At 68.4% G+C, this 56,233-nt stretch carries 50 protein-coding genes and 9 pseudogenes (2 of these 59 cut by a window edge); 30 read left to right on the top strand and 29 right to left on the bottom strand.

Annotated elements, in window-relative coordinates; genetic code table 11:
- On the top strand, positions 1-580 hold the final stretch of the coding sequence (locus ACHMW8_RS18795; RefSeq protein WP_395443406.1) for an ABC-F family ATP-binding cassette domain-containing protein. The gene continues 1,289 nt to the left of window position 1, outside the view; 580 of the gene's 1,869 nt are visible here — the last part of the coding sequence; its start codon lies off the left edge, out of view; the stop codon is at positions 578-580.
- 92 nt (positions 581-672) lie between these two features.
- Positions 673-1,071 carry a hypothetical protein gene (locus ACHMW8_RS18790; RefSeq protein ID WP_125157872.1) on the top strand — a complete coding sequence of 133 codons (399 nt, stop codon included), beginning with the start codon at positions 673-675 and terminating at the stop codon, positions 1,069-1,071.
- Positions 1,072-1,131: 60 nt separating this feature from the next.
- On the opposite strand, the gene ACHMW8_RS18785 is transcribed toward ACHMW8_RS18790, so the two are convergent.
- The 6 genes and pseudogenes from ACHMW8_RS18785 to ACHMW8_RS18760 form a co-directional block, all read right to left on the bottom strand.
- Complete coding sequence (locus ACHMW8_RS18785; protein ID WP_395443405.1) at positions 1,132-2,271, bottom strand: ATP-binding protein; 1,140 nt, start codon at positions 2,269-2,271, stop codon at positions 1,132-1,134.
- 70 nt (positions 2,272-2,341) lie between these two features.
- Positions 2,342-2,551 (bottom strand): PAS domain-containing protein, encoded by a 210-nt coding sequence (locus ACHMW8_RS18780; protein ID WP_395446011.1) that lies wholly within the window; start codon positions 2,549-2,551, stop codon positions 2,342-2,344.
- A gap of 214 nt (positions 2,552-2,765) precedes the next feature.
- Positions 2,766-3,533: pseudogene (locus ACHMW8_RS18775) on the bottom strand (MASE1 domain-containing protein); the annotation flags it as partial.
- Positions 3,534-3,691: 158 nt separating this feature from the next.
- On the bottom strand, positions 3,692-4,036 hold the full coding sequence (locus ACHMW8_RS18770) for a peptidase inhibitor I78 (RefSeq protein ID WP_395443404.1): 345 nt from the start codon (positions 4,034-4,036) through the stop codon (positions 3,692-3,694).
- Positions 4,033-4,495, bottom strand: a pseudogene (locus tag ACHMW8_RS18765) (DNA polymerase III subunit chi). Before ACHMW8_RS18765 ends, ACHMW8_RS18770 begins: the two are co-directional and overlap by 4 nt.
- Before the next feature lie 2 nt (positions 4,496-4,497).
- Complete coding sequence (locus ACHMW8_RS18760; protein WP_125157926.1) at positions 4,498-5,979, bottom strand: leucyl aminopeptidase; 1,482 nt, start codon at positions 5,977-5,979, stop codon at positions 4,498-4,500.
- Positions 5,980-6,205: 226 nt separating this feature from the next.
- Here ACHMW8_RS18760 and lptF point away from each other — a divergent pair.
- From lptF to rsmA, 6 genes and pseudogenes are all read left to right on the top strand, one after another.
- Positions 6,206-7,344: pseudogene (gene lptF / locus ACHMW8_RS18755) on the top strand (LPS export ABC transporter permease LptF).
- Positions 7,341-8,448 (top strand): annotated as a pseudogene (gene lptG / locus ACHMW8_RS18750) (LPS export ABC transporter permease LptG). The pseudogenes lptF and lptG overlap by 4 nt, the downstream one beginning before the upstream one ends.
- Positions 8,441-10,873: an LPS-assembly protein LptD gene (locus tag ACHMW8_RS18745; RefSeq protein WP_395443403.1), complete on the top strand. Its 2,433-nt coding sequence runs from the start codon at positions 8,441-8,443 to the stop codon at positions 10,871-10,873. The pseudogene lptG and the gene ACHMW8_RS18745 overlap by 8 nt, the downstream one beginning before the upstream one ends.
- A 179-nt stretch (positions 10,874-11,052) precedes the next feature.
- A complete protein-coding gene (locus ACHMW8_RS18740) occupies positions 11,053-12,435 on the top strand; it encodes a peptidylprolyl isomerase (RefSeq protein WP_199743492.1) in 1,383 nt (460 codons plus the stop codon).
- Positions 12,436-12,445: 10 nt separating this feature from the next.
- Complete coding sequence (pdxA, locus tag ACHMW8_RS18735; RefSeq protein WP_125157864.1) at positions 12,446-13,447, top strand: 4-hydroxythreonine-4-phosphate dehydrogenase PdxA; 1,002 nt, start codon at positions 12,446-12,448, stop codon at positions 13,445-13,447.
- 11 nt (positions 13,448-13,458) lie between these two features.
- Positions 13,459-14,289, top strand: a complete 831-nt coding sequence (gene rsmA, locus ACHMW8_RS18730; protein ID WP_395443402.1) for a 16S rRNA (adenine(1518)-N(6)/adenine(1519)-N(6))-dimethyltransferase RsmA — start codon at positions 13,459-13,461, stop codon at positions 14,287-14,289.
- Between the two features lie 111 nt (positions 14,290-14,400).
- Here rsmA and ACHMW8_RS18725 read toward each other — a convergent pair whose 3' ends face one another.
- Positions 14,401-14,760: a MerR family DNA-binding protein gene (locus tag ACHMW8_RS18725; protein ID WP_395443401.1), complete on the bottom strand. Its 360-nt coding sequence runs from the start codon at positions 14,758-14,760 to the stop codon at positions 14,401-14,403.
- A 116-nt stretch (positions 14,761-14,876) separates the two neighbouring features.
- On the opposite strand from ACHMW8_RS18725, the pseudogene ACHMW8_RS18720 reads away from it, so the two are divergent.
- From ACHMW8_RS18720 to ACHMW8_RS18710, 3 genes and pseudogenes are all read left to right on the top strand, one after another.
- Positions 14,877-15,624 (top strand): annotated as a pseudogene (locus ACHMW8_RS18720) (MauE/DoxX family redox-associated membrane protein).
- 68 nt (positions 15,625-15,692) lie between these two features.
- Positions 15,693-17,343 (top strand): annotated as a pseudogene (locus tag ACHMW8_RS18715) (sensor histidine kinase).
- A gap of 280 nt (positions 17,344-17,623) precedes the next feature.
- Positions 17,624-17,881, top strand: a complete 258-nt coding sequence (locus tag ACHMW8_RS18710) for a GlsB/YeaQ/YmgE family stress response membrane protein (RefSeq protein WP_125157860.1) — start codon at positions 17,624-17,626, stop codon at positions 17,879-17,881.
- 43 nt (positions 17,882-17,924) lie between these two features.
- Here the strand turns inward: ACHMW8_RS18710 and gmk are convergent, their stop codons facing one another.
- The 7 genes from gmk to fabD all read right to left on the bottom strand — a co-directional run bounded on the left by gmk (position 17,925) and on the right by fabD (position 24,095).
- On the bottom strand, positions 17,925-18,566 hold the full coding sequence (gene gmk, locus ACHMW8_RS18705) for a guanylate kinase (protein WP_125157859.1): 642 nt from the start codon (positions 18,564-18,566) through the stop codon (positions 17,925-17,927).
- On the bottom strand, positions 18,559-19,440 hold the full coding sequence (locus ACHMW8_RS18700) for a YicC/YloC family endoribonuclease (RefSeq protein ID WP_395443400.1): 882 nt from the start codon (positions 19,438-19,440) through the stop codon (positions 18,559-18,561). Before ACHMW8_RS18700 ends, gmk begins: the two co-directional genes overlap by 8 nt.
- 3 nt (positions 19,441-19,443) lie before the next feature.
- On the bottom strand, positions 19,444-20,571 hold the full coding sequence (mltG, locus tag ACHMW8_RS18695) for an endolytic transglycosylase MltG (RefSeq protein WP_395443399.1): 1,128 nt from the start codon (positions 20,569-20,571) through the stop codon (positions 19,444-19,446).
- Positions 20,568-21,848: a beta-ketoacyl-ACP synthase II gene (fabF, locus tag ACHMW8_RS18690; protein WP_125157856.1), complete on the bottom strand. Its 1,281-nt coding sequence runs from the start codon at positions 21,846-21,848 to the stop codon at positions 20,568-20,570. The genes mltG and fabF overlap by 4 nt, the downstream gene beginning before the upstream one ends.
- A 166-nt stretch (positions 21,849-22,014) precedes the next feature.
- Positions 22,015-22,251, bottom strand: coding sequence for an acyl carrier protein (locus tag ACHMW8_RS18685; RefSeq protein WP_004615098.1), 237 nt, complete (start codon positions 22,249-22,251; stop codon positions 22,015-22,017).
- 138 nt (positions 22,252-22,389) lie between these two features.
- Entirely contained in the window at positions 22,390-23,130 is a 741-nt protein-coding gene (gene fabG, locus ACHMW8_RS18680) for a 3-oxoacyl-[acyl-carrier-protein] reductase (RefSeq protein WP_395443398.1), read from the bottom strand.
- Between the two features lie 20 nt (positions 23,131-23,150).
- The gene (gene fabD, locus ACHMW8_RS18675; RefSeq protein ID WP_395443397.1) at positions 23,151-24,095 is read right to left on the bottom strand and encodes an ACP S-malonyltransferase; all 945 of its coding nucleotides are present in this window, start codon (positions 24,093-24,095) and stop codon (positions 23,151-23,153) included.
- Between the two features lie 164 nt (positions 24,096-24,259).
- Here fabD and ACHMW8_RS18670 point away from each other — a divergent pair, with 164 nt between their 5' ends.
- From ACHMW8_RS18670 to ACHMW8_RS18660, 3 genes are all read left to right on the top strand, one after another.
- Entirely contained in the window at positions 24,260-24,793 is a 534-nt protein-coding gene (locus ACHMW8_RS18670) for a peroxiredoxin (RefSeq protein WP_125157853.1), read from the top strand.
- 85 nt (positions 24,794-24,878) lie between these two features.
- Entirely contained in the window at positions 24,879-26,018 is a 1,140-nt protein-coding gene (locus ACHMW8_RS18665; RefSeq protein WP_395443396.1) for a helix-turn-helix domain-containing protein, read from the top strand.
- 73 nt (positions 26,019-26,091) lie between these two features.
- Positions 26,092-26,916 (top strand): sterol desaturase family protein, encoded by an 825-nt coding sequence (locus ACHMW8_RS18660; RefSeq protein ID WP_125157851.1) that lies wholly within the window; start codon positions 26,092-26,094, stop codon positions 26,914-26,916.
- Here the strand turns inward: ACHMW8_RS18660 and ACHMW8_RS18655 are convergent.
- Positions 26,891-27,550 carry a hypothetical protein gene (locus ACHMW8_RS18655; RefSeq protein ID WP_125157850.1) on the bottom strand — a complete coding sequence of 220 codons (660 nt, stop codon included), beginning with the start codon at positions 27,548-27,550 and terminating at the stop codon, positions 26,891-26,893. The two genes, ACHMW8_RS18660 and ACHMW8_RS18655, sit on opposite strands and share 26 nt — an antisense overlap.
- A gap of 269 nt (positions 27,551-27,819) precedes the next feature.
- Between ACHMW8_RS18655 and rpsF the strand changes: the two genes are divergently transcribed.
- The 8 genes from rpsF to ACHMW8_RS18615 all read left to right on the top strand — a co-directional run bounded on the left by rpsF (position 27,820) and on the right by ACHMW8_RS18615 (position 37,564).
- Positions 27,820-28,200 (top strand): 30S ribosomal protein S6, encoded by a 381-nt coding sequence (rpsF, locus tag ACHMW8_RS18650; protein WP_099577449.1) that lies wholly within the window; start codon positions 27,820-27,822, stop codon positions 28,198-28,200.
- Between the two features lie 14 nt (positions 28,201-28,214).
- Positions 28,215-28,493 carry a 30S ribosomal protein S18 gene (gene rpsR, locus ACHMW8_RS18645; protein WP_004615089.1) on the top strand — a complete coding sequence of 93 codons (279 nt, stop codon included), beginning with the start codon at positions 28,215-28,217 and terminating at the stop codon, positions 28,491-28,493.
- Between the two features lie 13 nt (positions 28,494-28,506).
- On the top strand, positions 28,507-29,091 hold the full coding sequence (gene rplI, locus ACHMW8_RS18640) for a 50S ribosomal protein L9 (RefSeq protein WP_125157849.1): 585 nt from the start codon (positions 28,507-28,509) through the stop codon (positions 29,089-29,091).
- Positions 29,092-29,287: 196 nt separating this feature from the next.
- Positions 29,288-31,732, top strand: coding sequence for a TonB-dependent receptor plug domain-containing protein (locus tag ACHMW8_RS18635; protein ID WP_395443395.1), 2,445 nt, complete (start codon positions 29,288-29,290; stop codon positions 31,730-31,732).
- A gap of 197 nt (positions 31,733-31,929) precedes the next feature.
- Positions 31,930-33,453, top strand: a complete 1,524-nt coding sequence (locus tag ACHMW8_RS18630) for a replicative DNA helicase (protein WP_125157847.1) — start codon at positions 31,930-31,932, stop codon at positions 33,451-33,453.
- 86 nt (positions 33,454-33,539) lie between these two features.
- Positions 33,540-34,226 (top strand): MarC family protein, encoded by a 687-nt coding sequence (locus tag ACHMW8_RS18625; RefSeq protein WP_125157846.1) that lies wholly within the window; start codon positions 33,540-33,542, stop codon positions 34,224-34,226.
- 39 nt (positions 34,227-34,265) lie between these two features.
- Positions 34,266-35,363, top strand: coding sequence for an alanine racemase (gene alr / locus ACHMW8_RS18620; RefSeq protein ID WP_395443394.1), 1,098 nt, complete (start codon positions 34,266-34,268; stop codon positions 35,361-35,363).
- A gap of 38 nt (positions 35,364-35,401) precedes the next feature.
- Positions 35,402-37,564 (top strand): hypothetical protein, encoded by a 2,163-nt coding sequence (locus tag ACHMW8_RS18615; RefSeq protein ID WP_395443393.1) that lies wholly within the window; start codon positions 35,402-35,404, stop codon positions 37,562-37,564.
- 24 nt (positions 37,565-37,588) lie between these two features.
- Here the strand turns inward: ACHMW8_RS18615 and ACHMW8_RS18610 are convergent, their stop codons facing one another.
- On the bottom strand, positions 37,589-38,203 hold the full coding sequence (locus ACHMW8_RS18610) for a hypothetical protein (protein WP_395443392.1): 615 nt from the start codon (positions 38,201-38,203) through the stop codon (positions 37,589-37,591).
- Between the two features lie 123 nt (positions 38,204-38,326).
- Here ACHMW8_RS18610 and radA point away from each other — a divergent pair.
- The 5 genes and pseudogenes from radA (at position 38,327) to ACHMW8_RS18585 (ending at position 43,632) form a co-directional block, all read left to right on the top strand.
- A pseudogene (gene radA, locus ACHMW8_RS18605) lies at positions 38,327-39,710 on the top strand (DNA repair protein RadA).
- Entirely contained in the window at positions 39,707-40,324 is a 618-nt protein-coding gene (locus ACHMW8_RS18600; protein WP_395443391.1) for a CvpA family protein, read from the top strand. Before radA ends, ACHMW8_RS18600 begins: the two are co-directional and overlap by 4 nt.
- Positions 40,321-41,823: pseudogene (gene purF, locus ACHMW8_RS18595) on the top strand (amidophosphoribosyltransferase). Before ACHMW8_RS18600 ends, purF begins: the two are co-directional and overlap by 4 nt.
- A gap of 14 nt (positions 41,824-41,837) precedes the next feature.
- A complete protein-coding gene (locus ACHMW8_RS18590; RefSeq protein ID WP_395443390.1) occupies positions 41,838-42,827 on the top strand; it encodes a bile acid:sodium symporter family protein in 990 nt (329 codons plus the stop codon).
- A gap of 48 nt (positions 42,828-42,875) precedes the next feature.
- A pseudogene (locus tag ACHMW8_RS18585) lies at positions 42,876-43,632 on the top strand (SDR family NAD(P)-dependent oxidoreductase).
- Positions 43,633-43,665: 33 nt separating this feature from the next.
- Here ACHMW8_RS18585 and ACHMW8_RS18580 read toward each other — a convergent pair.
- The 13 genes from ACHMW8_RS18580 to ACHMW8_RS18520 form a co-directional block, all read right to left on the bottom strand.
- Positions 43,666-44,493 carry a serine hydrolase domain-containing protein gene (locus ACHMW8_RS18580; RefSeq protein WP_395443389.1) on the bottom strand — a complete coding sequence of 276 codons (828 nt, stop codon included), beginning with the start codon at positions 44,491-44,493 and terminating at the stop codon, positions 43,666-43,668.
- Positions 44,432-44,767, bottom strand: coding sequence for a hypothetical protein (locus tag ACHMW8_RS18575; RefSeq protein WP_395443388.1), 336 nt, complete (start codon positions 44,765-44,767; stop codon positions 44,432-44,434). Before ACHMW8_RS18575 ends, ACHMW8_RS18580 begins: the two co-directional genes overlap by 62 nt.
- A gap of 85 nt (positions 44,768-44,852) precedes the next feature.
- Positions 44,853-46,613, bottom strand: a complete 1,761-nt coding sequence (gene der, locus ACHMW8_RS18570) for a ribosome biogenesis GTPase Der (RefSeq protein WP_395443387.1) — start codon at positions 46,611-46,613, stop codon at positions 44,853-44,855.
- Between the two features lie 117 nt (positions 46,614-46,730).
- Positions 46,731-48,161 carry a PQQ-like beta-propeller repeat protein gene (locus ACHMW8_RS18565; protein WP_125157835.1) on the bottom strand — a complete coding sequence of 477 codons (1,431 nt, stop codon included), beginning with the start codon at positions 48,159-48,161 and terminating at the stop codon, positions 46,731-46,733.
- Positions 48,158-48,919 carry a tetratricopeptide repeat protein gene (locus tag ACHMW8_RS18560; RefSeq protein ID WP_125157834.1) on the bottom strand — a complete coding sequence of 254 codons (762 nt, stop codon included), beginning with the start codon at positions 48,917-48,919 and terminating at the stop codon, positions 48,158-48,160. Before ACHMW8_RS18560 ends, ACHMW8_RS18565 begins: the two co-directional genes overlap by 4 nt.
- 193 nt (positions 48,920-49,112) lie before the next feature.
- Positions 49,113-49,940, bottom strand: a complete 828-nt coding sequence (panB, locus tag ACHMW8_RS18555) for a 3-methyl-2-oxobutanoate hydroxymethyltransferase (protein ID WP_395443386.1) — start codon at positions 49,938-49,940, stop codon at positions 49,113-49,115.
- Between the two features lie 126 nt (positions 49,941-50,066).
- On the bottom strand, positions 50,067-50,447 hold the full coding sequence (locus ACHMW8_RS18550) for a hypothetical protein (protein ID WP_395443385.1): 381 nt from the start codon (positions 50,445-50,447) through the stop codon (positions 50,067-50,069).
- Positions 50,440-51,015 (bottom strand): RNA polymerase sigma factor, encoded by a 576-nt coding sequence (locus ACHMW8_RS18545; RefSeq protein WP_125157831.1) that lies wholly within the window; start codon positions 51,013-51,015, stop codon positions 50,440-50,442. Before ACHMW8_RS18545 ends, ACHMW8_RS18550 begins: the two co-directional genes overlap by 8 nt.
- A 4-nt stretch (positions 51,016-51,019) precedes the next feature.
- The gene (locus ACHMW8_RS18540; RefSeq protein WP_395443384.1) at positions 51,020-51,436 is read right to left on the bottom strand and encodes a DUF6249 domain-containing protein; all 417 of its coding nucleotides are present in this window, start codon (positions 51,434-51,436) and stop codon (positions 51,020-51,022) included.
- 230 nt (positions 51,437-51,666) lie between these two features.
- Positions 51,667-52,332: an HAD family hydrolase gene (locus ACHMW8_RS18535; RefSeq protein WP_125157829.1), complete on the bottom strand. Its 666-nt coding sequence runs from the start codon at positions 52,330-52,332 to the stop codon at positions 51,667-51,669.
- A 127-nt stretch (positions 52,333-52,459) separates the two neighbouring features.
- Positions 52,460-52,807, bottom strand: coding sequence for an ArsC family reductase (locus ACHMW8_RS18530; RefSeq protein WP_125157828.1), 348 nt, complete (start codon positions 52,805-52,807; stop codon positions 52,460-52,462).
- A 32-nt stretch (positions 52,808-52,839) separates the two neighbouring features.
- Positions 52,840-53,070: a 2'-5' RNA ligase family protein gene (locus tag ACHMW8_RS18525; RefSeq protein WP_395443383.1), complete on the bottom strand. Its 231-nt coding sequence runs from the start codon at positions 53,068-53,070 to the stop codon at positions 52,840-52,842.
- Positions 53,063-53,422 (bottom strand): 2'-5' RNA ligase family protein, encoded by a 360-nt coding sequence (locus ACHMW8_RS18520; RefSeq protein WP_395443382.1) that lies wholly within the window; start codon positions 53,420-53,422, stop codon positions 53,063-53,065. Before ACHMW8_RS18520 ends, ACHMW8_RS18525 begins: the two co-directional genes overlap by 8 nt.
- Before the next feature lie 127 nt (positions 53,423-53,549).
- Here ACHMW8_RS18520 and ACHMW8_RS18515 point away from each other — a divergent pair, with 127 nt between their 5' ends.
- The 3 genes in view from ACHMW8_RS18515 to ACHMW8_RS18505 are tightly spaced (at most 47 nt apart) and all read left to right on the top strand, a layout consistent with a single transcriptional unit that may run on beyond the window.
- Entirely contained in the window at positions 53,550-53,933 is a 384-nt protein-coding gene (locus ACHMW8_RS18515) for a BlaI/MecI/CopY family transcriptional regulator (protein ID WP_125157826.1), read from the top strand.
- Entirely contained in the window at positions 53,923-55,389 is a 1,467-nt protein-coding gene (locus ACHMW8_RS18510) for a M56 family metallopeptidase (RefSeq protein ID WP_395443381.1), read from the top strand. The genes ACHMW8_RS18515 and ACHMW8_RS18510 overlap by 11 nt, the downstream gene beginning before the upstream one ends.
- 47 nt (positions 55,390-55,436) lie before the next feature.
- Positions 55,437-56,233, top strand: partial view of an FAD-dependent oxidoreductase gene (locus ACHMW8_RS18505; protein ID WP_395443380.1) — the 5' portion only. Its footprint extends 727 nt past the window's final position; 797 of the gene's 1,524 nt are visible here — the first part of the coding sequence; it begins with the start codon at positions 55,437-55,439; the stop codon falls past the right edge of the window.

The following is a 56,233-nucleotide window of genomic DNA, read 5'->3' as shown; positions in this document are numbered from 1 at the left end:
GGGCGGCGAGCGGGCCCGTCTGCTGCTCAACATGGTGGCGATGGACGCGCCGCACATGCTGATCCTCGACGAACCGACCAACCACCTGGACATCGACAGCCGCCGCGCCCTGCTGGACGCGCTGAACGACTACAGCGGCGCGGTGATCCTGATCACCCACGACCGCTCGCTGATGGAGCTGGTCGCCGACCGCCTGTGGCTGGCCGCCGACGGCACGGTGAAGCCGTTCGACGGCGACATGGACGACTACGCCAAGTTCGTGCTGGAGCGCGCCAAGCAGGCGGTGAAGCCAACCCAGGTGGCCCGCGAGCCGGTCGCCGCCGCTTCCGCCGCCGCGCCGAAGAAGACCGTCGCCATCGAGCCCCTGAAGCGCAAGATCGAGGCCGCCGAGCAGGTCGTCATGCGCACCACCCGCCAGGTGAACGAACTGGAAGCCCAACTGGCCGACCCGGAGCTCTACAAGAATCCCACCAAGGTGGCCGAGCTGACCAAGCGTCGCGACAACGCCAAGGCCAAGCTGGACGAGGCCGAGGCGACGTGGATGGAGCTGGCCGAGGAACTGGCGGCGGCGGAGGGCTAAGCTTGGCCGCGGCTATCCAAAGTTTAAGGTAAACTCGCGTGAACCAAGAAGTTTAGCGCTTCCGCGATATCTCGGGGCGCAGGGTGCGCGCCATGAGCACCGCCCATCCTCGCAACCATGTCGTGGCCAATCCGGAAGGCTTGTCCGCGTCCGTCGTCCTGGAGGCGTTCGCCGACTGGGTGAACGCCCGGATCGGCGAGGCCATGCGGATCGAGATGGACCTGGCCTTCCGCGACCGTCCGTTCGACATCGAGGTCGGTCGCGAGCCGGCCCTGGTCGGCTGGGAACACAAGTTCATCCAGCCCGGCGCGGCCGCGCCGAAGGGCAAGATGTGGACGGTCTACCGCCTGCACGACCAGAACGGCCGCCCGGCCCACCTGCCCCACTCCGGCGACCTGGTCGAGGATCTGACGCCGCTGCTGGGCGAGCTGGGCTATCTGGGCGTCTTCGAGGACGGCGTGGCGATGTTCCCGGGCGTCGGCAAGCGCTAGCCGCCTACCGATCCCAAGGCGGCGTTCCCTTCAACGTCCACGACGACCAGGTCTAGGCGGTCACGGGGGCGGTCCGCTCATGGCCTGAGCCAGGGTGGACAGCAGGGACATCACCGTCAGCGGCTTGGGCGTGGCGCCGTCGAACACGGGGTCGAGCGGCCCCAACCGCACATCGGCCGAGAAGGCGATGATCGGCGCGCCGGAGCTGGGCCCCTGCTCGGCCCGGATCCGCTGAGCGGCCGAGACGCCGTCCAGACGCGGCATGCGCAGATCCATCAGAATGGCGTCATAGGTCTCGGCGGCCGCGGCGGCGACCCCCTCCTCGCCGTCCCGGGCCTCGGCGACCTCGACCCCGACGGCCTCCAGCACCGAGCGGACCAGTTCGCGGTTGCCGGCGTTGTCGTCGACGACTAGCACGCGGCTGCCGGGCGGCGGCAGGGGAAGGTCGTCCTCGTCGGAGGCCTCGTCGTCGGTCTGGGCGACATCGGCCGGGATCTCGAACCAGAAGCGCGCGCCCTTACCCTCCTCGCTCTCGACCCCGATCTCGCCGCCCATCAGCTCGACCAGCCCGCGCGAAATGGCCAGCCCCAGCCCCGTGCCGCCGTGCTGGCGATTGAGGGCCGCGTCGATCTGCGAGAAACGGGCGAACAGCAGCGCCTGATCCTCGGCCGCCACGCCGCGGCCGGTGTCGACCACGGCGATGCGCAGCCGGTTCTCCTGGTGAACGACGGCCAGGCTGACCTTGCCGGCGTCGGTGAACTTCACCGCATTGCCGACCAGATTGACCAACACCTGTCGCACCCGCTCGGGATCGATCATCACCTGGGCCGGCAGCGCCGCCAGGCCGTCCGCGCCCAGGGTCAGGCCCTTGGCCATCGCCCCGGCGCTCGTCAGCTCGAGCACCTCGGCGACGAGGTCGGCGACGTTGGTGGGCCGGACATTCAACGCGATGCGCCCGGCCTCCAGCCGCGAGAAGTCGAGGATGTCGTTGATCGTCGTCAGCAGGGTCTGGCCGCCGGCGGCGATGCGGTCGAGATAGCGCCGGGCGCGCGGCGACAGGTCGGCTTCCTCGGCCGCCAGGTTGGCGAAGCCGATCACGGCGGTCAGCGGCGTGCGCAGCTCGTGGCTCATATTGGCCAGGAACTCGCCTTTCACCGCGGCGGCCGCTTCGGCCTCCGCGCGGGCGGCGCGCAGATCCATCTCCAGCGTCTTGCGGGCGGTGACGTCGCGGATGATGTCGGTGATGCCGTTGGGTACGCCGGTCAGCGGGTCAAAGGCCAGGGTCGGGCGCGAACTCCAGCCAGATCATGTCGCCGTCCTTGCGGAAGGCGCGGTACTCGACCGTGGCGGCCGGAGGGGCCAAGGCGGGATCGGAGCACTCGCGCTGGACGCGGACCACCTCGCCGATCTTGGCCAGATCGTCGGGATGCAGGGTCTTCAGATAGCCCACGCCCAGCAGTTCCTCGGGCGGATAGCCCATGATCGAACGGGCCGCGGGCGAGATGTAGGTCGATCTGCCCGTGCAGGTCGCTGTGGGCGATGATGTCCAGGGCGCTCTCGGCCAGCAGGCGGAACTTGGCCTCGCTGCGTTCGGCCGCGGCGCTGGTCTCGACCAGCTCGGCCATGATCGCGCGGCGCTGGCGCTGGAAGGCGGCGACCGGCAGGGCGACGAAGATCGAGACGGCCAGGAACAGCTGCAGCACCGTCGACTGCGTGGCCGAGCCCGACAGGATCAGGTGGATGGGTCCGCGTCCCGCGATGGTCAAGACGAGCGCGATCGCCGCGACCAGGACCCCGCCCAGGACCGCGCCCAACACCTCCTGGCGCCATGCCGCCAGCAAGATGACCGGCGGCACCAGGAACAGCAGCGGATATTTGGTCTGGCCGAAGACCACGGCGGTCATCACGCCGCAGGCCAGGATCGACAGCATCCCGTCGCGGGTCAGCGGCTGTTCGCGCAGATAGAGCTTGGCCCGGAACAGAACCAGCAGGCACGGGCCGATGGTCAGCATGCCCAGGATGTCGTTCAGCACCCAGCCGGTCACATTGGTCAGCAGGTCGCCGCCACGCACAAAGGTGTGGATCGACGAGGCGACGCCGCCGGCGATCAGGGGCGCCAGGAATCCGCCCAGCAGCACGAAGGCCAGCATGTCGCGTGGCCGCCCCAGGTCGATCGCCTCGCCCGCCACGCGGCGCACGGCGACTGCGGCCAGCAGCGCCTCGGAGACATTCAGCGTCACCAGTATGGCGTTGATCGTCGGGCTGTCGCCCGCGTGGGCGCCGGCCGCCAGGGCGCCCACAAGTCCGCCGACCACCAGCGCCGGCCAGCGCCGCGAGGGCGATGACAGCAGACAGGCGGCCAGGAAGCCGTTCGACAGCCAGATGGGCGTGACGTGACCATAGACGCGGGGGATTTCGACGCAGAGATAGGCCAGACCGGCAAAGCCAATTGCGACGCCCAACGCGGCCAGAAGCGTGGCCGCTAAGTCATCGCGAGTCTTCGGGCTCGATCGTTGGCTGATAGACCATGCTCTGAACCGGCCGGTCAGGAATCTCCGGCTGATTCTTTTATTTCATCCGATCCGCCAAAACGCCAGAAAAGCTTGGGATACCATGGTTTCTAGCCGCATTTGACCTCTTGGACGACGCCGGTGTCGGCGTTGAACAGGATGTTCAGGCGGTCGGCGCGGTAGTCCATCGTCACCGGGCAGGTCGTGCAGGCCACGCGCCAGCGGGATGGATCGACCGGGGCCGGCAGGCTGGTGCGCGGCTTGCCGACGAAGGCCTGGGCCTCCTTCAGCCCGCATTGATCCTTGGCGGCCTCGGCGACCGGAGGTTTAGCCGGCAAAGCGATGGCCGGCGGCGCGGTGGGCGTGCTGGGCGGCGGCGGCGGGGCCGGCTCGGGCGCGCTGGAGCACGCGGCCAGGATCAGACCCAGGATCGCCGCCGACATTACGCGCTTCATGCCTGCTTCTCCCAACCGCGTTCGGCGCCCTGGCGCCAGTAGGACACCGGATGCCCGGCCTTCTTGAAAACGGACCAGCGTCCGCGCGCCACCGCCAGCGCCTGATCGTCCCGGCCGTCGAACAGCAGGATGCAGCGTGACACCCCGGCCAGATCGCCCGGCTCGGCCCCGTCGATCAGGAACAGCGCGTCACCCGCGTTCGGGTTGCCATCCTCGGCCGTCAGCAACACCGGCTGACGCTCGGCCATCGGCTCGCTGGCCAGGCCGTGCGGCAGGAAGCTGTCCTCCCGCCAGGTCCAGAGGTGCTGGTCCAGCGCCTCCAGCCGCCGCGGATCGCCGCCGCGCACCAGCGCCTTCCAGCCCCTGCCCAGCGTCTTTTCCAGAAGCTCGGGCAGCACCGCCCTCGAGCGGCGAACGCTCCAGGTGATAGAACCAGACCTCGCACGGCGCGGTGGTCATGCTCAGCCTTCGTAGGCGTCGGCGACAAGTCGGTTGAGCAGACGCACGCCGTAGCCGGCCGCGCCGTCCGGCACGGTCGGATCCGTCGAGGGCTTCTTCCAGGCCACCGAGGCGATGTCGAGGTGAGCCCAGGGCGTGTTGTTGACGAAGCGCTGCAGGAACAGGCCCGCCGTGATCGAGCCGGCCGGACGGCCGCCGACGTTCTTCATGTCGGCGATCGGGCTTTCGATCTGCTTCTCGTAGGCGGCGGGCAGCGGCAGGCGCCACAGGCTCTCGCGCTCGGCCTTGCCGGCGGCGAGAAGTTTTTCCGACAAGCCGTCGTTATTGCTGAACAAACCGGCGTAGTCATGGCCCAGCGAGATGATGATCGCGCCGGTCAGGGTGGCCAGGTCGATCATGAACTGCGGCTTGAAGCGGTCCTGGCAGTACCAGAGGGCGTCGGCCAGCACGAGCCGGCCTTCGGCGTCGGTGTTGATGACCTCGATCGTCTGGCCCGACATGGAGGTGACCACGTCGCCCGGGCGCTGGGCGTTGCCGTCGGGCATGTTCTCGACCAGGCCCAGGACGCCGATGGCGTTGACCTTGGCCTTGCGACCGGCCAGCGCGTGCATGACGCCGGTCACGGCGGCCGCGCCGCCCATGTCCCACTTCATGTCTTCCATGCCGTCGGCCGGCTTGATCGAGATGCCGCCGGTGTCGAAGGTGACGCCCTTGCCGACGAAGGCGATGGGCTGGGCCGATTTGTCGGCCGCGCCCGTCCACTTCATGATGACCAGCTGGCTCTCGCGGCGGCTGCCCTGACCCACGCCCAGCAGGCTGCCCATGCCCAGTTCGGCCATCTGGGCCTCGCCGAGGATCTCGACCTCCAGGCCCAGGCTCTCCAGGCTCTTGGCGCGGGCGGCGAACTCTTCCGGATGCAGGATGTTGGCCGGCTCGGAGACGAGATCGCGGCTGAAGACGATGGCGTCGGCCAGGGCGGCCAGCGGCGCGTAGGCCTTCTGGGCCTTGACCGGGTCGGCGGCGGCGATCTTCACGACCTGGACCGAGGGCTTCTTCTCGGCCTTCTCGGTGGTGCGGTACTTGTCGAAGCGATAGGCGGCCAGACGCGCGCCGAAGGCGGCGCGGGCGGCGCTCTCGGCGTCGGCGCCCAGCTTCAGGACCAGCTCGGTGACGCCCGTGGTCTTGATGGCCTGATAGGCCGAGGCGGCGGCGGTCTCGACCGCTTCCGGCTCAACGGCGCCCGAGCCGTCGACGCCGACCAGCACCAGGCGAGCGGCTTCCAGGCCATGGGGCGCGACGACGTCCAGCGTCTGGCCCTTGGCGCCGGTGAAGCGGCCGCCGGCGATGGCGCGCGCCAGGGCGCCGCCGGTCGACTCGTTGGCGGCCTTGGCTTCCGGCGACAGGGCCGCGCCCTCATGAGCCAGGACCGCGAGGGCGGCCGTGGCGCCGGCCTGGGTGTCGACGGGGACGAACTCGATACGCATGCCGCGCTCCTGCATCTGGGCGACTTCTAGATGGCGCGTCACGACGCGCCGCCACTCAATCTTGAACTAGGCGGCATAGTCCAATGCCGCGCCATAGAAAAGGCTCCGTTGGGCCCCACTCGGCACAGCTAAGTCAGGTCCCCCGTTGTGTCGACGCGAAGCCCCCGTGTAGAACGACCCATCTTCGGGGTTCGTCCCACGAATCCATCCGCCCGAACCCCACTAGATGCGCCTCATAGAACGCTATCTCTTTCGGCAGTTGCTAGGCCCGACGCTGCTGGCGACGGCGGCCCTGGTGGCGCTCGCGCTGCTGGCGCGCAGCCTGTCGGAATTCGACGTGCTGGTGGAACAGCGCCAGAGCGCGCTGGTGTTCCTGAAGATCATCCTCCTGGCCCTGCCCCAGCTTCTCGGCATCATGATGCCGCTGGCCTTGTTCGTGGCCGCGCTGGTGGCCTTGAACCGTCTGCACACCGAGCAGGAGATCGTCGTCTGCTTCGCTGGCGGCATGAGCCGCTGGGCCGTCATCTCGCCGGCCATGCGCCTGGCGGTGATCGCGGCTCTGGTGTCGCTGATTTCGGGCCTGTGGCTGCAGCCGTGGAGCGCCCGCCAGATCCGCGAGACATCCTTCGACATCAAGACCGACGTCGCCTCAACCCTGGTCCAGCCGGGCCAGTTCACCGAGCCGGGCCCCGGCCTGACGGTCTACGCCCAGTCGATCGACCGCGACAACAAGATCCAGAACCTGTTCATCCACCAGGAAATGCCCAGCGGCGGCGCCTCGACCTATTCGTCGCGCGAAGCCGAGATCGCTACCCGCCGGGCGAGCCGGTGCTGATCATGCGCCACGGCTCCAACCAGCAGTTCTCGCGCCAGGGCGTGCTGCAATACACCTCGTTCGACGAGTACACCTTCGACCTGTCCAGCCTGTCGCACACCGACGAGCTGCTGCACTACAAGATCGCCGACCGCTATCCGCACGAGCTGTTCTTCCCCGACCTGACCCAGGACTGGGAGCAGCGGAACAAGGGCAAGCTGCTGGCCGAGGGCCATTCGCGCTTCGCCAGCCCGCTCTACAACATCGCCCTGATGACCATGGCCCTGGCCGCCGTGCTGGGCGGCTCGTTCAGCCGCATGGGCTATGGCAAGCGGATGGCCGCCGTCGGCGCCGCCGCGGCCGTGGTCCGCATCGTCGGCTTCGGCATACAGGCCGCGTGCGAGGACAACGCCTGGCTGAACATCCTGCAGTACCTGGCGCCGCTGGCCGCCACGTGGTGGGGCCTGTCGCAGATCTTCCGGCAGAAGGTCTCGCCGCGCCGCGCCGGCCGGATGGCCAAGGCCGCCCCCGCCCTGTCGGGAGCCGCGTGATGCTGACCATGGGCATGCTGGAGCGCTATGTCCTCAAGCGCACCATGAGCGCACTGGTCGCGGCCCTGGCCGTGCTGGGCGCGATGGTGATGCTGATCGCCTTCGTCGACATCGCCCGCAACGTCGGCACGCGGGCCGACGCCAGCTTCTTCCAGCTTCTGTACCTGACCCTTCTGCAGGCTCCCGCCACCATTCTGGTGCTGGCGCCGTTCGTCTTTCTGTTCGGCACCATGTGGGCGTTCGTCGAGCTGAACCGGCGCAGCGAGCTGATCGCCATGCGCGCCGCCGGGGTCTCGGCGTGGCGGTTCATCATGCCCGCCGCGATGGCGTCGTTCTTCATCGGCCTTCTGAGCATCACCCTGCTCAACCCACTGACCACGGCCATGACCGCCAAGTTCGAGACCGAGCGCGACCGGATCATGAACGGCTACCTCAAGGAGGCCCCCAAGGGCACCTGGCTGCGTCAGGGCGACGACAAGACCCAGATCGTCATCCGCGCCCGTGGCCGCGACCTGATCGACGGCTCGGTGCGCCTGCGGGGCGTGTCGCTGTTCGTCTACACCCTGAACAACAAGGGCGTGATGGACTTCACCCGCCGCATCGAGGCCAACGAGGCGCGGCTCGAGCCTGGCTTCTGGCGCCTGACCGGCGTGCGCGAGGCCACGCCCGGCGCCGGAGCCATCCGCTCCGACAGCCTGTCGATCCCCTCCAACCTCGACGACCGCACCGCCTCGGAGCGCTTCAACACGCCCCAGGCCGTGGCCCTCTGGCGGCTGCCGGCGACGATCCAGCGGACCGAGGACGCCGGCTTCTCGGCCGCGCCGTTCAAGCTGCGCCTGCAGCAGGACCTGGCCACGCCGATCCTGTTCGCCGCCATGTCGGTGCTGGCCGCGGCCTTTTCGCTGCGCCTGATGCGGCTGGGCGGCCTGGCCGCCCTGGCGGGCTCCGGCGTCGCTCTGGGCTTTGGGTTCTTTTTTCTTCAACGAGCTATGCAGCACCTTGGGCAAGGCCGATGTTCTGGCCCCGTTCATCGCCGCATGGACACCGCCGACCGTCGCGCTTTTGGCGGGCTTCACTTTGCTTTGCTATACGGAAGATGGGTGAGTCATTGCTGCCAGGGTCATTCATGACTGAAACGCGTCCCAGCGTCCCGTCCGCCTGCCGCGCGCTGTTGCTCAGCGGCGCGGCCTGGCTGGCGTTCGCCTGCGCGGGCGCGGCCCACGCCCAGCAAAGCCTGGCCACGATCCCGCCGACGCCGGTGGTCCCCGCCCCGCCGTCCGACGGCCTGGCCGACGAGGGCTATTACCTGGAATCCGACCTGCTGATCCGGGACGACGTCAACCAGATCATGACGGCGCGCGGCAAGGTGCAGAGCCGCTATCAGGGCCGCACGCTGCGCGCCGACGAGGTGATCTACAACGCCAAGACCGGCGAGATCACGGCCAACGGCCACGTCCAGCTGATCAATCCGGACGGCACCGCCGAGTTCGCCGATCACATGGAAGTCGACAAGGACATGAAGGCGGGCTTCGCCCAGAACTTCGCTGCCCGTCTCGACCAGAACATGAAGATCGCGTCGGTCACGGCCGTGCGGCGCAACGCCAACATCCAGGAACTGAACCGGGCGATCTACACCCCGTGCGAGGTCTGCGCCGAAAAGCCGACCCCGACCTGGTCGGTCTCGGCCGACAAGATCGTCCAGGATAAGCAGAAGCAGCTGATCTACTACAAGAACGCCACCATCCGTCTGTGGGGCGCGCCGATCCTGTACATGCCGCTGTTCTGGCACCCGGATCCGCAGGCCAAGCGCAGCTCGGGCTTCCTGGCGCCGAAGATCGACTTCTCCAAGGGCCGGGGCACCTCGTACAACCAGCCCTACTACTACGTGATCTCGCCGTCGTCGGACGTGATCATCGCGCCGCAGATCAGCACGGGCGTCAATCCGTTCCTGAACGTGAACTACCGCAAGCGCTTCTACTCGGGGTCGATCGAGGCGCGCGGCGGCTTCACCTACGACAAGGATTTCGACATCCACGGCGACCGCTTCGGTCAGTCGACCGCCCGCAGCTACATCCTGGCCAACGGCAAGTTCGACATCAACGAGAAGTGGAAGTGGGGTTTCACGGCCGAGCGCGTCTCCGACGCCCTGCTGTTCGACAAGTACAAGATCAACGACGTCTATGTGCAGCGCGGCCTGTTCACGAGCGACGACCACCGTCTGACCTCGCAGATCTACGCCACCCGCCAGGACGCCCGGTCGTGGTTCTCGGTGACGGCCGTCTCGATCCAGGGCCTGCGCGTCGTGGGCATCAATCCGACGACCAACTCGGCGAACGCCTTCGAGAACAGCGGCGCCTTCCCGTTGATCGGCCCACTGGTCGAAGCCCGCTGGGAACCCGACACGCCGGTCCTGGGCGGTCGTCTGCGCCTGCAAGGCTCGGGCGTCATGCTCAACCGCTCGGAGTCGCAATACGGCGAACCGCCCTACTACCTGCCTGACTACAAGGGCCAGAACGGCGTCGATTCCAGCCGCGCCAGCTTCAAGGCCGACTGGCGCACCAGCACCATCGTCGGCAACGGCCTAAAGGTCTCGCCCTTCGCCCAGGCCCGCGGCGACGCCTATTCGATCAAGTCGTACATCACGCCGGCCGCGGCGGCCCTGGGCGACAGCGACAACGACACCTACACCCGCGCCCTGGGCGTGGGCGGCGTGGACCTGAGCCTGCCATTCTACAAGCCGCTGAAAAACGGCGGCAACGTCGTGCTGGAGCCCCTGGCCCAGGTGGCCGTGGGTTCGGACAGTTCGCGCGTGCCCACCATCGTGGCCCGCAACGGGACCACGACCTACCTCTACAACGAGGACAGCGCGACGCTGGAGTTCGACGAAACCAACCTTTTCTCGGCCAACAAGTCGCCGGGCTTCGACCTCTATGAGGGCGGCCAGCGCCTGAACGTCGGCGGCCGCGCCACCTACACCCTGCCCGGCGGCCGTAGCGGCAGCATTCTGGTGGGCCGCAGCTTCCGGTCGAAGTTCGATCCCCTCCTGCCGGCCCGCACCGGCCTGCAGGAAAAGTCGTCCGATTGGGTGGTGGCCGCGACGGTCACGCCGGTCCGCGGCATCACGGCCTTCGCCCGCACGCGCCTCGACTCGGACACCCAGGAGATCAAGCGCCTGGAAACGGGCGTCGACGCCTTCACCACCCGCGGCTACGCCTCGGTCCGCTACCTGAAGGACGAGCTCAATTCCAACGGCAGCCGCCAGGAGAGCTTCGAAGCCCGCGGCGAACTGAAGGTGACCAAGCACTGGTCGCTGACCACCTACGGCGCGCGTGACATGGTGGCCGACGTGTGGCGTCGCCGCGACCTGGGCATCGCTTACCAGGACGACTGCATCCGCATCGACGTCATCTACCAGCAGCAGGACCGCTACGCCTCGACGGCCACCGGCCTTCGCCTGCAACCTGACCATACGATCGTGTTCAGCCTTTCGTTCGCCACATTGGGCGCAGCAGGATACGTCTCCAAATGAGTGAACACGTCTTGGGGGGGCGTGCCGCGTCCGCGCGCGTCCGCCCAGTGTGTCTCGGGGGCGACGACCGCCTGGTCGGCCAAGGGGAAACGTCAGATTTGGCGTTCGTCACTTCCGAAAACGTGATAACCGACCGCGCCCGCCGGGTGCGGCCAGGGACTAGAGGAACGACACTATCCATGCGGTCTGCGCGTAGCGTCACGACTTTCGCGGCCGGCGCCGCGTCCATTCTCGCCCTGACCGTGGCGAGCCTCGGCCTGCCCGCTCAAGCCCTTCAGGCGCAACAGCCGGCGGCCGCGCCGCCTGAGGTGGCCGCGCCGCCCGCCCAGGCCGCGCCGCCAGCGCCAGCGCCAGCGCCAGCGAACCCGCTGTCCGAAAGCGTGGCCGCGGTGGTCAACGATGAGATCGTCTCCAGCTACGACCTGATGCAGCGCATGCGCCTGCTGATGGCCACGTCGGGCATGCAGGCCACCCCGGAGAACCTGCCGCAGATCGAGCAGGAAGCCCTACGCTCGCTGGTCGACGAGCACCTGCAGATGCAGGAGCTGAAGCGCCTCGAGAAGCAGCAGAAGATCACGATCATCTCGACCGACAAGGAAGTCGACGAGCAGATCAGCGATATCGCCCAGTCCAACAAGATGACCGCCGAACAGCTGAAGCAGTCGCTGGTCCAGCAGGGCATCGGCCTCGACACCTGGCGCGCCCAGCTGCGCGCCGACTCGTCTTGGCAGAGCTGGATCCAGGGGCGCTATGGCTCGCGCCTGCGCATCGGCGACGATCAGGTCAAGGCCTACCAGAAGCGCCTCGCCGACGCCGCGGCCAAGCCGCAGTACCAGGTCAGCGAAGTGTTCCTCGACGCCGCCCGCGTCGGCGGCATGGAGGTGGCGACCAACGGCGCCGCCCAGCTGATCAACCAGATGCAGCAAGGCGCGCCCTTCGCCGCCGTCGCCCGCCAGTTCTCGGCCTCGGCCACGGCCGCCAACGGCGGCGACGTGGGCTGGGTCAGCCCGGGCGAGATGCCGCCCGAAGTCGACGCCGCGCTCGAAGAGCTCCGCCCCGGCCAGCTGTCCAAGCCGATCCAGGTCAAGGACGGCGTCTATATCGTCTATCTGCGCGACAAGCGCGCGGGCTCGAAGACGGCTATCGTCGACCTCAAGCAGGTCGCCGCGCCGCTGGCCGCCGACGCCACCGAGGCCCAGGTCGCCGCGGCGACGAAACTGCTGACCGACCTGAAGCCCAAGATCACCAACTGCGCGAGCCTTGAAGGCGTCGCCGGCAAGGTGGACGGCCTGGTCGCCGGCGACCTCGGCGAGGCCGAGATCACCGACCTGGCCCCCGCCTTCCAGGAAGCGGCCAACAAGCTGGACGTCGGCCAGATCTCGGATCCGATCCGCACCGACGCCGGCATGCACCTGATCGCGGTCTGCGGTAAGCGCCAGGGCGGCGCCAACGCCCCGTCGCACGACCAGATCGAGAACCGCCTGCGCGGCCAGCAGCTGGCGCTGATCTCCAAGCGCTACCTGCGCGACCTGCGCAACCAGGCGACCATCGAGACCCGATAGGCCAGAACCGGTGACACTCCGCCCCCTCGCCCTCAGCGCTGGTGATCCCGCCGGCGTCGGCGCGGAGATCATCGCCAAGGCCTGGGGCGCCCTGCGCCAGGACGGTCCGGTCTTCGTGGTGGTGGGCGACGCCCAGCTGCTGGCCTCGGCCGGCGGCGGGGTGAAGGTGCGCGCCGTCACGGGTCCTCACGAGGCCGCCGGCGTCTTCGCCGAGGCCCTGCCGGTCATCGACATCCCCCTGCTCTCTCCGGTCGTCTCCGGCCAGCCTTCGCCGACCTATGCGCCACAGGTGATCCGCTGGATCGAGACCGGCGTGGGCCTGGCCTTGTCCGGCGCCGTTTCGGGCCTGGTCACCGCCCCGATCGCCAAGGCTCCGCTCTACGAGGCTGGTTTCAAGTTCCCGGGCCACACCGAGTTCCTGGCCGAGCTGACCGCCGCGGCGACCTTCGACGGTCCGCGCGGTCCGGTCATGATGCTGGCCGCCGGCGATCTGCGGGCAACTCTGGTGACCATCCACACCGCCCTCGCCAAGGTCCCGGCCGCCCTGACCGTCGAGAGCATCGTCAACAGCGGCCTCGTCACCGCCCAGGCCCTGCGCCAGGACTTCGGGATCGCCAATCCTCGTCTGGCCGTCGCCGCCCTCAACCCGCACGCCGGCGAAGGCGGGGCCCTGGGGCGCGAGGAGATCGAGATCATCGCCCCCGCCGTACGCGCCCTGAAGGACCTGGGGGTCGACGCCGTCGGTCCGGCCCCGGCCGACACCCTGTTCCATCCGGAAGCCCGCGTCCGCTACGATGGCGTGCTGTGCATGTATCACGACCAGGCTCTGATCCCGGTCAAGATGCTGGACTTCTGGGGCGGCGTGAACATCACCCTGGGCCTGCCGATCGTGCGCACCTCGCCCGACCACGGCACCGGCTTCGACATCGCTGGACGCGGCCTGGCCCGGCCCGATAGCCTGATCGCCGCCATCAGGCTGGCGGCCGACATCGCCGCCCGCCGCGGCGCCTGAGAGAAACGACCATGAGCCTGGCCGACCTGCCGCCCTTGCGCGAGGCCCTGGAGCGCCACGACCTGCTGGCGCGCAAGAGCTTCGGCCAGCACTTCCTGCTGGACCTGAACATCACCCGCAAGATCGCCCGCATGGCTCAGGTCGGCGAAGGCGACATCGTGGTCGAGGTCGGTCCTGGTCCCGGCGGCCTGACCCGCGCCCTGCTGGAGACCGGCGCCCGCGTCGTGGCCATCGAGAAGGACAGCCGGTTCCTGCCCCTGCTGTCGGAACTGGCCGAGGTCGCCGACGGGCGCCTGGACCTGGTCGAGGGCGACGCCCTGAAGGTCGACGCCCTGAAGGCCGCCGGCGGACCGGCCCACGTGGTCTCCAACCTGCCCTACAATGTCGGCACCCAGCTGCTGATCAACTGGCTGACCGGGCCGTTCAAGCCGCTGTCCATGACCCTGATGTTCCAGAAGGAAGTCGCCGACCGTATCGTCGCCCACACCGATGACGACGCCTACGGCCGCCTAGCGGTGATCTCCCAGGTCCTATGCGACGCCAAGACGGTCATGGACCTGCCGGCCAAGGCCTTCACCCCGCCGCCCAAGGTGGCCTCGGCCGTGGTCCGCCTCGTGCCCAAGGCCGATCCGCCGCCCGCCGACCTGATCGCCGCCCTCGAACGCGTCACCGCCGCCGCCTTCGGCCAACGCCGCAAGATGCTGCGATCGAGTCTGAAGGGGCTGGGCGGCGGCGCGTTGTGCGAAAAGGCCGGCATCAGCCCCGACGCCCGCGCGGAGGTCATCGACCTGGCCGGCTTCCTGGCGCTGGCCCGAGCGAGCCTGGGCCAAGCTTCAGCTTAGGTTCATCTGGACGGACGCTTTCTGGCCCAACACCGCCAGGGAGGCTCCCATGTTCGTCCGCCTGTCCATCGCCTGCGCCCTGCTCGGCTTCTCAGCCCTGGCGATCCTGGTCTAGGCCCCCTCGAACGCCGCGATGATCGGGCACGGGCCGGTGTCGGACGCCGCGCAGGCGCGCGCCAGCTTGTCGAGGGAGGCCCGCGCCGCCCGCAGCTCGGCGATCTTCTCATCCAGCGCCATGATCCGTTCCCGCGCCAGCGCTCTGGCGCGCGCACGGTCCTCGCCGGAGTCCAGCGCCAGCAACTCGCCGATCTGCTCCAGCGTGAACCCGGCGCCTTGCGCGGCGCGAATGAACTTCAGCCGCCGCAGGTCCTCGGCGTCGTAGCGCCGGACGCCGCCGGACAGCGCCGAACCGCCGGACTTGTCGGGCGTTCGCAACAGACCCCGCCGTTGGTAGTAGCGCACCGTCTCCACCCCGAACTCCGCCTTCGCGCGCCAAGGTCGCGATCGTGTTGGCCATGCCTTGACTCCGTACCATGGTACGGACCCTACATGGGGCGGACCCAGTCGCGCGCCAAGGAGTTCAAGCGATGAGTCCCGTGAAAACCGCCGTACTGTACCGCATGGTCATGCCCGGGCACGTCTGCCCCTATGGCCTGAAGGCGATGCACCTGCTGAAGGCCAGAGGCTATGTCGTCGAGGATCATTGGCTGAAGACTCGCGCCGAGACCGACGCCTTCAAGGCCGAGCACGACGTCAGGACCACGCCCCAGGCCTTCATCGACGGACAGCGGATAGGCGGTTACGACGATCTGCGCCGGCATTTCGGCGCGAGGGTCCGCGATCCCAAGGCCCTGACCTACGCCCCGGTGATCGCCGTCTTCGCCGTCGCCGCCCTGCTCGCCCTGGCGGCCAGCCAAGCGGCCTTTCATACGCCTCTGACGGCGCAGGCCGCCGAGTGGTTCGTGGCTTTCTCCATGAGCCTGCTGGCCATGCTCAAGCTGCGCGACGTTCGAGGCCTTCTCGACCATGTTCCTGAACTACGACCTGCTGGCCCGCCGCTGGGCGCCCTATGGCTATGTCTATCCTTTCGCCGAGCTGACGGCCGGGGTGCTGATGGCGGCGGGCGTGCTGACGGGATTCGCCGCGCCCTTGGGCCTGTTCATCGGCGGCGTGGGCGCGGTTTCGGTGTTCAAGGCCGTCTATATCGACAAGCGCGAGCTGAAATGCGCCTGCGTTGGCGGAGACACCAACGTGCCGCTGGGCTTTGTGTCCCTGACCGAAAATTTGCTGATGGTGGCGATGGCCCTCTGGATGCTGACCCGTCACCACGGCTAATCTGCCCTGAAGTCTATTGACGGTGGGGCCGGCGCTCTCGAGCCTTGGCCAGGCGAAGTGGGGCGAATGTGACTATCAAAAGCGCGGTGAAGGCGCCATCGACGGTTGCGCGGCGCTTGCTCTTCATGGCGCTGACCCTCGCGGCCCCCGCCATCCTGCTGATGGGCGCGCTGGCGGCCCAGCAGTATGCCGAGGGGCAGCGCCGCTTCTCCACCCAGCTGATCGCCATGACCCGGGCCCTCTCCCTGGCCACCGATCGCCAGATCGGCCAGGGGACAGAGCATTCTGCAAGGCCTGGCCGTCTCGCCGGCCCTGGCTCAAGGCGACCTGGCCACCTTCGAAAAACAGGCGCGCGAGGCCGTGGAGGGGCGCGAAGGCTGGATCGTGCTGATGACCCACGACGCCCAGTTGATCAATACGCGGATAGCCCCGGGTCGACCGACGCCCTACGCGCCCCTCTCGCCCACGTCCTGGCGCGAGATGACCACGGGCAAGTCGAACGTCAGCAATCTGATCCCGCGCCGGGGGGCCGGCCCAATCATCGGCGTGAACATGCCCGTCCTGGTCAACGGCAAGCTGCTGGTGCTGGCCTATATGCAGCAACCGGCGGCCTTCCACGCCCTGATGACCGCCCAGACGTTTCCCCAAACCTGGACCGCCAGCATCGTCGACCGCAATGCGGCCCTGGTGGCCCGTTCGCGCGATCAGGAAAGGATGTTGGGCAAGCACGCCAGCCTGGACATGCGGCAGGCCATGGCGCGGGCGAACGACGGCGTCGTGCGGACCCACACCCTCGACGGCGTCCAGACCTTGTCGGCCTTCAGCCGCTCGCCGACCTATGGGTGGACCTTCATCGTCGGGGTGCCGCGCGAAGAACTGAACAGGACGGTGCTGAGTTCGCTGGGCCCGGCCATCGCCGGCGCGGCTCTGCTGATCGCCCTGGGCGTGGCGGCCGCGTTCGCCTTCGCCCGTCCCATCTCCCGCGACGTCCGGGGCCTGGTGTCCGAGGCCGAGGCCCTGGCCTCCGGCCAGCCGCTGGATCCGGCCCCCTCGCACCTGCAGGAAATCGCCGAGGTGCGCGGTTCGCTGCGGGCCGCGGCCGATATCCTGCGGGCTCGCGACGGCGACGCACGCCGCGCCGCCGACCGGCAGCAACTGATGATCAACGAGCTGAACCACCGGGTGAAGAACACCCTGGTCGTGGTCCAGTCCCTCGCCCGCCACAGCCTCCGTACAGGCGACCAGAACGGCCTCGCCCAGTTCAACGATCGCCTCTACACCCTGGCCTCGGCCCACGACCTGCTCACCCGTCGCAACTGGGAAGGCGCCGACCTGGGCGAACTGCTGGCCGAGGCGCTGAAGCCCTATGCCAGCCAGGTGACCCTTGAGGGTCCGCAACTGCCGTTGGCGCCGAACGCCGCGCTGGCCCTGGCGATGATCTTCCACGAACTGGCCACCAACGCTTCGAAATACGGCGCGCTGTCGAACGAGAACGGCCGCGTGGCCGTCTCCTGGAGCCTGGGCGGCCGCACCCTGCTGACCATCGAGTGGCGCGAACGCGGCGGACCTCCGGTCAGGCCGCCCGAGCGCGGCGGCTTCGGTTCGCGCCTGATCGCCGCCAGCCTCAAGGGCGACCTGGCCGGCTCGGCGACCTTCGACTACGCCCCCGAGGGCCTGACCTGCGTGATGAGCATCATCGCGCCTCCGAAAGCCGCCTGAACGGGCGAAGCCAAGACCGATCGTCGCAGCGCCCCCTTGTCGCCTTGGCTTGGCCACACCGCGTCTGCAATAGCTCCTACCAGTCGTAGGGAAAGTACCGATGGATCTCACATTCCTGATCGGAGCCATTCTGGGCTCGGGCCTGTTCATCGTTTTCGGCCGCCCCCCGGCCGAAAAGCTGATCGCCCTCGTGCAGGAACGCATGCGCGGGAACTAACGGGACGGTCGAGGACTTGATTGGGCAAGGTCGCGCAGGGCGACCGCTCACGGAGTCCCTAAGATGTCCATTCTCGCCTGGCTCCTTCTGGGCCTGATCGCCGGCTTCATCGCCAGCAAGCTCGTGAACCGTTCCGGCAGCGGCGTGCTGCTCGATATCGTCCTCGGCATCGTCGGCGCGTTCGTCGGCGGCTGGCTGTTCAACCAGTTCGGCAACGCCGGCGTGTCCGGCTTCAATCTCTACAGCCTGCTGGTGGCCACCATCGGCGCCGTCGTCATCCTGGCGCTCTATCACCTGATCTTCGGCCGTCGAGCGCTCTAAGGCGCGGCGGCCCCGGCGGCGGGCGAAAGCCCGCCGTTAGGTCTCAGATCTCTTCCTTGAGAAGATCGCTCACCAACCCGCCGATCCACGGGTTGCGCGCCCGTTTCAGACGTTCGGCGTGATAGATGTGGGCCAGGTCCGAATAGGCCCGATCGAAATCCTCATTGAGAATGACGTAGTCGAAGCGCTCCCAGTCGGCGACCTCGTCCTTGGCGCGCGAAAGACGGCGGTGGATCACCTCCTCGCTGTCCTGGCTGCGCGCGTGCAGACGCCGGCTCATCTCGGCCAGAGACGGCGGCAGGATATAGACCAGCACGCTGTCGTCCTTCGCCTGGGCGTGCACCTTCATGGCGCCCTGGAAATCGATGTCGAACAGGGCGCTCTCGCCCCGTTCGAGCGCCTGCATGATCGGCGGCTTGGGGCTGCCGTAGAAGTTTCCGTAGACCTCCGCCCATTCCAGGAAGGCGTCATCGTCGATCATGGCCTGGAACGCTTCGCGCGTGACGAAGTGATAGTCGCGGCCATCGTGTTCGCCAGGACGCGGCTCGCGCGTGGTGTAGCTGATCGACAGGTGCAAGTCGTTGTGGTCGGCCACCAGGCGGCGGGTCAGCGAGGTCTTGCCGACGCCAGAGGGCGCGACGACCATCAAGAGCAGGCCGCGATGGGGATGGTGGGGCTTATTCAACGTTCTGAACCTGCTCGCGGAACTGCTCGATCACGGCCTTCAGCTCCAGACCGATCGCGGTCAGGGCGGTCAGGGCCGATTTCGAGCAGAGGGTATTGGATTCTCGCATGAATTCCTGGGAGAGGAAGTCGAGCCTGCGGCCGGACGCGCCCTCGCCGGACAGGAGCGCGCGCGCGGCGACGACGTGGCTCGCCAGGCGATCGAGCTCCTCGCGCACATCGGCCTTCACGGCCTGGGCGGCGGCTTCCTGGACGATGCGGTCTTCGCTGGCCGCCTCCCCGACCAGTTCGGCCATGCGGCGGGCGAAGCGGTCCTTCAGCACCGCGGGCTGGCCGGCGGCCTCGCTTTCGGCCTGGCCCGTGAGCGCCTCGATCCTGTCGATCAGGCCGTTCAGCACCGGATCAAGGGTGGCCCCCTCCTCCAGGCGCGTGATCTTAAGGCCATCGAGGGCCTGCCCGATCGAGGCGGCCATGCCGGCCTCGACGGCGGCGCGGGTCTCGGCGTCGTCCTCGTCCTCGCGGGCCTCGATGACGCCCTTCAGGGCCAGCAGGCCATCCAGGCTGGGCTTGGCGACCATGCCGGTGGCCACATAGGGGCCCCCAGCGGTCAGGTAGCGCTCCAGGGTCGCGATATTCACCTGGGTCTCGCCCGAGGTCTCGGCGCGCTTGGCCTGGACGTTGAGCGTCAGCTGGCCGCGCTGAAAACGGGCTTGCGCGCCTTCGCGCGCGGCGCGCTCCAGGGCCTCGAAGCCCGGTGGGCCGCGGAAGCGGGTCTCGAGGTTGCGGCCGTTTACGCTGCGCGCCTCGACAGCCCAGGTCCAGGCGCCGTGGGCGCCCTCGACCCGCGCGAAGCCGGTCATCCCCGAGATCGACATGGTCTAGCCCCCCGCCAGCGGCTTGGCGGCTGGCGGGGCCGGAACCACGGGGACGCCCGCCCCGGCCCGGTCACGCTCGATCTGGCGCCACTTGGCGACGTTGGCGTTGTGCTGCTCCAGCGTCGAGGCGAACACGTGGCCGCCCGTGCCATCGGCGACGAAATAGAGGTCGTTGGTCCTGGCCGGGTTCAGCGCCGCCTCCAGGGCCGCGCGGCCCGGATTGGCGATCGGCGTCGGCGGCAGGCCATCGATCTTGTAGGTGTTGTAGGGCGTGAACGCATCCAGCTCGGACCGGCGCAGGCCGCGGCCCAGCGGCCGGCCGCGCGAGATGCCGTAGATCACGGTCGGGTCGGTATCCAGACGCATCCCGGTGCGCAGACGGTTGACGAAAACGGCCGCCACCTGCGGGCGCTCGCCCTTCACGCCCGTCTCCTTCTCGACGATCGAGGCCATGATCACGGCCTCTTCCTTCGACCGGTAGGGCAGGCCCGACTGGCGGTTGGCCCACAGCTGGTTCAGCAGCTTGTCGCGGTCGTCCATCATCCGCTTGAGGACGGCGGCGCGGTCCTCGCCGCGCTGGACCTCGTAGGTCTCGGGCAGGATCGCGCCCTCGGGCGGGGTCGCGGCGCTACCTTCCAGGATGTCCGACTTGGCCAGGATGTCCATGACCATGTCCGAGGTCAGCCCCTCGGGAATGGTGATCCAGTGGCGGACGATGCGGCCGTGGCGGATGGCGTCCAGCACCTGGGCCATCGAGGCGCGGCTGGCGAATTCGTATTCGCCGGCCTTCAGCGTCCGGGCCGCCCCCGTGGCCTTGGCGGCGGTCATGAAGATCGACGAGGAGCGGATCACCCCGCCCCGCTCCAGGCTGGAGGCGATCTCCGGCAGGCTGGCGCCCTTGCGCAGGACGACGGTGGTCTTGTCGCCGGCCTTCGCGGCGGGACCGGGACCGTTATAGACCCAGGCCGCGCCGAGAATGGCGACCATGCCGATCACGACCAGGGTCGTGACGGCGCCGAAAAAGGCGCGGATCAGCCGCCGCCCCACGGACGCGGTTTCGCGACGGTTCGCCCGGGGGGACGAACGCTTGTGGGCGCGAGGGGCCCGAGGGGCTGACGGCTTCTTGCTCACGAGACCTTCTTGAACACCACGGTGGCGTTGGTGCCGCCGAAGCCGAAGCTGTTGGACACCGCCACATCGATCTTCATCGGCACGGCCTTGTTCGGCGCCAGGTTCATGGCGACGTGGACGTCGGGATTGTCGAGGTTGATGGTCGGCGGAGCGATCTGGTCGCGGATCGCCAGGATCGAGAAGATCCCCTCGATCGCGCCGGCCGCGCCCAGCAGGTGGCCCGTCATCGACTTGGTCGACGACATGACGACGTTCTTGGCGTGATCGCCCAGGAAGCGCTCGACGGCGCCGGCTTCCAGGCCGTCGGCCATGGTCGAGGTGCCGTGGGCGTTGATGTAGTCGATGTCCGAGGGCTTGAGGCCCGCGTCCTTGATCGCCGACGCCAGGGCGCGGCCGCCGCCTTCGCCGTCTTCCGACGGCGCGGTGATGTGGTGGGCGTCGCCCGACAGGCCATAGCCGACCACCTCGGCGTAGATCTTGGCCCCGCGCGCCTTGGCGTGCTCGTACTCTTCCAGCACCAGGGCGCCGGCGCCCTCGCCCATCACGAAGCCGTCGCGGTCCTTGTCATAGGGGCGCGAGGCCTTCTCAGGCGTGTCGTTCCAGTCGGTGGAGACGGCGCGGCAGGCGATGAAGCCGGCGATGCCGACCTTGCAGACGGCCGCCTCGGCGCCGCCGGCCACCATCACGTCGGCGTCGCCGTACTTGATCAGGCGCATGGCGTCGCCGATGGCGTGGGCGCCGGTGGCGCAGGCCGTGACGACCGCGTGGTTGGGGCCCTTGAAGCCGTACTTGATCGAAACCTGACCCGAGATAAGGTTGATCAGGGCCGAGGAGATGAAGAACGGGCTGACCCGGCGGGGCCCCTTGGCTTCCAGCTCGAGCGCGGTGTCGGCGATCGTCGACAGGCCGCCGATGCCCGAACCGAGGATGACGCCCGTGCGCCACTTGTCCTCGTCGGTCTCGGGAACCCAGCCCGAATCCTTGATCGCCTCGTCGGCCGCGGCGATGCCGTACAGGATGAAATCGTCCACGCGCTTCTGGTCGCGCGGGCTCATGGTCTGGTCGGGATCGAACGAGCCCTCGACGTCCGGGCCGCCGCCGCCGCGTCCGTCGACGCGCGGAACCTCGCAGGCGACCTTGCAGGCATAGTCGGTCGGATCGAAGGCCGTGATGCGGTTGGCGCCGGACTTGCCGGCCAGAATGTTCTTCCAGGTAACGTCAACACCGTGGCCCAGAGGGGTCAGCAGGCCGATACCCGTGACGACAACTCTACGCATGGATCACTCCCAAACCTTCGATGCGGGACGCGGGATGTGGGGAGAACCCCAGGGCCGCGCCACTCGCGAAATCTTGGCCTCAAACGAAAACCGCCGCGCGCACGATGGCAAGAGCCCGTGCGACGCGGCGGAAATGGTCAGGTTCGACTAGCGAACTCGACGCCTTTTAGGCGGTCTTTTCCGTGATGAACTTCACGGCGTCGCCAACGGTCTGGATGTGCTCGGCGGCGTCGTCCGGGATTTCGATGTCGAACTCTTCTTCGAACGCCATCACCAGCTCAACGTTGTCGAGGCTGTCGGCGCCCAGGTCATCGATGAAGGAGGCCTTCTCGGTGACCTTCTCGGGATCGGCATCCAGGTGTTCGATGACGATCTTACGCACGCGCTCGAGAATGTCGGACATTCTGTTCAGTCCCTCGTTATGAGATTTCGGCCCTCGGACAATGAGGTTGCGCCTCACCATCTGCGGGAATTGTCGGGCTCCGCCTATCACGTTCCTTTTCGGCTTGCTAGCGGGCAGACCGAAGGAGCGACAACGGTTTTAGATCATGGCCATGCCGCCGTTGACGTGCAAGGTCTGACCGGTGACGTAACCGGCCTGGTCGCTGGCCAGGAAAACGCACGCCGCGGCGATATCGCTCCCCTCGCCCAGCCTGCCCGCGGGGATCGTCGCCAGGATGCCGGCTTTCTGCTGCTCGTTGAGGGCGTCGGTCATCGGGCTGGCGATGAAGCCGGGGGCCACGCAGTTGACCGTCACGCCGCGGCTGGCCAGTTCCTGGGCCAGGGCCTTGGAGAAGCCGATCATGCCGGCCTTGGAGGCCGCGTAGTTGGTCTGGCCGGGGTTGCCGGTCACGCCGACCACCGAGGTGATGCCGATGATGCGGCCGGCGCGGCGCTTCATCATGCCCTTGGCGGCGGCGCGCGAAAGGCGGAAATAGCCTTCCAGATTGATCTTGATGACGGTTTCCCAGTCCTCGTCCTTCATGCGGACAAGCAGGCCGTCGCGGGTTACGCCGGCGTTGGCGATCACGATGTCCAGCGGCGCGCCGGCGGCTTCCTCGGCCTTGGCGACCAGCCCGTCGACGGCGGCGGAGTCGGAGAGATTCGCCGCCACGAACGACACGCGCTCGCCGAACTGGGCGGCCAGCTCCGAGAGAGCCGATTCGCGGGTGCCCGAGAGCACGACGTGCGCGCCCTGCTCGTGCAGGGCCTTGGCGATGGCGCCGCCGATGCCGCCGGTGGCGCCGGTGACGAGAGCGGTCTTGCCGGTCAGATCGAACATGTGTCGGTCTTCCTTATGGATTAAAGCGAGGCCGCGAAGGCTTCGAGATCGGCGGGCGTGTTCAGCGGGGTCGCCTCGGAGTCCGGCGCGATGCGCTTGGCCATGCCCGACAGCACCTTGCCGGCGCCGGCCTCGGCGAAACGCGTGACGCCGCCTTCCGTGGCCAGCCAGGTCATGCTCTCGCGCCAGCGGACGCGGCCGGTGACCTGCTCGACCAGCAGCTTGCGGATGACGTCCGGATCGTGGACCGGGGCGGCGGTGACATTGGCCACCAGCGGGGCGCGCGGGGCGATGATGGTGGTCTTGGACAGGGCCTGCGCCATCTCGTCGGCCGCCGGCTGCATCAGCGGGCAGTGGAACGGGGCCGAAACGTTCAGCGGGATGGCCCGCGCGCCCAGCTCCTTGGCCTTTTCGATGGCCTTGTCGACCGCGGCCTTGGCGCCCGAGATCACGACATTGCCGTTGTTGTTGTCGTTGGCCACGACGCAGACGCCGACTTCCGAGCCGGCCGCGGCGGCGGCTTCGGCGAGGGCCAGGTCGGTCTTCGGACCGATCAGCGAGGCCATCGCGCCCTCGCCCACCGGCACGGCGCGCTGCATGGCCTGGCCGCGCAGCTTCAGCAGGCGCGCGGTGTCGGCCAGGGTGATGGCGCCGGCGGCGGCCAGGGCCGAGTATTCACCCAGCGAGTGGCCGGCGACGAAGGCGGCGCGGTCGATGCCCACGCCGAATTCCTTTTCCAGGGTCCGGGTGACCGCCAGGCTGACGGCCATCAGGGCTGGCTGAGCGTTCTCGGTCAGGGTCAGGTCGCCCTCCGGACCGTCCTTCATCAGCGCGAACAGCTTCTGGCCCAGGGCGTCGTCGACCTCCTGGAAGACCTCGCGGGCGCTGGCGAAGGCCTCGGCGAGATCGACGCCCATGCCGACCGACTGGCTGCCCTGGCCGGGGAAAATGAAGGCGATGCTCATGGCGGCCCGCTCCTTCTCAAGTCAATTCAAGGCCGGGAGGGTTAGGGGAAAGGCCCCATTGGGGCAAGTGCGGCGCGTGACGCCCAACGCTTGCAATTACGGGGCGGCCACATCCAAAGTGCGCCCGCCAGCGTAGCTGGGCCATCCTTCCTCGGAGTCGCGCCATGAAACTCATCCTCGCCGGCGTCGCCGCGTTCGCCCTCGCCGCCGCTTCGCCCGCCCTCGCCGCCCTCAAGGTCGGCGACAAGGCGCCCGACTTCACCGCCAAGGCCGCGCTGGCCGGCAAGGACTTCGACTTCAAGCTGGCCAAGGCGCTGAAGAAGGGCCCCGTGGTCCTGTACTTCTTCCCGGCCGCCTATACCGCCGGCTGCACCGCCGAGGCCCACGAATTCGCCGAGGCCACGCCCGAGTTCGAAAAGCTGGGCGCCACGGTGATCGGCGTCACGGCTGGCAATGTCGACCGCATCAAGGACTTCTCCAAGGAGCACTGCCGCGACAAGTTCGCGGTCGCCGCCGCCGACAAGGCGCTGATCAAGAGCTACGACGTGGTGCTGTCGATGAAGCCGGAATGGTCGAACCGCACGTCCTACGTGATCGCGCCCGACGGCAAGATCCTGCTCAGCTACACCGACGGGAACTTCGCCGGCCACGTCACCCAGACCATGGACGCGGTGAAGGCCTACAAGGCCAAGAAGTAGCGGCTTCAAGAAGCAACCAGCCTTTTCGGGTTCCGGCTAGCCGCGCGGGTTGAGGCGCGCGCGGCTGACGGGAGATGATCGGCCCATGACATACATTGGGATCGATCCCGCCCATATCGACCCCTCCGGCCTTGAACTGGGGCTGCGCGGCGTCGCCATCGGCGCCTTCGCCGCTACGGGCGTGTCCCTGGCCGCCAGCCGCGAGATGACGCCGACGCGCTGGGTCGGCGTGCTGCTGATGGCTTGCGCCATGGCGCACGGCTTTGAGAGCCATTTCTACTACACGGCCCGCCTGCACCTGAGCCTGCTGACCTGGCTCCTGAGTTCGATGGCGGCCGCGGTGCTCTGGTTGTTCTGCTCGGTGCTGTTCGAGGACGAGCCGAAGATCCCGGCCTGGCGCTTGGCCTTGCCCGCCGCGGTGCTGGCGCTCTGGATACCCGGCGCGTTCCTGCCCCCCTCGCCGGCGCGCGTCGTCGCCTGGTGGATCTTCGCGGCCGTGTCGTTGGCGATCAACGCGCACATCCTGTTGATGACCTGGCGCGGCTGGCGGATCGACCTGGTGGAGCGCCGCCGACATCTGCGCGCGCCGATCGCGGCGGCGGCGACCGGCTACATGCTGGTCCAGACCCTGTGCGACTTCGGCTTGGGCAAGGGTCCCATGCTGCCCAGCCTGGTCCAGGCCGTCGCCCTCGCCGCCCTGGGCGTCGGCTCGGCCCTGGCCCTGCTGCGCGCCGAGCCGGTGCTGGTCCAGGCCCGGCCCGCGGCCGGCGAGCCGCCCGTGGTCAAGCAGGCCGAGACCCTCGACCTGACCCCCGCCGACCGCCTGGTCCTGGCCCGCCTGGACAAGGCGATGAACGAAAACGAGGTCTGGCGCGGCGAGGACCTGTCGATCGGCGCTCTGGCGGCCCTGGTCGGCGCGCCCGAGCACCGCCTGCGCAAGCTGATCAACGGCACGCTGGGCCACCGCAACTTCGCCGACTACGTCAACGGCCGGCGGATCGAGGCGGCCAAGGTCGCCCTGGCCGATCCGGAGCAGGCGCTGAAGTCGGTGTCGACCATCGCCTACGAACTGGGCTTCGCCTCGCTGGGACCGTTCAACCGCGCCTTCCGCGCCGCCACCGGCGTCACCCCGACCGCCTGGCGCCAGGACGTCACGCCCACGCACCCGCGTCTGCGGCTTATCGAAACCGGCGAAGGTCCGCCGAAAAGCGACAAACGGGCCTGATTTCAAGTTCGGCGCGACGAGCGAAGAACCGGCCGCTTCCTTGGCGAGGTCTTTCGCTCTGGAGCCCGGATAAATGCTCGACACTCTCCTCCCCTTCGCCCGCAACTGGCTGGACGCCATGTGGGTCGATGTCACCCGTTATGCGATCTTCTCGGTCGGCCTCTGGCTGGTGCTGTGGGTCGTCCTGGCGATCCCGCTTGCCGGCCGCAAGATCCGCGACAGCAAGCCCCCCGCTCGCCAACTGCTGACCGAGTTCGCGACCTCGATCCGTTCGATCGCCATCTTCTCGACCGTGGGCCTGCTGACCTTCGGCCTGTTCCGCGCCGGCTGGCTGCCGGGACCCGATATCGCCAAGAGCTGGGGCCCGGTCTGGTTCTGGACCAGTCTCGTCCTGATGATCGTCGCCCACGACGCGTGGTTCTACTGGACCCACCGGCTGATCCACGACCGCCGCCTGTTCCGGCGCTTCCACCGCCGGCACCACCGGTCGAACAACCCCTCGCCGTTCACCGCCTACAGCTTCGACCTGGGCGAGGCCTTCATCAACGGCGTGTTCGTGCCGCTGTGGATGATCGTGGTTCCCACCCAATGGCCGGTGGTGGGCCTGTTCATGCTGCACCAGATCGTCCGCAACACGATCGGCCACTCGGGCTACGAGCTGTTTCCCGCCCGCAAGGACGGCCGGCCGCTGCTCCCGTTCCTGACGACCGTGACCCACCACGACCTGCACCACGCCCAGGCGGGGTGGAACTACGGCCTCTACTTCACCTTTTGGGACAAGGTCATGGGCACCGAGCACCCTGAGTATCTGAAGCGCTTCGCGGCCGTCACCGCCAAAAAGCCGAAGAACGACGGGGATCGCGAGCTGGAGGCTACCAGCCGACCTTCACCAGCTTGATCATGGCGCGGGCGTCCTGCAGCCGCCAGCTTTCGCGCTCGTTGCTGACGCCCCGCACGCTGACGGTGAATTCGGCGGGGATGTCGAACGGCCGGGTCAGGCTCAGGTCGACGCCCTCGTCGCCCGTGGAGCCGCCGCCAAAGGCGATCGAGCCGACCGGCTTGCCGTCCAGGGTCAGGGACGAGCGGATATTGGCGCGGGCCACGGGGATCTTGCCAGGCACGGCGATCGCCTGGCTGGCGTCCATGTCCATCGAGACGCGAATATAGTTGGCGCGCGGCAGGAGTCCGAAGCCGAAGGCCTTGGACATCGAAGAGCGCACCTTGGCCTCGTTCTCGTTCCACGAGGCGCCGAGCGCCACCGACCGCTGGCCGACGCGCTGGTCGTCGGGCTTCTGGGTCAGGTTGAGATCGAAGTCGTAGGTCGGGTTCTCGATCATGCCCGAGGACCTGACCGTCAGGGCGACCTTCTCGGTGTCGGTGGACAGATCCAGCGGGATGGCCGCGGAATAGCCGGCGAACCTGCCTTCGCGCGCCGAGACCGAGGTGACGGGCTTCTGGATGATCTCGGCATGCGCCGTCCCGGCGGCCAAGGCCGCTGCGAATGCCACCAAGAGACGATCACCGATCCTCATGTTCGCCTGCTAGCATAGTTGGGCGGCGGGATGAACCCGGCCAATGTCGTTTATCGGACACCGCCCCGCATCGCCTGGTTCGGCGGCAAACCTCGATGCGGCTTGCCTTTCAGGCCCATCTTCTGTAAGAGCGCGCGTTCTCACGGAAGAGCGGTCTTGCACGCACCCATCCGGGACCGGGGATTTCCCCGCTCGGTGTGCAGGATCCATCGTGGACGTCGGACTTCCGCCGACGACCGCGCCGCCTTCCCCAACGGAAGAAGGAAAACATGGCGTTCTACGAACACGTGGTCATCGCGCGGCAAGATATCTCGCCGCAACAGGCCGAAGCTCTGAACGAGCAACTGAAGACCCTCATCGAAGAGAATGGCGGCCACATCGCCAAGATCGAGTACTGGGGCCTTCGCAACCTCACCTACCGCATCAAGAAGAACCGCAAGGGCCACTACTCCCTGCTCGCGATCGACGCCCCGGCGCCGGCCGTGAAGGAAATGGAGCGTCAGCTGCTCATCAACGAAGATGTGCTGCGCTTCATGACCATCCGCGTGGAAGAGCTGGACCTGGAACTGTCGCCGGTTCTCGCCCGTCGTGACCGTGGCGATCGCCCGGAACGTCCGCGCGAAGACTTCGCGCCCCAGGCTCAAGCGTAAGGGAGAGATAGATCATGACCGATACGACCGCTCCCGAAGCCGGCGCTCCGGCCGCCGCCGCTGGCGGCGCCCGCCGCCCGTTCTTCCGTCGCCGCAAGGTTTGCCCGTTCTCGGGCGCCAACGCGCCGAAGATCGACTACAAGGACGTGAAGCTGCTGCAGCGTTACGTTTCCGAACGCGGCAAGATCGTCCCGTCGCGCATCACCGCGGTGTCGGCCAAGAAGCAACGCGAACTGGCCAAGGCCATCAAGCGCGCCCGCTTCCTGGCTCTGCTCCCCTACGTCGTGAAGTAAGGGAGACACCACGATGAAAGTCATTCTGCTCGAACGCGTCGAAGGCACCGGCGTCCTGGGTGACGAAGTCACCGTGAAGGACGGCTTCGCCCGTAACTTCCTGCTGCCCCGCGGCAAGGCCCTGCGCGCCACCAAGGCGAACCTGGCCACCTTCGAAGCTCAGCGCGCTGAGATCGAAGCCCGCAACGTCAAGAACCGTGAAGCCGCAGGCAAGAACGGTGAAGCGCTGGACGGCACGCAATACATCCTGATCCGTCAGGCTGGCGAAAGCGGCCAGCTGTACGGTTCGGTCGCGGGCCGCGACGTCGCCGACGCCATCAAGGCCGAAGGCGGCAAGGTCGACCGCTCGATGATCGTGCTGGACAAGCCGATCAAGACGCTGGGCGTCCACGAAGTGAAGGTGAAGCTGCATGCTGAAGTGACCATCACGGTCACCCTCAACATCGCGCGCAGCCAGGACGAAGCCGAGCGCCAGGCGCGCGGCGAAAACGTGATCAACTCGCAGTTCGAGGAAGATCGCGCGGCCGAAGCCGAAGCCGCCCAAGACATGGCGGAAGGCGGCGCCGGCTCGTTCGAAGGCGACCACTACGAAGCCTAAGACCCGTCTGGGTTCTGAACGTTTCAAGAGAACGGCGCGGAGCGATCCGCGCCGTTTTTTTCTGCGTCGCAGCGTAGAAATGCTCAGCTTGTACGCACACCGATGAAATCCCATGTTCGCCGTGGGGGCAATCAAGACCCCCGCTTCGGGGCTTGAGGACGCGCGCCTCATCCCCGGCCACGAGAGGGGATTTCTCATGCGTTACAGAAGCTTATTGCTGGCCGCCGCTTCGCTGACGGCCTTCGCCGCGACCGCCAACGCCCAGACGGCCACGCCGCCGGCGGACGAAAACACCAATGTCGACGAGATCGTCGTCACCGGCACCCGCACCGCCGGCCGCTCGCGCCTGGACACCCTGGCCCCGGTCGACGTCGTCACCGCCAAGACCCTGCAGCAGCGCGGCAGCACCGAGCTGGCCACCGCCCTGGCCGCCACGGTTCCGTCGATCACCTTCCCGCGCCCGTCGAACACCGACGGCACCGATTCGGTTCGTCCGGCCGTGCTGCGCGGCCAGGGCCCCGACCAGACCCTGGTTCTGGTCAACGGCACGCGCCGCCACACGACCGCCCTGGTCAACCTGAACGGTTCGGTCGGCCGCGGCTCGGCCGCCGTCGACCTCAACGCCATCCCGTCGGTCGCCCTGGACCGCATCGAGGTCCTGCGTGACGGCGCCGCGGCCCAGTACGGCTCGGACGCCATCGCCGGCGTCATCAACCTGCGCCTGCGCGAAGCCGACCACGGCGGCGGCGTCACGGTCACGGCCGGCAAGTACATCACCAGCTTCGACGGCCTGCAGACGGGCGCCAAGCAGAAGCGTCGCGACGGCGCGACCAAGACGGTGGCGGGCTGGCAAGGCCTCAAGCTCGGTTCGGACGGCTTCCTGACGCTGTCGGCCGAGTATGTTGACCGCGACTTCACCAACCGAAGCGACACCGACACCCGCGTCACCCCGCAACGCGTCACCTCGCGCTTCGGCGATCCCGAGGTCGAGCAGGTCAGCTTCTACGCCAACGCCGGCAAGCCGATCGGCGACAACTGGCAGCTCTACGGCTGGTACGGCTATCAGCAGCGCGACAGCGAGGCCTCGGCCACCTACCGCCTGCCGACCGACGCCAGCCAGAACATCCCCAGCGTCTATCCCAACGGCTATCTGCCGCTGATCACCACCAACACTGAGGACGTCACCGCCGCCATCGGCCTGCGCGGCGACCTGGCCGGCTGGAAGATCGACACCAACCTGGTCTACGGCAAGAACGACCTTGATTTCGGGGTCAAGAACACCCTCAACCCGTCGTATGGCCCGACCTCGCCCACCAACTTCCAGGCCGGCGGCCTGACCTATGACCAACTGGTCTTCGGCCTCGACGCCAGCCAGGAATTCGATGTCGGCCTCGCCGGCCCGCTGAACGTCGCCTTCGGCCTGGAGGCCCGCCGCGAGACCTACAAGATCAACGCCGGCGAAGTGGCGTCCTACGCCCGCGGCACGGTCTCGCCGACCCTGGCCTTTGGTTCGCGCGGCTTCACCGGCTTCACGCCCAGCAACGTCATCGACGTCGATCGCGACGCCGTCGGCGCCTATCTGGACCTGGAAGGCAAGCTGACCGAGAAGCTGACCGCTTCGGCCGCCGTCCGTCGCGAACACTATTCGGACTTCGGTAACAACACGAGCTGGAAGCTGGCGGGCCGCTATGACTTCACCGACGCCTTCGCCCTCCGCGGCGCGGTCTCGACCGGCTTCCGCGCCCCGAGCCTGCAGCAGCAGTACTTTACCTCGACCTCGATCCTGTACATCAACCAGCTGGTCGGCGGCGTGACCACGGCCGTGCCGTTCGAGACCGGCACCTATCCGTCGGTCAGCACGGTCGGCCAGGCCCTGGGCGGCAAGCCGCTGGAGCCAGAGAAGTCCAAGAACTTCTCGCTGGGCGCGGTCTACCACAAGGGTCCGTTCGAGCTGACGATCGACGCCTACCAGATCAATGTCGACAACCGCATCGTCCTCAGCGAGACCCTGACGGGCAGCGCCACCGCGGCCGCGGGCACCAACGCCCGGGTGATCTTCGACCTGCTGTCGCGATACGGCGCCTCGGCCGGCCGCTTCTTCACCAACGGCGTCGACACCAAGACCAAGGGCGTCGACATCGTGGCCCGCTATCGGATCCTCGACGAACAGGCCGGCACGTTCGACCTGACGGCGGCGGCTAACGTCAACGACTTCACGGTCAACCGCACGCCCACCACCACCGTGCTGCCGACCCCGACCACGCTGTTCGGCCGCCAGGCCACGCTGCGCTTCGAGGAAGGCACGCCGCGCAACAAGGTCTCGCTGCAAGGCGACTGGAGCAAGGGCCCCTGGGGCGCCACCCTGCGCACCACGCTCTATGGCAACGTCCTGTCGCCCGGCACCGCCGCCGACGGCAGCGGCGACTGGCACACGGGCTCGCAGGGCATCGTCGACCTGGAGGCGCGCCGCCGCTTCGGCGAGCACACCACGGTGTCGCTGGGCGCGGACAACCTGTTCGACCAGTATCCCGACCAGGTGCCGCCGAACCTCAACACCAGCGGCGGCAACCCGTTCTCCAGCTTCTCGCCGTTCGGCTTCAACGGCCGCTACCTCTACGGCCGCCTGGCGATCAACTGGTAAGCCGCGAAATCGCGCAAACGTTTGGGCTCGGAGAGCGATCTCCGGGCCCTTTCTATTGGCGAAAGTGCAAGCGCACAGGCTTCAGGCGAGCGTCCGTTTCTGACGTAACACGATCAGAACATACACAGAATATCCCCATTCATGTGGAGCCGCGCGGCCATCCGACCCGCGCGTCCGGAGCCCTGTCGCGTTAATATCTGGCGATGTCCCTCGTACCCGCGCTTGATCTTGTTCCTCCCGGCCTTCCCGAGCCCACGATCAACGTGGCGCCGCACAACATGGAGGCCGAGCAAGCGCTGCTGGGCATCCTGCTCTACGACAACGCCGCCTACGAGCGGTTGAGCGACAACCTGCAGGCCCGCTGTTTCTACGAGCCCTTCCACCAGCGGCTGTTCCAGTCGATCGAGACCCACGTCCGCAAGGGCCAGTTGGCCGAGCCGATCCTGCTGGCCGACGAGTTCAAGAAGGATCCGGCGTTCGAGGAGCTGGGCGGCCTGCGCTACCTGGCCGACCTGGTCGACCGCGCCCCGCCGGCGGCCAATGTCGGCGACTATGCCCGGGTGATCTTCGACCTGTCGCTGCGCCGCGAACTGATCCGCATCGGCGGCGACATCGCCACGGCCGCGCAAGGCGGCAACGAGGAAAAGCGCAGCGCCCGCGACCAGATCGAGTCGGCCGAACAGAGCCTCTACAGCCTGGCCGAAAGCGGCGCGGCCTCATCGGGCTTCGTCAGCTTCGGCGACGCCCTGCGCGGCGCGGTCGAGATGACCGCCGAGGCCTACAGCCGCGACGGCGGCATGTCGGGCGTCGCGACGGACCTGATCGATCTCGACCAGAAGATCGGCGGCCTGCACCCTTCCGACCTTGTGGTCCTGGCCGGCCGCCCCTCGATGGGCAAGACCGCCCTGGCGACCAACATCGCCTTCAACATCGCCAAGAAATACGCCTACGAGATCCAGCCCGACGGCACCAAGAAGACCGTCCAGGGCGGCGTCGTGGCCTTCTACTCGCTGGAAATGAGCGCCGAGCAGCTGGCCCTGCGTATGCTGGCCGACGCTTCGGGCGTGTCGGGCGACCGCCTGCGCAAGGGCGAGATCGACGCCAGCGAGTTCGGCCGGGTCCGCGACGCGGCCATGGAGCTGCAGGAAGCGCCGCTCTATATCGACGCCACCGGCGGCATCTCGATCGCCAAGCTGACCGCCCGGGCCCGCCGCCTGAAGCGCCAGGTCGGCCTTGACCTGGTCGTGGTCGACTATCTTCAGCTGGTCACCGGCTCGGACCTCGGCGCCAACGCCAACCGGGTGCAGGAGGTCTCGCAGATCACCATGGGCCTGAAGGCCCTGGCCAAGGAACTGGCCTGCCCGGTCATCGCCCTCTCACAGCTGTCGCGTCAGGTGGAAGCCCGCGATGACAAGCGGCCCCAGCTCTCCGACCTTCGGGAATCGGGCTCGATCGAGCAGGACGCCGACATGGTCTGGTTCGTGTATCGCGAGGCCTATTACGTGGGCCGCGCCGAGCCGCGCGAGGGCACGCCCGAGCACCTGACCTGGCAGGAAGAGATGGACCGCCTGCACGGTCTGGCCGAGGTCATCATCGCCAAGCAACGTCACGGCCCCATCGGCACCGTGCGCCTGTCGTTCAACAGCGACACCACCCGCTTCGGCAACCTGGCCAAGGACCACTACTTCGCCCAGGCGCGGAACATTCCGTCGGACGAGTAGGCGCGTTCAGCACCTGGGGTGTTTGACTAGACCCGCCCCTCTAAGCCACCGTCCCCACCTCGCCTTCCCCTGTTCCGACGAGTCACATGGACTTCAGCCCCCTGCCCACGTCCAGCCTGGTCGGCGCCTTCCTGCTGGCGTTTCCGGCGCTGTTCTCGATCGTCAATCCGGTCGGGGCCTCGCTGATCTTCGACCAGGCGATGGCGGGTCGGGATCGGTCCGAGCGGCTGCGACTGGCGCGACTGATCGGCTTGTACGCCTTCCTGGTGCTGCTGGGGTCGCTGCTGCTGGGCGGCTATATCCTCAACTTCTTCGGCGTCAGCCTGGGCGCGCTGCGGGTGGCCGGCGGCCTCGTCGTGGCGATCCGCGCCTGGGGCCTGCTGATGGACCCGCAGGAGCACGAGGACCGCAAGACCAGCCAGACCGAGCCGGCCCAGAGCCACGAAGACGTGGCGTTCTTCCCGCTGACCATGCCGTTCACCACCGGCCCCGGCTCGATCTCGGTGGCTATCGCCCTGTCGTCCCAGCGTCCGACCGAGGGCAGCGGCGTGGCGCCCTTCTTCATCGGCGCCAGCCTGGCCGCGGCCCTGGTGGCGATCCTGGTCTGGCTGCTCTACAGCGCCTCGGGCCGGGTCATGCGGCTGCTGGGCCCCGGCGGCGCGCGGGTGCTGTCGCGGCTGGTGGCGTTCCTGCTGCTGTGCATCGGCGTGCAGATCATCGCCTCGGGCGCGGAGAACCTGGTGGCGCGCTTCCTGGCCACTCATCACGGTTAAGGCGTTGAACCGCCCGCCCGCGTCCGGTACGTCGGCCTCGTGACCGACCTCACCGACACGCGCATCACCATCGACCTCGACGCCCTGGCCGCCAACCACGCGGCCTTGCGCGCGCGCGCCGGCGGGGCCGAGGTGGCGCCAGCGGTCAAGGCCGACGCCTATGGCCTGGGCGCGGCCCAGGTCGCCGATCGCCTGTGGGCCGAAGGCGCGCGGAGCTTCTATGTCGCCCGCCTGTCCGAGGGCGTGGCCCTGCGCCAGGCGCTGGGCGGCCGCGAGGCGACCATCCACGTGCTGGACGGCGTCACGCCAGGCTCCGGCGACACGCTGGAGGGCGCGAAGTTGACGCCCGTGCTCAACAGCCTGCCCCAGGTCGAGGCCTGGAACGCCCAGGCCCGCGCGGGTCGGCTGAAGGCCGCCCTGCATGTTGACACCGGCATGAACCGCCTGGGCCTGCGCCCGGAAGAGTTGAAGGTGCTGGTCGGCGCCGTTGACCGCCTCAAGCGCGTCGAGATCGACCTCGTCGTCAGCCACCTGGCCTGCGCCGACGAGCCGACCCATCCGCTGAACGCCATCCAGCTGCAACGCTTCCAGGAGGCCGTCGCCCTGCTGCCGAACGCCCGACGCAGCCTGGCCGCCTCGGCGGGCCTGTTCCTGGGCGCGGCCTATGGCTTCGATCAGGCGCGGCCGGGCATCAGCCTCTACGGCGGCGGGCCGGAGGGGCGTCCGCATCCGGAGATCCGCGCCGTCGCGACGGTCGAGGCGCCGATCCTGCAGGTCCGCGTCGTGCCGCGCGGCGAGAGCATCGGCTACGGCGCCGGCTGGACGGCCAACCAGACAACCCGTGTCGCCATTGTCGCCGCCGGCTACGCGGACGGGATTCCACGCGCCGCCTACCCGCGCGGCGCGGTGTGGTTCGACGGTGCGCGCCGGCCGATGCTGGGCCGCGTCTCCATGGATCTGATCGCCATCGACATCACCGACTGCGACGCCGCCCGACCCGGCGCCATGGTCGAACTGTTCGGTCCGAACCTGCCTGTCGACGACGCGGCCGAGGCCGCCGGCACATCGGCCTACGAACGCCTGACGCGATTGACGCTCCGCGCGACGCGCCGCTATGTGGGGCTGCGGGGCGGGTAAGGCTCAGCCTGCAATAGAGTTTCGCCCGGGGGCGCGTGATGTCGGAGCTGTACGAAGAAGCCAAGCGCGCCTTGCAGACAGCCGCGCGCCAGGAGGCCGGCTGGCGCTGGGTCGCCCTGGCCGTCGTGGTCGCCGCCATCGGCCTGTTCCATCACCTGATCGGCTTCAAGCTGGTCGGCGCCCAGGCCGACTTCTGGCGCGCGCCGCACAACGACATGGCCACCATGCTGGCCGGGCAGGAGGCGGTGTTTCGCCAGGCCTGGCGCTTCCCGCTGGTCGTCACCGACCGCCTGCTGTCCCCGGCCCTGCTGTCGACCGTCTATACGGACAGCATCCCCTGGATGACGGTGGCCCTGAAGGCGACGGGCCTGTGGCGTTGGCTGAACGGCCTGGGCCTGTTCTTCCTGATCTCCTACATCCTGCAGCCGGTGGCGATGATCACCCTGCTACGAGCGCTGGGCGTGCGTCAGGTCGTGCTGCTGGCGGCCGGCGCCCTGCTGGCCCTGCTGACGCCCGCCTTCCTGATGCGCCATGGCCACGTGGCCCTGAGCGGACACTGGGTGGTGATCTTCGCCCTGGCCGCGGCGGTCGACAGCATCCGCCACGGCCTGACCTTGCGTCGCGCCGGCGTCTTCGCCGGCCTGGCGGTGCTGGCCATGGGCGTGCACGCCTATCACCTGCCGCCGATCGGCTTCTGCTTCGCCGCCGCCATGGCCTCGGAAATCGCCCAGAAGCGCCCGCAAGCCTGGCTGAACTGCGCCAAGGCGTCGGCGATGGTGCTGCTGGGCATGGCCCTCACCGCCCTCGTGCTGGGCTATGGCGTCGGCCAGGGCGCCGGCGGCGGCAAGAGCCCGATCATCGGCTACTACTCGATGAACATCCTGGGCCCGATCCTGCCCCAGGGCTCGGCATTGTTCGGCCAGACCTTCGAGGGCGGCTGGTTCAAGCAGACCCTGGACCCCAATGGCGGACAGTGGTTCGAGGGCTACAACTATCTGGGCGCGGGCGTCCTCTTCACCATCGCCGCCGGAATCTTCCTGTCGGTGCGACACGGCTGGCTGCCGACGCCGGTTCGCGACTGGAGCCGCCGCTGGCTGCCGCTGACCCTGGCCATGGTCGTGCTGACCCTCTGGGCCATCGGGCCCAACCCGTACCTCGCCCAGCGCCTGCTGTTCACCGGTCCGAAGCTGTCGGGCGTGTTCGAGTGGCTGAGCCTGTTCCGCGCCCACGGCCGCCTGTTCTGGGCCGCCGGCTATCTGCTGACCGCCGTGTCGATCGCGCAGATCGGCCGCTACGCCCGCCCCGTCACCCTGCTGGCGATCGCCGCGATCGCCGTCGGCCTGCAATGGGGCGACAGCCACGAGATGAGGGCCGGCGTGCGCCACACCTTCAGCGAGGGCGCGCCGTCTTACCACCCGGTCGACCTCGAGAAGTCGACGGTGCTGCACAACCGGCCCTGGGTGTTCGCGCCGACCTATTTCTGCGCCAACAACGTCATCGATCAGATGGAGATCTCGCAGCTGACACTTGCGGCGGTGCGCACCGGCGGTACGTCGAACAGCGCCTCGACGGCCCGCGACCAGGGCATCGCGTGCCAGACGCCGGACGACCTGTTCAAGGTCGCCGCGCCGAGCGATCCGCGCATCACCGTGGTCATGGAGGAAAGCGCCGGCGCCGAATACGGCCGCTTCACCCAGCGCACCGACTGCCGCCGCTTCCTGCGCGGTCTGATCTGCGGCCAGGGGCTGGACAAGGTTCCGGGCCTGACCGAGATCGCGCCCTATGTTCCGAACGGCAGCCGCGTGCTGGCGCAGGTCAATTTCGACCAGGGTGTCAGCCCGCCGGAGCTGATCTCGGGCTGGTCGGCCGCCGATCCCAAGGGGATCTGGTCCAATGGCCCGCATTCGGTGATGGCGATCAACATCCCCGACATCACGGCCGGCGCGCCGCTGATCGTCGAACTGCACGCCATGAGCTTCAACAAGCCGCCCGAGGTGATGCAGAAGATCGAGGTGTCGGTGAAGGGCCGCAAGCTGGTCACTTGGAACGTCGAAAAGGCCAACTGGCGTCCCTACCGGGTCAGCGTCCCCGCGGACCTGATCAAGTCCGGCGAGCCGCTGACGCTGGAGTATGCGATCGGCGCCCGATGCCCTCGACGCCGGAAGACCCGCGCAGCATCGGCCTGGGCGTCGAGAAGGTGATCATCAGCCAGTAGGCGTCGCGCGCTACGGGACGGCCAGGGCCCGCAGCCGCGCGGCGTTGACCGTCTCGACGGCCGCCTTCAGCACGGCCGCGCTGTCGGCGGCGCCGCCGGCCGCGATGCTGTAGCGGTCGGCGGCGACCACGGCGTAGCGGCCGGACTTGGCGGCGTCGTCCCACTGCTCGGTGACGGTGCGACCGCCGGCCGTGGTGACGGTCTCGTAGCCGGTGGCCGTCCGCCGGGTGCTGTGCGCGCCGACCGCGCTGTCGCTGGCCCCGACCGAACCGATCGCGCCCAGGTCCACGACCTCCAGCGTGAAAGCCGCGCCATCCTTGACGTAGCGGGCGCTGACCTTGGTCATGCCCGGCTCGGTCCCAGCCTGGCTCCGGACGTCGGTGCGCGCGAAGCCGCCGACCGTGGCCGGCAGCAAGGCCGGCAGGCTGGCCGGCGCCAGGGGCCTGGTTCCCTTCACCGCCGCCGTCTCGGCGCGGGCGGAGTCCTTCTGCAGCTGGCCGACGGTGACCTCGCCGCCATTGACCTCGACGCGCGCCGAGGCGTCCGGGTCCTTTGGCTGGGCGCGACCGCAGGCCGCCAGGGCCGCCGTCGCCAGGATCGCCGCGCACCGGGCCTTGTTCCGCATCGTCTCGCTCCTCGAACAGTCGCCCCCGTTCAAACGCATCGGCCCACAGCTTGGCTGCGTCCGGCTTTGGCGCAGGACCTCGTCAACCTGTAGTCTCCCGCTATCCGAGAATCAGGAGACCTCATGGCCCGCGACGGCGCCGTCTACGCCTGCCAGTCCTGCGGCGCGGTCCAGACCAAGTGGTCCGGACAATGCCCAGCCTGCCAGAGCTGGAACACCCTGGTCGAGGAAATCGGCGCCAAGCCGCCCGGCGCCCTGTCGTCGACCAAGGCCACCCGCGTGCGTGGCCTGCAGTTCACGGGCCTGCAAAGCGATACCGCCCCGCCGCCGCGCATCATGACGGGCGTCGACGAGTTCGACCGGGTCTGCGGCGGCGGCGTGGTGCCCGGCTCGGCCATCCTGATCGGCGGCGACCCGGGCGTCGGCAAGTCGACCCTGCTGCTGCAGGTCTGCGCCAGCGCCGCGCTGCGCGGCGTCTCCTGCGCCTACATCTCGGGCGAAGAAGCCGTCGAGCAGATCCGCGGCCGCGCCGACCGGATGGGCCTGGCCCAGGCCAATGTCAGCCTGGCGGCCGAAACCTCGCTGCGCGACATCCTGGACGGTCTGAAGCGCGACAATTTCGACCTGGTGGTCATCGACTCGATCCAGACGATGTGGAGCGACGCCCACGAGGCTGGGCCCGGCACGGTCACCCAGGTCCGCGCCTGCGCCACCGAGCTGGTGCGCCTGGCCAAGAAGAAGGGCGTGGCGATCCTGCTGGTCGGCCATGTGACCAAGGACGGCCAGATCGCCGGCCCGCGCGTGGTCGAGCATCTGGTCGACGCGGTCCTGGCCTTCGAAGGTGAGCGTGGCTATCCGTTCCGCATCCTGCGTGGGGCCAAAAACCGTTTTGGGGCCACCGACGAGATCGGTGTCTTCGAGATGGGCGATGTCGGTCTGCGCGAGGTCAAGAACCCCTCGGCCCTGTTCCTCAACGAGGGCGGCGAACGTTCGGCCGGCGCGGCGGTGTTCGCCGGCATCGAGGGCTCGCGGCCCGTTCTGGTGGAGTTCCAGGCCCTGGTCGCGCCTTCCGCGTACGGGACGCCCCGCCGCGCCGTGGTCGGATCGGAACTCCGGACGCCTCGCCATGGTTTTGGCGATCCTGGAATCCCGATGCGGCCTTGGTTTTGGCGACAAGGACGTCTATCTGAACGTCGCTGGCGGCATCCGGATCACGGAGCCGGCGGCGGATCTCGCCGCGGCGGCCGCCCTGGCCTCCTCCGCCCTGGACGTCGCCCTGCCCCAGGACTGCGTCGTGTTCGGCGAGCTCAGCCTGTCGGGTGAAGTACGGCCCGTCAGCCGGATGGAGACGCGTTTGAAGGAAGCCGCGAAACTGGGATTTGGCCGGGCGCTGGGACCGCTCTCCGGCCTCCCCGAAGGCGGCGGAGCCTTGCCGGTCGCGGGCGTCGCCCGCGTCGCGGACGCCGTCCGCCGGATCGGCGACGAGATCTGGAGCAGCCTGACGTGACGCCGTTCGACATCATCGCCGGGCTGCTGCTGCTGGTCTCCGGCGTCACCGGCTGGGTGCGCGGCGCCTCGCGCGAGCTGACCTCGGCCCTGTCGTTCATCATCGCCGCCGCCATCTCGCTGTTTGGCCTGCGCGTTTCCGGGCCGATCTTCCGCAGCCTCATGGACCCGGACTGGGCCGCCACGGCCGCCGCGATCGTGGTGGTGTTCGTCGTCTTCTTCCTGATCATCCGGCTGATCGGCGGCCAGCTGACCGCCAGCCTGCACGAGACCTCGGCCGGAACCCTGGACCGCGCGGTCGGCGCGACCTTCGGGGTGATCCGGGCCGTGGTCATCCTCGGCGTCTTCAACCTGCTGCTGCACCTGGCGACGCCGCCGGACCGCATGCCGCATTGGGTTCAGGACTCAATGTTCTATCCCTTGTCCCAGGCCAGCGGCACGGTGCTCAAGGTCTTCGCCCCGAAGGGCAAGGCCCTGGCCGGCAAGCTGGCGCCTGCGATCAAGGAGGCCGTCCATGAGGGCGGCGACAATACGTCCGGCGAGAAATCGTCGGATAAAGGCTATGATGATGACCAGCGTCGGAAGCTCGACGACCTGGTGGAGAAATCGCGATGACCTTCCTGGGCCAATCGACCGACCGCTATTCCTCGTCGCCGTGGCGGGATCCCGAGGACGACACCCTGCGCCTGGAGTGCGGCGTGTTCGGCGTGTTCGGCGTCCGTGACGCGGCGGCCATCGCGGCGCTGGGCCTGCACGCCCTGCAGCACCGCGGCCAGGAAGCCTGCGGCATCGCCGCCTTCGACGGCAACCGCTTCCATACCGAACGCCATATGGGCCATGTCGGCGACGCCTTCACCGGGGCCGACCTCGTCCAGCGCCTGCCGGGCGCCCTGGCCATCGGCCACACCCGCTATTCAACCGCCGGCGGCAGCGGCATCCGCAACGTCCAGCCGATGTTCGCCGATCTCGAGACCGGCGGCGTGGCCATCGCCCACAACGGCAACCTGACCAACTTCCTGACCCTGCGCGAGCGCCTGGTGCAGGAAGGCGCGATCTTCCAGTCGACGTCGACTCGGAAGTGATCCTCCACCTGATCGCCCGCTCGCGGAAGGCCAAGATCGTCGACCGCTTCATCGACGCTGTCGGCCAGATCGAGGGCGGCTACGCCCTGGTGGCCATCACCAACAAGAAGATGATCGGCCTGCGCGACCCGCTGGGCATCCGCCCGCTGGTGCTGGGCGACCTGGACGGCAAGCCGGTCCTGGCCTCGGAAACCTGCGCGCTGGACATGATCGGCGCCCGCTTCGTCCGCGACATCGAGCACGGCGAGATGGTGGTGATCGAGGAAACCGGCATCACCTCGACCAAGCCCTTCCAGACCCAGGCCGCGCGCCCCTGCGTGTTCGAATATGTCTATTTCGCCCGCCCCGACAGCGTCGTGAACGGCCGCTCGGTCTATGGCGTGCGCAAACGCATGGGTCGCAACCTCGCGAAGGAAACCGGCGTCGAGGCCGACGTCGTGGTCCCGGTGCCCGACTCGGGCGTGCCGGCGGCGCTGGGCTACGCCCAGGAAAGCGGCATCCCGTTCGAGATGGGCATCATCCGCAACCACTATGTGGGCCGCACCTTCATCCAGCCGACCCAGGGCGTGCGCGAGCTGGGCGTCCGCATGAAGCACAGCCCCAACCGCGCCATCCTGGCCGGCAAGCGCGTGGTGTTGATCGACGACTCGATCGTGCGCGGCACCACCTCGCTGAAGATCGTCCGCATGGTCCGCGAGGCCGGCGCGAAGGAGGTCCACCTCCGCTCCGCCAGCCCGCCGATCAAGTGGCCCGATTTCTATGGCATCGACATGCCGGAGCGCGAACAGCTGCTGGCAGCCAACAAGTCGCTGGAAGAGATGGCCAAGTTCCTGGAAGTCGAACTCGCTGGGCTTCCTGTCCGTCGAGGGCCTCTACGACGCCCTGGAAGCCGGTCCGCGCGATCCGGCCGCCCCGCAGTTCACCGACCACTACTTCACCGGCGACTATCCGACCCGCCTGACGGACCGCGAGATCGCCGAGGGCCGCAACGAGACCAACGACAAGCAGCTGTCGCTGCTGGTCAGCGCCTAAGCCCGTCCGACCCGATGAGCCTGAAGAGCGTTCTCGAGAAGCTGAAGCTCGAGCCGTATGTCCTCGCCCTGTTCGGCATGGTCGTGCTGGCCTCGATCCTGCCGGTGCGCGGCGAGACGGCGCATGGGCTGAACATCGTCGTCAAGCTGGCCATCGCCCTGCTGTTCTTCCTGCACGGCGCCAAGCTGTCGCGCGACAACGTGGTGGCGGGTCTGACGCACTGGCGTCTGCACCTGCTGATCCTGGCCTTCACCTTCGTGATGTTCCCGATCCTGGGCCTGCTGACCAGCAAGCTTGGCTTGCTGCCGCCGACCCTGGCGGCGGGCGTCCTGTTCCTCTGCTGCCTGCCCTCCACCGTGCAGTCGTCGATCGCCTTCACCTCGATCGCACGCGGCAATGTCGCCGCCGCCGTCGTGGCGGCCAGCGCCTCCAACCTGTTCGGCATCTTCATCACCCCGGTTCTGGTCGGCTTGCTGATGCACACCCAGGGCGGGGCGGCGGACGGCTGGAAGTCGGTGCGGGACATCGTCGTCCAGCTGCTGCTGCCGTTCATCGCCGGCCAGTTGGCCCGACCGCTGGTCGCCGAATGGATCGGGCGCCACAAGTCGCTGATCGGCTATGTCGATCGCGGCTCGATCCTGCTGGTCGTCTACGCCGCCTTCAGCGAGGCCGTGGTCGGCGGCATCTGGCACAAGATCTCGCCGCTGCAGCTGGCGACCCTGCTGGCCGTGTGCGGCGCGCTGCTGGCCGTCGTGCTGGCCGCCACCACCTTTGGCGCGCGGGCGCTGGGCTTCTCGCCCGAGGACGAGAAGGCCATCACCTTCTGCGGCTCCAAGAAGAGCCTGGCCACCGGCGTGCCGATGGCGGGCATCCTGTTCCCCGGCCCGACCGCGGGGATCATCGTCCTGCCCCTGATGATCTTCCACCAGATCCAGCTGATGGCCTGCTCGGTCATCGCCCAGCACTACGCGCGCAAGGCGGCCGAACAGGAGATGGAAGCTTAAGGGCTTGCCCCGGTTTCCGTCCGCCCTTCCCTGTTCTAGAACCCGCCCATGACTTCCGACTCCCAAAAGCCGCTGGCCGGCCGCATCGCCCTCGTCACCGGCGCCACGCGCCGGCATCGGCGGGGCGGTCGCCCTGGGCCTGGCCCAGGCCGGCGCCCACGTGATCGCGGTCGGCCGCACCCAAGGCGCCCTCGAGGCCCTGGACGACGCCATCCTTGCGGCCACCGGCGAGCGCGCCACCCTGGTCCCGCTGGACCTGCGCGAGCCCGACGGCCTGGACCATCTGGGCGCGGCCATCCATCAGCGTTGGGGCAAGCTGGACATCCTGGTCGGCGCGGCCGGCCTGCTGGGTCCCCTCACCCCGGTGAGCCACCTGGACCCCAAGGGCTGGGACATGATCCTGTCCACCAACCTGACGGCCAACTGGCGCCTGATCCGCGCCATGGACCCGCTGCTCCGCGCCTCGGACGCCGGCCGGGCTCTGTTCTTCTCCAGCAGCGTCGCCAAGACCCGTCCGGCCTTCTGGGGCGCCTACGCGGCCACCAAGGCGGCCCTGGAGGCCATCGTCGACGTCTATGCCGACGAGATGGAGAACACCGCCGTCCGCGCTCTGTGCGTCGATCCGGGCGCCATGCGCACCCGGATGCGCTCCGGCGCGTTCCCAGGCGAGGATCCCCAGACCGTTCCGGCGCCCGAGACCATCGTCCCGTTAGTCATCGATCTGGTCCGCCCAGACCGCCAACCGCCCAAGGGCGTGGCCCGCTTCAAGGATCGCGGCCAGGAAGCGCCCAGCATCGACGCCTAGGACCCGAGCCCCGCAGGGCGCACGGGAAGCGGCCTAACGGCGAAGCTGCTTCAGCAGCAGATTCGCCGTGGCCGTCGCAGAGCCGTCTCCCGTCAGGGCGGCGGCCACGACCGCCTTGTCCCTGACCGAATAGGCCACGACGGCGCTCGCGCCCGGCGCGCCGCCCAGATGTCCCAGCCAAAGACCTGTCGAGCTGTCGGCCTCGGGGACTTCGATGACCATCGCGCCCAGGCCGTAGAAGCTGCCGGTGTCGAACATCGGATAGAGCTGGCCGAACATCGCCGTCAGCGTCTCCTGCTTCAGCAACTTGCCGCCCAACAGCGCCGCCCACACCCGGGCCATGTCCTCGGCCGAGCCCACGGCGCCGCCCGCCGCGCCGGCCCAGGCGGGCTCGATCGGAGCTTCCCTGGCCGAAACCAGCTTGGCGACGTCCTCGGCCTTGTCGCCCACGGCCAACATCCGCAGTGACTTCAGGCCCAGCGGCTTGACGATCCGCGCCTCGACGGCGGCCTGCCACGTCTGGCCGTCGACCGTCTCGATCACCTTGCCCAGCAGGGCGTAGCCGGTGTTGGAATAGCGCCAGCGCTCGCCGGGACAAGACATGGCGCCATGGCGGGCGATGATCTTCACGTCCTCGTCCAGCGTATGGGCGCGGCGCTCGGCGCGGGCCTTCAGATCCTCGTTGGCGCTGAACAGGCCGCCCGTGTGGGCCAGCAGGTCGCGGAGAGTCACCACGTCGCCGTTGGGCACGCCGGCCACGTATTTCGAGATCGGATCTTCCAGCTTGAGCTTGCCGGCCTCAGCCAGCTGCAGGACGACGATGGCGACCGAACTCTTGCCCGCGCTGGCCCAGAACAGCATCGGCGGCTGCTCGCCGCTGTCGGTGCGAACTCCAGCCGCCCTTGCCGGGGATCAGCACGGCGGCGGTCATGGCCGGCGCCTTGGTCGCGGCCTTGGCCTGGGCGAACGCCGCCTCCAGCCGCGCGACCGCCTCCGGGTCGAGCTTATCCTTGGGGACCTCCCCCAGCAGCGGCGGCGCGACGGGCGGATGCAGCGGCGCGCCGGCATAGGTCACCGCGCTGGTGCAAACCACGGGCTTGTAGTCAGCCGCCGACGCCGCCACCGGCAGCGCCATCAAGCAAAAAGCCAGACCCAAACCTCGCATCGCCGTCCCTCCGCGTTCAGCCCACAAGGCTGAACGCGTATGGCGAAGTTTAGGCTCAGCGGCCCTTGGACTTGCCAGGACCGGTGTTGCCCCGCACGGTGCGCGCGCCGGACACTGGACGCTTGGGTCCCGCCGCCTTGCCGCCGGCCGACTTGGCGCCGACCTTGTAGCTGGGCGCGGTCGAGACCTTCTTCTGGACCTTGGGGCCCAGCTTCTTGACCGACTTGACCGCAGCCTTGCCCGGTTCGGCGGCCGCGGCGCTCTCGACTGACGGCGAAGCCTTGGCGGCGGGCGCCTTCTTCTTGACCGGCTTGGCCTCGCGGGGGTCGGGCAGGCCCGCCTCGATCGCGGCCTTGGCGGCGGCTTCGTCGGCCAGGCGCTTGGACTTCTTGACCGTGTTGCGGGAGGCGCGGATGCGTTCCTCCTCGCGCTCGCGGCGTTCGAACTCGCGCTTGCCCCGGCCGCTGTGGCCCTTGGCCTCGCCGTCGGCATAGGGGTTGGCGCCCGACTTGATGGTGATGCGCAGCGGCACCCCCGGCAGGTCGAAGCTCTCACGCAAGGAATTGATCAGATAGCGCCGATAGTGGTCGGGCATCTGGTCGGCGCGACTGGAGAACAGCACGAAGGTCGGCGGACGGGCCTTGGTCTGGGCCATATACTTGGGCTTCACACGGCGGCCGCTGACGGCGGGCGGCGGGTGGCGCTGCATGGCCATCTGCAGCCAGTCGTTCAGGTCGCGCGTCTTGACCTTGGTCGACCAGTCCTTGTGGATCTTCAGCACGGCCGGCATCAGCTTGTTGACCCCGCTGCCGGTCTCGCCCGACAGCGCCACCACCGGCGCGCCGCGCACCTGGGGCAGCATGCGCTCGGCGTGCTCGCGGAAGGCGGCCAGGGTCGCGGCCTGGTCCTCGACCAGGTCCCACTTGGCCAGCACGAACACCAGGGCCCGCCCTTCCCGCTCGGTCAGGTCGGCGATCTGCAGGTCCTGGATCTCAAAGGGGTGGGTGGCGTCCATCACCAGCACCACCACCTCGGCGAAGGTGATGGCGCGGATGGTGTCCTGGGTGGAGAGCTTTTCCAGCTTTTCCTGGACCTTGGCCTTCTTGCGCAGGCCGGCGGTGTCGACCAGGCGCACCTTCTTGTCGCCCCAGATCCAATCGACCGAGATCGAGTCGCGGGTGATGCCGGCCTCGGGTCCGGTCAGCAGCCGCTGCTCGCCGATCAGGCGGTTGATCAGGGTGGACTTGCCGGCGTTCGGACGGCCGACGATGGCCAGCCGGATCGGCTTGTCCTCGTCATCCTCGTCGTCGGAATACTGGTCCTCGGGAACGGCTTCCAGCATGGCGGCGTAAAGCTCGGCCATGCCTTCGCCGTGCTCGCCCGAGATCGGGATCGGCTCGCCCAGACCCAGCTTGTAGGCCTCGCCGATGCCCGACTGGCCGGCTTTGCCCTCGGCCTTGTTGGCGGCGATGATCACCGGCTTGCCGCGACGGCGCAGCAGGGCGGCGAACACCTCGTCCAGCGGTGTGACGCCTTCACGTGCGTCGTAGATGAACAGCGAGAGGTCGGCTTCCTCGATCGCCAGTTCGGTCTGGGCGCGCATGCGCGCTTCCAGGCTCTCGTCGGCGACGTCCTCGAAGCCGGCGGTGTCGATCAGCTGCAGGTCGAGGTCGCCCAGGCGGCCGTCGGCGTAGCGACGGTCGCGGGTCACCCCCGGCTGGTCGTCGACGATGGCCAGCTTCTTGCCGGCCAGACGGTTGAACAGCGTGGACTTGCCCACATTGGGGCGGCCGACGATGGCGAGTTTCAAAGGCATAGGCGTCCAGTAGTCGATTTTGCGCCTTCTCGCAAAAGCAACGGCCCGGGACGGCTTTCACCGACCCGGGCCCGAAGGCGCTTTGATTGTCTTTTCGGCTCCGGCTGGAGCCGAAAGTCAGCGGATGGCGATCAGTTCCGCGTCGTCCGTGACGAGGTAGATCATGTCGCCGACCGCGATCGGATTGATCAGCACCGAGGCGCCGACCTTGAGCGTCTTTTCCTTGGCGCCGGTCTTGGCGTTCAGGGCGACCGCCTCGCCGGCGCTGGACACCGTGATCAGGCGGCCATTGGCCAGGATCGGCGTCGACCACAGGATCGGGTGTTTGGCGCGCTTCTTCTTCTGCTTCTTGGACAGGGCCTCGGTGTTGTTGAGGTCCTGGATCCAGTAGACCGAGCCGTTCTCCCGCGAAACGCAGATCACCTGGCCGGCCTTGTCGACGACATAGACCACGTCGCCGGCGGCCCACGGGGTGGTGATGGCGGTGACCGGCAGGCTCCAGCGGGCCTGGCCCGAGCGCAGGTCGGTGGCGGCGAAAACGCCCGAGTGGCTGACGGCGAAGACGTCGCCCTTGTAGATCACCGGGCGGCCCGGAATGTCGCGGATTTCCGACAGCGCGTTGGTGCGGCTGGCGCGGCTGAGGGCCTCGCTCCACAGGTCGTTGCCGTTGGTCGCGCGCAGGGCCACCAGTTCGCCCGAGGCGAAGCCGGCCACAACGGTGTCGCCGCTGACGGCGGGGGTGGAGGCGGCCAGGATGCGGGCCGGTTCGCTGAGCGCCTGGTAGGTCCAGCCCGGCGCGCCGGTCGCGGCGTCGAAGGTCAGCAGTTCGTTGTCGGTCGAGACCACGAACAGGCGGCCGTCGGCGACGGTCGGCGCGGCGTGGATCGGGGTCGCGGACTGTTGCGTCCAGTTCACGGCGCCCGAAGCGGCGTCGATCTGGGCCACGAAGCGGAAGCCCGACGCGACATAGAGCTTGTTGTCGGCGCCGATGGCCAGGCCGCCGCCGAAGCCCGTGCGGTCGTTCTTCTTGGGCAGCAGCCCCATGAAGCCGGCCTTCTTGATCGAACCGGCTGCCGGACGCATGTCCCTGCGCCAGATCTGCGAGCCCGACTTGGCGTCGATCGCCACGACGTCGGCCTCGCCGTCCATCACGAAGATGCGGCCCTCGGCCGAGACCGGCGGCGCGGTGACGTGGAAGGTCTTGCCGCTCTTCTTTCCGAAGCCCCGCTTCCAGGCGATCTGGAAGTCCTTGCCGGCGTTGACGTGCTCGATCGACTGTTCGGCGTTGCCGCCCGGCAGTCGCCATTCGGTCTGGACGACCGGCTCGGGCAGGAAGAAGTCGGCGCCCTTCAGGGCCTCGTTGGCCTCGACCTTCTGGTCAAAGGCGATGATCGAGATGCGCTGACCCTGGCTGGCCGTGGACTTGTTCTTGTCCTTGCCGTGGAACGGATTGAGTTTCGAAACCGTCGAGCAGCCGGTAACGGCCATGGACGCCGACATCAGCGCGACCAGGGCGACGGAACGCTTGGAGATCATCAGGCGGCTCATTGGGCGTTAGGGGCGGCTTGCGGAGCGAGACCCGCGGGCAGTTGGCTGATCGGCGGCGTCGGCGGCAGGGCGGCGGCGGCCTTCACGGCGGCGGCCAGGTCCTTGGCGGTGCCCGAGTCGATCAGCTGCATGGCCGCCTGAGCGCGCTGACGCACCTCTTCGGAGGTGCTGGTGTCCAGCGAATTGGCCAGGATCACGAAATCTCCCCGCGCGCCCTTGAGGTCGCCGGCCTGCAGCTTGGCGAAGGCCAGGGCTTCCTTGGCGTACACGCGGTACGGACTCTTTTCCCCCGCCAACGGCGTCAACCTCGACTCAAGATCCTTGTAGGGAGCCGTGTCCATCAGGGCGAAGGCGGATTTGAGGCGGGCCAGATCGCCCAGCAAGGCGTTCGGCGCGGCCTTGGCGGCCTCGTCGAAATAGCCGACCGCCTCCTTGGTCTTGTTTTCTTCCAGGCGGATGTCGCCCATCTGCAGCAGGGCCAGGGCCTTATACCCCGCCGCGCCGCCATCGGCGACGGTCTTGAACTGGCTGAAGGCGGCCGCCGGCCCCTGCTTCTGGGCGGTTTCCAGCGCGGCCTGATAGCCTTCCGAGGCCTTGTTGGCCTGGGTCGTCTGGTACGAGGTCCAGCCCCAGTAGCCGCCGACGCCGATCACCACGGCCGCCACGGCCGCCGCCACCAACGGCAGCGATTTCACCGCCAGCGTACGATAGCGCTCCGAGCGAAGCTGTTCTTCGACTTCGTCAAAAACATCGACCACGAAACGAGGCTCCGAAACAGGCGCTAACCCAGGCACGCCGCCCGCACTGGAGCGACGCCGCTGGGTTGAAGACAGATTGTGGCGGGCGGAGGGCCGCTCACCGAGGCGGCGAACCTATAGCGTGCCGCGCCGGGCCGCAACGCCCGCTGGAACGGCGATCTCGATCGTCGCTCCAGGCTCGCCGCGAAAGCGCCTAGGACTTCTTGGCGTAATAGGTCTCGGCGTCGCCCGGGAAGCTGCGATCCCTCACGTCACGGGCGAATTCGGCGGCGGCGCGCTCGATCTCGCCCTTCAGGTCGGCATAGCGGCGGACAAACTTCGGGGTCCAGTCGAACAGGCCCAGCATGTCGTCGACGACCAGCACCTGGCCATCGCAGCCGGCCGAAGCGCCGATGCCGATGGTGGGGACCGAGACCGCTTCGGTCACCTCGCGGGCCAGGCTCTCGGCCACGCCCTCGACGACGATCGCGAAGGCGCCGGCCTCCGCCGTCAGACGGGCCTCCTCCAGCACCTTGGCGCGGCCGGCCTCGTCCTTGCCCTTGGCCTTGAAGCCGCCTTCCAGCAGCACGGCCTGGGGGCGCAGGCCGACATGGCCCATGACCGGCACGCCGCGCTGGGTCAGGTAGGCGATGGTCGCCGGCACGGTCAGGCCGCTCTCGACCTTCACGGCCTGGGCGCCGGTTTCCTTCATGATCCGCACGGCGTTGGTATAGGCCTCTTCGTGCGAGTTCTCGTAGGAGCCGAACGGCATGTCGACCACGACCATGGCCTTCTTGGAGCCGCGCATGACCGCCTGGCCGTGCAGGATCATCATGTCCAGGGTCACGCCGACGGTGTTGGGCAGGCCGTGGACCACCATGCCCAGCGAATCCCCCACCAGCAGCAGGTCGCAGGCGTCGTCCAGCGCGGCGGCGACCGGGGCGGTGTAGGCCGTCAGGCAGACGATGGGCAAGCCGCCCTTGCGGGCGGTGATGTCGGGGGCGGCCAGACGGCGGACCGTCTCTTCACGATGGGCGGACACGGCGAGCGCTCCCTAAGCGGCGTTTTTTTGAGGCGCCGTTTGTGGGCCGGATCGCGCCGCGCCGCAACATGAACGGCGATAACACCGTCAAGGCGGCGCGGCGCAACGGACCTTAAGCCCGTGGCGTCAGAAGTCCTGGACCGCGCGAGTCACGAAGAACGCCAGCGCCACCACCGCCAGACCCGCGGCCAGCCAGACCGCTTCGGCGCTGGACGGAGTCGTCAGCACCGCGTTGAACTTGGCCACGCTAGCGCTGATCTCGTTCTCCAGCGTGTGGCTGCCATTCTTAGACAGCTGCGCGACCTCGTTGGAAAAGCGCGTCGACAGCAGCTGGAAGGCCGCAACCAGACCCGCCGCGCCGCCCGCCACGGCGATGAACATGCGCCGCATCGCCCAGCCGCGGTCCAGCTTGGCCGCGACCTCGGCGTTGAACAGAGCCGCGTCGGGAAACGACGGCGGCTCGGCGAACATACGGCTCAGTTGGGCTTCGAAATCGGGTTCAGCCATGCGCTTCCCTCCTCGCCCCTTCCTCTGGCCGGGCGAGCTTCGCCCGGAGTTTATCCAAACCACGTTTGACATGGGATTTGACCGTGCCGATCGGGATATTCAAGGCCTCTGCCGCTTCGGCGTGAGACCAGTCGGCGCCGTAGCACAGGGAAACGCAAAGGCGCTCCCCGCGTGACAGCGACTTCAGGGCCTCGTCGAGGTCGATGCGGCTGGCCGCGTCCTTCGACGCGTCGCGCACCATGACATCCTCGACCGGCTCGACGGTGTCGGAGAAGATCAGCCGCGCCTCGCGCTTGACCTTCTTCAGGTAGAGCCGCGCGGCGATCTTCTTGATCCAGGCCCCGAAAGTCCCTTCCCCGCGAAACTCGGCCACCTGTTCGAAACCGGTCATGAAGGCGTCCTGGGCCAGGTCGTCGGCGGTGGCCGAGTCGGCGCCCATGCGTCTCAAGAGACCCCGGACGGCCGAGCCGTGCCTGCGCACCAGCTCCCCATAGGCCCGTCGGTCGCCCGCCGCCGCTTGCGCGGCGAGCTCGACATCGTGGCCAGTTGGTGGGCGTTCCATGCCCATTGGATCAAGCCCCTCCCAAGGCTCGCGAGCCGTCCTGAACTCGCTCTTCCTTGTTGGGATTGAAGAAGCTGAGGACGATGAAGGCCACGCCGATCACGACCGGGATGCACGCGAAGCCGAAGCCGTCGAAGTCGTTTCCGCCGTGGATGAAGTCGCCGAAGTAGGTGGCGCCGGCGATGCCGATGCCGACGGCCAGCCAGATCACGCCGGTTCGCAGGTCGCGCAGGCGGGTCGGCGGGGTCTTCACGCTGCGGCTCATGGCCTCGATCACCTCGGGCGGGACCGGCTGGCCCTTCTCGATGGCCACGCGCAGGGTGCGCTGCATCTCGCGACGCTCGCGGCTTCTGAAGTAGAACGGCAGGCAGACGATGGCGACGATCATGGCGAAGGCGCCGATCGGAACGATGATTTCAGGACCCATTTTAAATCCTCCAACGAGTTGTTTGGACGACGCCCCCGCGCCGCCTTCACCAGTAAGAGGCGTTCACGGTCCTGTTTGGAGGCGCCCGCCGGGATGAAACTTTCGTAAGGCCGACAAAAGCCAGGACGCTACTGGATCGGCGGTCCAAGGCTGCGCCACACCGAAGGGCCGCCGACCATCAGGATCGCCGCGACGAAAACCCCAAGAGGCGCGGCAGGCGCCCTCGAAGGTTAGTCGCCGCCGAGCGCCGGTCTGGATGCGCCGACGTACGAAATAATTTCGGACATCGTGGCGAACGACACCGTGGGCCGGTGCTCGGCCAGGATCGAGGGCTTGGCGTAGCCCCAGCCGACGGCGCCGCAATCCAGCCCCACCGCCCGGGCGGCCTCGATGTCGCGGGTCTCGTCGCCGATGCAGATGATCTTGTCGCGCGCCACGCCGCGGCGGGTGACCTGCTTGAACTTGCGGGCCTTGCCGAACAGCGAGGCCCCGCAGGCGTAGAGGCTGATCAGCTCGCCCAGCTCCTCGCCCAGCACGCGGCGGATCACCGCCTCGCTGTTGGAGCTGACCACTGCGATCTTCACGCCGGCCGCGTGCAGGGCGCGCAGCATCCGGGCCGTCTCGGGAAACAGCGGGATGGTGTGGGCGTCGGCGGCCATCAGCTTCTTGCCGGCCCGAGCGATGAGCGGCAGCTTCCAGGGCGAAACGCCCAGATAGCGGATGACCTCGCGGGTGCTACGGCCGCGCAGCATCTCGATCTCCTCGTCGGTGACGGTCTTGAAGCCGTACCGGCGCGCCATCGGATTGACAGCCCGCATCATCCAGGCCGCGCTGTCGGCCAGCGTGCCGTCGAAATCGAAGATGACCAGTTCGTACCGCGAGACAGCGTCCCCCACGCGTCCAAAACCCCCTCATGGCCCGCGACGACGCGGAACCTTCCGTCCAGTGATAGACCGATCCCCGGGAAGTTGTCGTCCTAAACTTCGCTCACGACGCGAGAGACAGCATCGGTGATCGGGCGGCTCAGACCATGGCGGCTTCATAGATCTCCGGCTTGAAGCCAACGATGCGGCGGTCACCCAGGTCCAGAATGGGCCGCTTGATCATCGACGGCTGGGCCAGCATCAGGGCGACGGCCTTGTCGGCGTCCAGGTTCTGGCGATCGACCTCGGCCAGCTTGCGGAAGGTCGTGCCGGCGCGATTGAGGATCGTCTCCCAGCCGTGCTCCTGGACCCAACCCTCCAGCGTCGCGCGATCGACACCGGCCGTCTTGTAGTCGTGGAAGTCATAGGCCTGGCCGCGCGCCTCCAGCCATTTGCGCGCCTTGGCGACCGTGTCGCAGTTCTTGATGCCGTACATCGTCGGGGTCATGGCCGGGTCTCCTGGCGCGAATCCCCTTGATCCTAGCCGGTCAGGTCCCAGGCCTGGAGCACGATGTGCTGGGTCTGGCCCAGCTTGCTCTGCACCAGCACGAAGCGATCGACCGTCCAGCGGATCGGGGCGATGGCCTGGGCCGGGACCACCTGGCCGTCGTAGAGCAGCGTAATGTGGGGCGTGAAGCTGCTGTCTGGCTTCAACCTGACCCACGCCATCGCCTCGCCAAGCGCCTTCTGAAACGCGATCAGCTCATGCACGCCCTCGCCGCCCTGCAGGCGTGAAGGGATTATTGCCCGGCCGGTTGGCGAAGCTGGCGGCCTGATCGAACGCGACCTCGAAGCGCGCCGCCTTCAGCGCATCGCCGGCGCCCCGGCCCTTGGCCACCACGTCGTTGGGCAGACCCGCGTAGTCGCCCAGGTGATGCAGGGTGACGTGGAAGCGATCGGTCAGCAGCGGCTGACCGCGCAGGCCCAGGGCCGCCTTCAGCCGGCGCGCCTCGGTCGCGATCCGCTCGGCCGTCGCGGGGTCCGGATACAGCAGGAACATCAGCCGGTCGGTCGGCGTCGGCGGGTCGAAGCCCGGCAGGCCCATCTGCAATGTCTCGGCCATCCGGCGCCTCCTGTCTCGCCGCCAGGATTAGGCCGCTTCGGCTTTGCATCCAACCATCGCATTACAATTCGTTTACGCGCGTAATCGTTGGCTTGACTGGAACGTTTACGTGCGTAATCGTTAGGACATGGATACGAACCCGCAACGCATCAGCGCCGCCGAGAGCGAAGTCATGAAGGTGCTCTGGGCCGACAGCCCCAAGCCCGCCGAAGACGTCCTGGCCATCCTGGCCAAGGACCACGGTTGGGCCGAAGGCACGGTGAAGACCTTGCTGAACCGCCTGTTGAAGAAGGGCGCGATCGCCGCCGACAAGGACGGCCGCCGCTTCCTCTACCGTCCGCTGGTCGGCCGCGAGGACTACGTGGATTCCGAGAGCCAGGGCCTGCTGGACCGCCTGTTCGACGGCCGCCTGGCGCCGCTCGTCAGCCACTTCTCCAAGCGCGAGAAACTGAACCCCGAGGACATCGCGGAACTGCGCCGCCTGCTGGACAAGATCGACGATGACCAGTGACCTGATCCTCTTCCTGGCCAAGGCCAACCTGGCCCTGGCGGCGGCCGTGCTGCTGGCGCTGGCCCTGCGCAAACCGGTCCGCGCCGCGTTCGGAGCCCGCAGCGCCTATGCGCTTTGGCTGGTCGTGCCGCTGTCGATCCTGGCCCTGCTGATCCCGGCCCGCACCGTCGTTCTGCCCGCGCCCGTCGTCGCCGGAACGGCCGTCGCGACCGCCAGGGCGGAGGCGCCGTCGCGGCCCACCGTCGCGCCGTCTGTCCCGAACCAAGTCCGCGCCCTGCCGATCACCGAGATCGTCCTGGGCCTCTGGGGGTTCGTCGCTGTCGCCGGCCTGATCGTCCAGGCCGAGCGTCAGCGCCGCTTTGTCCGCTCGCTGGGCCGGCTCAGCGTCACCGACGACGCCAGCCTGGTGCTCGCCGAACGCCCCGGCGTCGGTCCGGCCGTGATCGGAGCCCTGGCCCCGTGCGTGGTTCTGCCCGCTGACTTCGCCGAGCGCTTCACGCCCGAGGAGCAGGCCCTGATCATCGCCCACGAACGCAACCACCTGGCCGTCGGCGACGCGCAGATCAACGCCTTGGTCACCGGCCTGCGGTGCCTGTTCTGGTTCAACCCGTTCATCCATCTGGGCGCGGCCGTGCTGCGGATCGATCAGGAAATCGCCTGCGACGCCGCCGTGCTGGCGCGTCATCCCAAGACCCGCCGGGCCTATGGCGAAGCCATGCTGAAGACCCAGTTGGCCGCCTTCGCCCCGCCGCTGGGCTGCCATTGGCCCGCCTCGGCCAACAACCAACTGAAGGAGCGCTTCACCTTGCTTAGCCGTCACCATGCCCATCGCGGCCGCCACCTGGCCGGCGCGGCCGCCGTCGCGATCCTGAGCCTCTCGGCCGGCGTCGCCGCCTGGGCCGCCCAACCCGCGCAGGTCGTCCAGCAGCCCCCCGCCCGCGCCAAGTCCGCCGCCGCTCGCCACCTGGGTCAGCCGCTATTCGAGGCCGTCCGCGCCAAGGACATCGCCGCCGTGCGGGAACTGATCGCCCTGGGGGCCGATGCGAATACGGTGCTGCCCGGCGACGGTTCGCCGCTGATCGAGGCCGCGCGCCGTGGCCGCATGGACATCGTCCAGGCCCTGCTGGCGGCCGGCGCGGATCCGAACCTGGCCGTGCGCGGCGACGGCGCCCCGCTGATCCAGGCGTCGCTGTCCGGTCACCTCGATATCGTCCAGGCCCTGGTCGAGCGCGGCGCCAACGTGGAGATCTTCGTCCCCGGGGACGAGACCCCGCTGATCAACGCCGCCCAGGCCGGAAGCCTGCCCATCGTCGCCTACCTGGTCGAGCACGGCGCCGACGTGAACCGCGCGGTCCAGGCCAATCCGGGCGAGATGCGCTCGCCGCTCGGCCAGGCCCGCAGGAACGGCCACGGCGCCGTCGTCGACTATCTGAAGAGCCGGGGCGCGCGGTCCTAAGGGACCGCCCCGCACTTTCCCCAATAAAATCAGCGAGTTTTTCAACGATGGCGATCATCGACGCCCGGACTTTGCCTGACGCCAGCCGGATCGAGGCCGATCTCGTGATCATCGGCGGCGGTCTGGCGGGCATCACCCTGGCCAAGGAGCTGGCTGGCGGCCCGCTGAGGGTCGCGATCCTGGAGAGCGGGGGCCTGGAGATCGACATGGAGAACCAGGCCCTCTACGCCGGCTCCGGCGTCCAGAAAGCGCCCGGCAATCCCGACCGACCGTTCGACACCTATCCGGCTCAGTCACGCGTCCGGGCCCTGGGCGGCTCTGGCCACGTCTGGGGCGGCAAGTGCGGACCACTGGATCCCGCCGACTTCGCCGAGCGGTCCTGGATCCCCTACAGCGGCTGGCCGGTCACCCGCCCGCAGATGCAGGCCTATTACGACCGGGCCTGCGACCTGCTGGAGATCCCGCGCTTCCCGCTGGAGATGCCCAAACCGACCGAACCGGACCGCCAGCCCCTGGCGCTGGACCCGGCGGACGGCTTCTTCCCGGCTCCGCGCGTGTTCTCGAAGCTCTCGGGCGGTGGCGACAAGGCGGCCTTCGACGCCTGGCGCACGAAGTTCGCCGACGCCCCGAACATCACTGTCTATCTCCATGCCAACGTCGTGAAGATCCGCGGACAAGGCGCTGAAATCACTGACCTGGACGTCGCCTGCTTGAAAGGTTCGCGCCACACCGCCACGGCCAGGCGCTACGTCCTGGCGACCGGCGGGATCGAGAATGTCCGCCTGCTGCTGGCCTCCGACGATCTGGGCAACGGCCACGACCTGGTCGGGCGGTTCTTCCAGGG

It is taken from the genome of Caulobacter sp. UC70_42, from assembly GCF_044056025.1.
Lineage (GTDB): Bacteria > Pseudomonadota > Alphaproteobacteria > Caulobacterales > Caulobacteraceae > Caulobacter.
This window is presented reverse-complemented; position numbering and strand designations above follow the sequence as displayed.

Excerpts from the sequence above, each read along its gene's own strand:
- ACHMW8_RS18635 (WP_395443395.1), top strand. The coding sequence starts at position 29,288 with ATGCGTTACAGAAGCTTATTGCTGGCCGCCGCTTCGCTGACGGCCTTC.
- ACHMW8_RS18615 (WP_395443393.1), top strand. The coding sequence starts at position 35,402 with ATGTCGGAGCTGTACGAAGAAGCCAAGCGCGCCTTGCAGACAGCCGCG.
- ACHMW8_RS18740 (WP_199743492.1), top strand. The coding sequence starts at position 11,053 with ATGCGGTCTGCGCGTAGCGTCACGACTTTCGCGGCCGGCGCCGCGTCC.
- rpsR (WP_004615089.1), top strand. The coding sequence starts at position 28,215 with ATGACCGATACGACCGCTCCCGAAGCCGGCGCTCCGGCCGCCGCCGCT.
- ACHMW8_RS18590 (WP_395443390.1), top strand. The coding sequence starts at position 41,838 with ATGAGCCTGAAGAGCGTTCTCGAGAAGCTGAAGCTCGAGCCGTATGTC.
- ACHMW8_RS18685 (WP_004615098.1), bottom strand. The coding sequence starts at position 22,251 with ATGTCCGACATTCTCGAGCGCGTGCGTAAGATCGTCATCGAACACCTG.
- rplI (WP_125157849.1), top strand. The coding sequence starts at position 28,507 with ATGAAAGTCATTCTGCTCGAACGCGTCGAAGGCACCGGCGTCCTGGGT.
- fabG (WP_395443398.1), bottom strand. The coding sequence starts at position 23,130 with ATGTTCGATCTGACCGGCAAGACCGCTCTCGTCACCGGCGCCACCGGC.
- ACHMW8_RS18665 (WP_395443396.1), top strand. The coding sequence starts at position 24,879 with ATGACATACATTGGGATCGATCCCGCCCATATCGACCCCTCCGGCCTT.
- ACHMW8_RS18575 (WP_395443388.1), bottom strand. The coding sequence starts at position 44,767 with ATGGCGCTGCCGGTGGCGGCGTCGGCGGCTGACTACAAGCCCGTGGTT.
- ACHMW8_RS18610 (WP_395443392.1), bottom strand. The coding sequence starts at position 38,203 with ATGCGGAACAAGGCCCGGTGCGCGGCGATCCTGGCGACGGCGGCCCTG.
- ACHMW8_RS18745 (WP_395443403.1), top strand. The coding sequence starts at position 8,441 with ATGGGTGAGTCATTGCTGCCAGGGTCATTCATGACTGAAACGCGTCCC.
- ACHMW8_RS18670 (WP_125157853.1), top strand. The coding sequence starts at position 24,260 with ATGAAACTCATCCTCGCCGGCGTCGCCGCGTTCGCCCTCGCCGCCGCT.
- ACHMW8_RS18710 (WP_125157860.1), top strand. The coding sequence starts at position 17,624 with ATGTCCATTCTCGCCTGGCTCCTTCTGGGCCTGATCGCCGGCTTCATC.
- ACHMW8_RS18660 (WP_125157851.1), top strand. The coding sequence starts at position 26,092 with ATGCTCGACACTCTCCTCCCCTTCGCCCGCAACTGGCTGGACGCCATG.
- ACHMW8_RS18700 (WP_395443400.1), bottom strand. The coding sequence starts at position 19,440 with ATGTCGATCTCGGGGATGACCGGCTTCGCGCGGGTCGAGGGCGCCCAC.
- ACHMW8_RS18780 (WP_395446011.1), bottom strand. The coding sequence starts at position 2,551 with ATGGGCTATCCGCCCGAGGAACTGCTGGGCGTGGGCTATCTGAAGACC.
- ACHMW8_RS18625 (WP_125157846.1), top strand. The coding sequence starts at position 33,540 with ATGGACTTCAGCCCCCTGCCCACGTCCAGCCTGGTCGGCGCCTTCCTG.
- ACHMW8_RS18655 (WP_125157850.1), bottom strand. The coding sequence starts at position 27,550 with ATGAGGATCGGTGATCGTCTCTTGGTGGCATTCGCAGCGGCCTTGGCC.
- rpsF (WP_099577449.1), top strand. The coding sequence starts at position 27,820 with ATGGCGTTCTACGAACACGTGGTCATCGCGCGGCAAGATATCTCGCCG.
- ACHMW8_RS18540 (WP_395443384.1), bottom strand. The coding sequence starts at position 51,436 with ATGGGTCCTGAAATCATCGTTCCGATCGGCGCCTTCGCCATGATCGTC.
- ACHMW8_RS18515 (WP_125157826.1), top strand. The coding sequence starts at position 53,550 with ATGGATACGAACCCGCAACGCATCAGCGCCGCCGAGAGCGAAGTCATG.
- ACHMW8_RS18760 (WP_125157926.1), bottom strand. The coding sequence starts at position 5,979 with ATGCGTATCGAGTTCGTCCCCGTCGACACCCAGGCCGGCGCCACGGCC.
- ACHMW8_RS18770 (WP_395443404.1), bottom strand. The coding sequence starts at position 4,036 with ATGAAGCGCGTAATGTCGGCGGCGATCCTGGGTCTGATCCTGGCCGCG.
- rsmA (WP_395443402.1), top strand. The coding sequence starts at position 13,459 with ATGAGCCTGGCCGACCTGCCGCCCTTGCGCGAGGCCCTGGAGCGCCAC.
- ACHMW8_RS18790 (WP_125157872.1), top strand. The coding sequence starts at position 673 with ATGAGCACCGCCCATCCTCGCAACCATGTCGTGGCCAATCCGGAAGGC.
- ACHMW8_RS18565 (WP_125157835.1), bottom strand. The coding sequence starts at position 48,161 with ATGAGCCGCCTGATGATCTCCAAGCGTTCCGTCGCCCTGGTCGCGCTG.
- ACHMW8_RS18530 (WP_125157828.1), bottom strand. The coding sequence starts at position 52,807 with ATGACCCCGACGATGTACGGCATCAAGAACTGCGACACGGTCGCCAAG.
- fabF (WP_125157856.1), bottom strand. The coding sequence starts at position 21,848 with ATGCGTAGAGTTGTCGTCACGGGTATCGGCCTGCTGACCCCTCTGGGC.
- ACHMW8_RS18520 (WP_395443382.1), bottom strand. The coding sequence starts at position 53,422 with ATGGCCGAGACATTGCAGATGGGCCTGCCGGGCTTCGACCCGCCGACG.
- ACHMW8_RS18580 (WP_395443389.1), bottom strand. The coding sequence starts at position 44,493 with ATGCTGTTCTGGGCCAGCGCGGGCAAGAGTTCGGTCGCCATCGTCGTC.
- fabD (WP_395443397.1), bottom strand. The coding sequence starts at position 24,095 with ATGAGCATCGCCTTCATTTTCCCCGGCCAGGGCAGCCAGTCGGTCGGC.
- ACHMW8_RS18550 (WP_395443385.1), bottom strand. The coding sequence starts at position 50,447 with ATGGCTGAACCCGATTTCGAAGCCCAACTGAGCCGTATGTTCGCCGAG.
- ACHMW8_RS18510 (WP_395443381.1), top strand. The coding sequence starts at position 53,923 with ATGACCAGTGACCTGATCCTCTTCCTGGCCAAGGCCAACCTGGCCCTG.
- ACHMW8_RS18545 (WP_125157831.1), bottom strand. The coding sequence starts at position 51,015 with ATGGGCATGGAACGCCCACCAACTGGCCACGATGTCGAGCTCGCCGCG.
- ACHMW8_RS18785 (WP_395443405.1), bottom strand. The coding sequence starts at position 2,271 with ATGGATCTGCGCGCCGCCCGCGCGGAGGCCGAAGCGGCCGCCGCGGTG.
- der (WP_395443387.1), bottom strand. The coding sequence starts at position 46,613 with ATGCCTTTGAAACTCGCCATCGTCGGCCGCCCCAATGTGGGCAAGTCC.